This is a genomic window from Pseudomonas sp. ANT_H12B (assembly GCF_008369325.1).
Lineage (GTDB): Bacteria > Pseudomonadota > Gammaproteobacteria > Pseudomonadales > Pseudomonadaceae > Aquipseudomonas.
Map to the genome: position 1 here is coordinate 57672 of NZ_VOBI01000009.1, position 55522 is coordinate 113193.

The window sequence follows — 55522 nt, forward strand, 5'->3', positions numbered from 1 at the left end:
TATCCACCGTCGGGGCGGTTTCCTGGTAGGAGGGTTCCGAAACATCGGCGTTGGGTAGCTGTTCGGCTTTGTCGGCCAAGGGGTCGGCATTATCGAAGTCGTCGCCTTCTTCCTGGCGTTCGAGCATCGGATTGGACTCCAGCGCCTCCTGGATTTCCTGTTGCAGGTCCAGGGTCGACAATTGGAGCAGGCGGATGGCCTGTTGCAGCTGCGGTGTCATCGTCAGCTGCTGGCCCATTCTCAAGACTAGCGATGGTTTCATGGCAGGGGCTTAACACCTTATTCGCCGGCGCACATGCGCCATCCACTACAGGGCGCCGAAGCGCCAAACATAAGCAAATTATATGCCTGAAACTGAAGTGTTTGCCTAGAGCGCCGTAACAATAAAAACATATTGATTTTTTATTGAGTCGGGCGCTGTGTCAGCGAGCCAGGCACATCAGCCCTTACAGGCGGAATTCATGGCCCAGATACACTTCCTTGACCAGTTCGTTGGCGAGGATGGTGGCAGAGTCACCTTCGGCGATCAGTTGGCCATCGTTGACGATGTAGGCGGTTTCGCAGATATCCAGGGTTTCACGGACGTTGTGGTCAGTGATCAATACGCCAATGCCCTTGGCTTTGAGGTGATGGATGATCTGCTTGATGTCGCCCACCGAAATCGGGTCCACGCCGGCGAAGGGTTCGTCGAGGAGGATGAATTTCGGATTGGTGGCCAGTGCCCGGGCAATCTCCACGCGGCGGCGTTCACCACCGGACAGGCTCATGCCAAGGTTGTCGCGAATGTGGTGGATGTGGAATTCCTGCAGCAGGCTTTCCAGCTCCTTGCGACGACCGGTCTTGTCGAGCTCCTTGCGGGTCTCGAGGATCGCCATGATGTTGTCGGCTACCGAGAGTTTGCGGAAGATCGATGCTTCCTGCGGAAGATAGCCGATACCGGCCTTCGCACGACCGTGCATCGGCTGGTGGCTGACGTCCAGGTCGTCGATCAGTACGCGACCCTGATCGGCCTGTACCAGGCCGACAATCATGTAAAAGCAGGTGGTCTTGCCGGCGCCGTTGGGACCTAGCAGTCCGACGATCTGACCGCTGTCGATGGACAGGCTGACGTCGCGCACGACCTGGCGGCTCTTGTAGCTCTTGGCCAGATGCTGAGCTTTCAGAGTTGCCATTACTGGGCCTTTTGCTCGTCGGTTTTCTTTTTCGGCTGGATCACCATGTCGATGCGCGGACGCGACTCGGTGACCTTGTTGCCTGTGGCACGACCGGCGCTCGCGAGCTTTTTCTCGGTGTCGTAGACGATTTTCTCGCCTTGGGTGACGTTGTTATCTTTGTCGATGACCTTGGCGCGATCGATCAGCACGACGCGGTTTTGCGAGGCGTGGTACTGGATAGTCACCCCGTAACCCTGAACCGGCTTGGTGTCGCCCGCAGTTTGCAGTTGCTCGAAGTAAGCAAGGTTGCCCACTGAAGTCACTACGTCAATGTCGCCGGCCGGGGTGCGGGTGATGGTCACGGTATTGCCGGTGACCTTCATCGAACCCTGGGTGATGATCACATCACCTTTGTAGGTGGCGATACCTTGTTTGTCGTCCAGTTGGGCGTCGTCGGCCTGGATGCGGATAGGCTGCTGTTGATCTTCCGGCAGAGCCCAGGCGCTCACGCTTCCCAGTGCTGCGCCCAGACCGAGCAAAATAGGGAGGGTTTTAACGAGCCTCATACTGTCCTCTTACGTTCGATAGCAGGTGTATCCTGCTTTCTTTCAAATACGCTTTCATTCCCTTGCCGGTCGACACACCACCAGCGCCGTCGATTCTAACGGGTTGCTCGGTCTGCGCATATTGCTGCTGCGGGAACACTGTCATGCGGGTGGTGGTAATCAGGGTTCTGCGGTTTTTCTCGTCGAAGCGGGTGATGCGCACCGAATCGATCAGCTCGACCTGAGTGCCGTCCGGATTGACTTCACCCTTCTCGCTCTGGACATGCCAGGGGAACTCGGTGCCGCGAAACATGTTCAGGTCGGGATTGGTCAGTAACGTCACTTCGGTCGCTTTCAGGTGTTCGACCTTGTCAGATGTCATTTCGTACTGCAATTTGCCATCCGGCAGGTACTGCACGCTGTGGGCATTGACGGCGTAATAGTCGATCGCGGTTTCATCGACCTTTACTACCGGTTTGTCGAGAAAGCGTTCCGGGCTGATGTTCCAGTAGCCGACCGCCGCGAATATTGCTGCGATGCAACCGAACACCAGGAATTTGCGAATCTTTTTGCTCAGCATAGTTGGCTCACAGGTACGCGGCGTTGGCCGCATCAAGGCGGCCCTGGGCGCGCAGGATCAATTCGCAGAATTCGCGAGCGGCACCCTCGCCACCGCGGGCCAGGGTGATGCCGTGAGCGTGTTCACGCACGAAACTGGCAGCATTGGCCACCGCCATGCCCAAACCGACGCGGCGAATCACCGGCAGGTCCGGCAGGTCGTCGCCGAGGTAAGCGACTTGTTCATAGCTTAGGTTGAGTTGGGCAAGAAGCTCGTCGAGCACCACCAGTTTGTCTTCGCGACCCTGGTACAGGTGTGGAATGCCGAGGTTCTTCGCTCGTCGCTCGACCACCGGGGTCTTGCGGCCGCTGATGATAGCGGTCTGCACGCCAGCTGCCATCAACATCTTGATGCCTTGGCCGTCGAGGGTGCTGAACGTCTTGAATTCGCTGCCGTCTTCGAGGAAATACAGGCGTCCGTCGGTCAGGACGCCATCGACGTCGAAAACCGCCAGCTTGATGTTCTTGCCGCGTTGCAGCAGGTCGGTGGTCATTACATTACTCCTGCGCGCAGCAGATCGGACAGGTTGAAGGCGCCAATCGGACGATCCTCCTTGTCCACCACCACCAGCGCGTTGATTCGATGGTCTTCCATGATTTTCAGGGCCTCGGCTGCCAGCATGTCGGGACGGGCGGTCTTGCCGTGAGCGGTCATGACCTCGTCGATGGTGGCATGATGGATATCGATGGCGCGGTCGAGGGTGCGGCGCAAATCGCCGTCGGTGAAAATCCCGGCGAGTTTGCCATCGGCTTCAATGATGGCGGTCATGCCCAGGCCCTTGCGGGTCATTTCCATCAAAGCGTCCTTGAGTAGCGTGCCACGTTGCACCTGGGGCAGCTCTGCGCCGGAGTGCATGACGGTTTCCACTTTCAGCAGCAGGCGTCGGCCAAGCGCGCCACCGGGGTGGGAAAAGGCGAAATCTTCAGCGGTAAAACCGCGGGCTTCCAGCAGCGCAACGGCCAGGGCGTCGCCCATGACCAGCGCGGCAGTGGTCGACGAGGTCGGTGCCAGGTTCAGTGGGCAGGCTTCGTGCTCGACGTGAACGTTGAGATTGACCTCGGCAGCCTTGGCCAGCGGGGAGTCGGGATTGCCGGTCACGCTGATCAATTGAATGCCCAGTCGCTTGATCAGCGGCAGCAGGGTGACGATTTCATTGGTGGAACCGGAGTTCGACAGCGCCAGGATGATGTCGTCGCGAGTGATCATGCCCATGTCACCGTGGCTGGCTTCGGCCGGGTGTACGAAAAAGGCCGTAGTGCCGGTGCTGGCCAGGGTGGCGGCGATTTTGTTGCCGATGTGCCCCGACTTGCCCATGCCGACCACAACCACGCGGCCTTTGCTGGCCAGAATCATCTCGCAGGCACGTACGAAATCTGCGTCGATATGGGGCAGCAAGCCTTGTACGGCTTCCAGTTCGAGGCGGATGGTGCGTTGTGCAGATTGAATCAGGTCGCTGGATTGGCTCATGTCAGAAATCGTATAGCCTGATGAAAAGGCGGCGATTATAGCGGTAATGATTGAAACCCTCACGCAAGTTCGTCGCGCTTTGTCATTCCGTGTTACCGAATACACCTGAATAGAAGCTTTTACCCCGTCATGTTGCTCAACATGGCCCGGCTTGGGCCTTGGGCGCATGGCCTTTGCAGTGATATAGTTCGCCGCCAGTTCCGCCTGCCCGGGAGGTATGTGCTTTCGCCAGAAAGCCAGGCGTCCGAGTGAGAGGCTGCATCGCAAGGAGTTTAGATGAGTGCCGATAACGCCTACGCGGTCGAGCTGAAGGGACTGACCTTCAAGCGCGGAACGCGCAGCATTTTCAATAACGTCGATATACGTATCCCGCGCGGCAAGGTCACCGGCATCATGGGACCTTCCGGGTGTGGCAAGACCACGCTGTTGCGGCTGATGGGCGCACAGTTGCGGCCTACCAAGGGCGAAGTCTGGGTCAACGGTCAGAACCTGCCGAAATTGTCGCGCAGCGATCTGTTCGATGCGCGCAAGCACATGGGCGTGCTGTTTCAGAGTGGCGCACTGTTTACCGATCTCGATGTGTTCGAGAACGTCGCTTTTCCGCTACGCGTTCATACCGAACTGCCGGAAGAAATGATCCGCGACATTGTCCTGCTCAAGTTGCAGGCCGTGGGCTTGCGTGGCGCCATCGACCTGATGCCTGACGAATTGTCCGGCGGCATGAAGCGCCGTGTTGCGCTGGCCCGGGCGATTGCCCTTGATCCACAGATCCTCATGTATGACGAACCCTTCGTCGGCCAGGACCCTATCGCCATGGGCGTGCTGGTGCGTCTGATCCGTCTGCTCAATGACGCGCTGGGCATCACGAGTATCGTGGTTTCCCACGACCTGGCCGAGACCGCGAGCATTGCCGATTACATCTACGTCGTCGGCGAAGGCCAGGTGTTGGGACAGGGCACCCCCGAGGAGCTGATGAACTCGCAGGAGCCACGCATCCGTCAATTCATGACAGGCGAGCCTGACGGTCCGGTCGCCTATCACTTTCCAGCGACGGATTACCGCGCAGATCTTCTGGGGAAGCATTGATGCGCAAGATTTCACTGATAGAACGGGTTCGCCGGTTCGGCCACTCTGGCATTGACGTGCTGGGGGTGTTCGGCCGTTCGGCGATATTCCTGTTTCATGCCTTGCTTGGCCGTGGCGGCATTGGCGGCGGTTTTGGCTTGCTGATCAAGCAACTGCATTCGGTGGGCGTAATGTCCCTGGTGATCATCGTGGTCTCCGGGGTATTCATCGGCATGGTGCTGGCGCTGCAAGGCTTCAATATTCTATCCAGCTATGGTTCGGAGCAGGCGGTTGGCCAGATGGTTGCGCTGACGCTTTTGCGCGAACTGGGGCCCGTGGTCACGGCATTGCTGTTCGCCGGGCGCGCCGGTTCGGCATTGACTGCCGAAATCGGCAACATGAAGTCCACCGAGCAGTTGTCCAGTCTGGAAATGATTGGTGTCGACCCGCTCAAATACATCATTGCCCCGCGCCTGTGGGCCGGCTTCATTTCCCTGCCGGTGCTGGCGATGATCTTCAGCGTGGTTGGCATCTGGGGTGGTTCGTGGGTGGCCGTCGACTGGCTGGGTGTCTATGAAGGTTCCTACTGGTCAAACATGCAAAACAGCGTGACCTTTGCAGACGATGTGCTCAACGGCATCATCAAAAGCATCGTTTTCGCCTTTGTCGTGACCTGGATCGCCGTATTCCAAGGCTATGACTGCGAGCCCACTTCCGAGGGGATCAGTCGTGCCACTACCAAGACCGTGGTGTATGCCTCATTGGCAGTACTCGGCCTGGACTTTATTCTGACCGCCTTGATGTTTGGAGATTTCTGATGCAAAACCGCACCCTGGAAATCGGTGTCGGCCTTTTCTTGCTGGCTGGCATCCTGGCTTTGTTGTTGCTGGCGTTGCGGGTAAGTGGCCTGTCCCCGAGTGCAACCACCGACACTTATAAACTTTATGCGTATTTCGACAATATCGCCGGTTTGACGGTCAGAGCTAAAGTGACCATGGCCGGTGTGACCATCGGCAAGGTCACGGCGATCGATCTGGACCGCGACAGTTTCACCGGTCGAGTGACCATGCAGCTGGAAAAGCGCGTAGATAACCTGCCGACTGACTCCACTGCATCTATCCTGACCGCTGGCCTGTTGGGCGAGAAGTACATCGGTCTCAGCGTGGGCGGGGAAGAAGCCTTGCTCAAGGATGGCTCAACCATCCACGACACGCAGTCGTCGCTGGTACTCGAAGACCTGATCGGTAAATTTCTGCTCAATACCGTTAGTAAAGACGCCAAATGAGGAGCTTTTGAATGATCTCTACCTTGCGACGTGGCCTGTTGGTATTACTCGCGGCCCTGCCGTTGATGGCTAACGCCGTGGCGGCGCCCTCAGCGCACGATATCGTGCAGGACACCACCAATCGGTTACTTGCCGATCTGTCGGCCAATAAAGAGAAGTACAAGCAAGACCCGCAAGACTTCTATACGGCGCTGAACACCATCGTCGGACCTGTTGTGGATGCCGAGGGCATTTCCAAGAGCATCATGACGGTCAAATACTCGCGCAAAGCCACGCCTGCGCAAATGAAGACGTTTCAGGAAAACTTCAAAAAGGGTCTGTTCCAGTTCTATGGCAATGCCTTGCTCGAGTACAACAACCAGGGCATCACCGTTGATCCTGCCAAGGACGAGTCCGGAGACCGCACAAGCGTAGCCATGACAGTCAAAGGCAGCAATGGCGCGGTCTATCCTGTGTCTTACACACTTGAAAAGATCAATGGCGAGTGGAAGCTGCGCAACGTAATCATCAACGGCATCAACATCGGCAAGCTGTTCCGCGATCAGTTCGCTGATGCGATGCAGCGCAATGGCAACGACCTGGACAAGACCATCAATGGTTGGGCCGGGGAAGTCGCCAAAGCCAAGGAAACCGCCAAATCCCAGGAAACCACCGAGAAGCCAGCCCAATGAGTGTGTCGGCCATTCGCATGAGCGAATCAGGCGAACTGATGCTCAGCGGCATGCTGGATTACCGCACCGGCCCCGGGCTGCGCAAGCAAGGGCAGGCGCTGATAAAATCCAGCAAGGCCGCCACACTGGTGGTCGATTGCTCGGCGGTGTTGAAGTCCAGCAGTGTCGGCTTGTCGCTGCTGCTGTGCTTCATGCGTGATGCAGAGGCGGCCGGCAAGGCGTGGAGCATCCGTGGGATGCCAGAAGACATGCGCGAAATCGCTCAGGTCAGCGAACTGACCGAGCTGTTGGCGCATCCCTAACCGCATCTATAAAGAAGCCCCCCGTCAGAGTCCTGCTTCGCGGGGTTCGCAGGCGCGGGGCTTTTTTGTATGATGTCCGACCCGCGCGCACAGGGCGCCGATTGAGGTTGAGCATGCAGGCCGTAGAAGTGAAGAGCTTCCTTGAAGGAAAGCTGCCCGGAACGTTGGTAGAAGTTGAAGGCGAAGGCTGCAACTTTCAGCTGAACGTGATTAGCGATGAACTGGCGGCGTTGAGCCCGGTGAAGCGTCAGCAGCAGATCTATGCCCATTTGAACCCATGGATCACCGATGGCAGCATCCATGCGGTCACTATGAAATTTTTCAGCAGCGCGGCCTGGGCCGAGCGCACCTGAGCCCAAGGGCGTCGAGATTCTTATGGATAAATTGATTATTACCGGTGGCGTTCGTCTTGATGGCGAAATCCGCATCTCCGGGGCAAAGAACTCTGCCCTGCCGATCCTGGCTGCAACCCTGCTGTGCGATGGCCCGGTTACGGTTGCCAACCTGCCACACCTGCACGACATCACCACCATGATCGAGCTGTTCGGTCGCATGGGCATCGAGCCGGTGATCGACGAGAAGCTTAGCGTCGAAATCGACCCGCGCACCATCAAGACCCTGATCGCTCCGTACGAACTGGTTAAAACCATGCGTGCGTCGATCCTGGTGCTGGGCCCGATGGTTGCCCGTTTCGGTGAAGCCGAAGTCGCACTGCCTGGCGGTTGCGCCATTGGTTCGCGTCCGGTTGACCTGCACATCCGTGGCCTCGAAGCCATGGGCGCGGTCATCGACGTCGAAGGCGGCTACATCAAGGCCAAGGCGCCTGAAGGTGGCTTGCGCGGTGCGCACTTCTTCTTCGACACCGTCAGCGTGACCGGTACCGAAAACATCATGATGGCCGCTGCACTGGCCAAGGGCCGCAGCGTTCTGGCTAACGCCGCGCGCGAGCCTGAAGTCATCGACCTGGCGAACTTCCTGATCGCCATGGGTGCCAAGATCACTGGCGCCGGCACCGACACCATCACCATCGATGGCGTCGAGCGTCTGCACCCGGCCACCTACAAAGTGATGCCTGACCGTATCGAAACCGGCACCTACCTGGTGGCGGCGGCGGTAACGGGCGGTCGCGTGAAGGTCAAGGACACCGATCCGACCATCCTCGAAGCCGTTCTGGAAAAACTCCGTGAAGCAGGCGCCGAAATCACCTGCGGCGAAGACTGGATCGAGCTGAACATGCACGGCAAGCGGCCTAAAGCCGTCAACGTGCGGACTGCTCCGTACCCGGCGTTCCCGACCGACATGCAGGCACAGTTCATCTCCCTCAACGCCATTGCCGAAGGCACAGGCGCGGTGATCGAGACGATCTTCGAAAACCGTTTCATGCACGTTTACGAACTGCACCGCATGGGCGCCAAGATCCAGGTCGAAGGCAACACCGCCATCGTCACCGGTACCGAGAAGCTGAAAGGCGCGCCAGTCATGGCCACCGACCTGCGTGCTTCGGCCAGTCTGGTGATCTCGGCGTTGATCGCCGAAGGCGACACCCTGATCGATCGCATCTACCACATCGACCGTGGTTACGAGTGCATCGAAGAGAAACTACAGATGCTCGGCGCCAAGATCCGCCGCGTACCGGGCTAGTTTCTGCTGCATGGGTGCATGGATGCGCCCGTTGATTTGTTGAAGTCGAGCCGGGTTCCGGCTCGATGTGTGTCCGGCGCCATTTGCGTCCGGGCATGAGTACCTTGATAAGGACTGACGTTTCCCATGTTGACCATCGCACTGTCCAAGGGCCGCATCCTTGACGACACCCTGCCGCTTCTGGCTGAAGCGGGCATCGTGCCGACCGAGAATCCGGACAAGAGCCGCAAGCTGATCATCCCCACGACCCAGGCCGATGTGCGTCTGCTGATCGTGCGCGCCACCGATGTGCCGACTTACGTCGAGCATGGTGCCGCGGACCTGGGCGTCGCCGGTAAAGATGTGCTGATGGAATATGGCGGCCAGGGTCTGTACGAGCCTCTGGACCTGCGAATTGCCCTTTGCAAGCTGATGACCGCCGGCCGTGTCGGCGATGTCGAGCCTAAGGGCCGCCTGCGTGTGGCGACCAAGTTCGTCAACGTTGCCAAGCGCTACTACGCCGAACAGGGTCGTCAGGTCGACATCATCAAGCTCTATGGCTCGATGGAACTGGCGCCGCTGATCGGTCTGGCAGACAAGATCATCGACGTGGTCGACACCGGCAATACCCTGCGCGCCAATGGCCTGGAACCCCAGGATTTCATTGCCGACATCAGCTCCCGGCTGATCGTGAACAAAGCTTCGATGAAAATGCAGCACGCCCGTATCCAGGCGTTGATCGACACCCTGCGCAAGGCAGTGGAGTCTCGACACCGCGGCTGATTCACCTGCGCGACCTTGAGTCGCGCCGTCTATCCGCCTCATAGCCAGAATTCTCAGGTGCCCAAGCGGATCGAATGTTAGCTTCGGGCGCCTGAGTTTTTTGCCAATCCTATGAGGCTCTCGCTATGACCGCACCGACTGCAATTCGCCGACTCAACGCTGCTGACCCGGATTTCGCACATCATCTGGATCATCTGCTGAGCTGGGAAAGTGTGTCTGACGACTCGGTCAATCAGCGGGTGCTGGACATTATCAAGGCTGTGCGCGAGCGTGGCGATGCGGCGCTGGTGGAATTCACCCAGAAGTTCGACGGCCTGCAAGTCGCGTCCATGGCGGACTTGATCCTGCCGCGCGAACGCCTGGAGCTGGCCCTGACCCGAATCACCGTGCCTCAGCGCGAAGCCCTGGAAAAAGCCGCGGCCCGCGTACGCAGCTATCACGAAAAACAGAAACAGGACTCCTGGAGCTACACCGAAGCCGACGGCACGGTGCTGGGCCAGAAGGTCACGCCGCTGGATCGCGCCGGTCTGTACGTGCCCGGTGGCAAGGCGTCGTACCCATCCTCGGTGTTGATGAACGCGATTCCGGCCAAGGTGGCCGGCGTGACCGAAGTGGTCATGGTGGTGCCGACGCCTCGTGGCGAAATCAACGAGCTGGTGCTGGCCGCGGCGTGCATCGCCGGGGTCGATCGCGTGTTCACCATTGGTGGCGCCCAAGCGGTTGCCGCGCTGGCTTACGGCACCGAAAGCGTGCCGAAGGTCGACAAGGTTGTCGGGCCGGGCAACATCTATGTCGCCACCGCCAAGCGTCACGTATTCGGCCAGGTCGGTATCGACATGATTGCCGGCCCATCCGAAATCCTTGTGGTCTGCGATGGCCAGACTGATCCGGACTGGATCGCCATGGACCTGTTCTCCCAGGCCGAACACGACGAAGACGCCCAGGCGATTCTGGTCAGCCCGGACGCCGAGTTCCTCGACAAGGTCGCCGCCAGCATCGCCAAACTGCTGCCGACCATGGAACGCGCCGAGATCATCGAAACCTCAATCAACGGCCGCGGTGCGCTGATCAAGGTCCGCGACATGGACCAAGCCATCGAAGTGGCCAACCGCATCGCACCGGAGCACCTCGAATTGTCCGTCGCCGATCCGCAAGCCTGGCTGCCGAAGATTCGCCACGCGGGCGCGATCTTCATGGGCCGTCACACCTCCGAAGCCTTGGGCGATTACTGCGCTGGTCCGAACCACGTGCTGCCGACTTCCGGCACCGCGCGTTTCTCCTCGCCGCTGGGTGTGTACGACTTCCAGAAGCGTTCGTCGATCATCTTCTGCTCCGAGCAGGGTGCGTCGGAACTGGGCAAAACCGCTTCCGTGCTGGCCCGTGGCGAGTCGCTGACCGCTCACGCGCGCAGTGCCGAATACCGCATCGTTGACGAAGACTCTCTACAAGGGCAGGGGAACTGAAGATGAGTAAATTCTGGAGCCCGTTCGTCAAGAATCTGGTGCCTTACGTGCCGGGCGAGCAGCCGAAACTGGCGAAGCTGGTGAAGCTCAACACCAACGAAAACCCGTACGGACCATCGCCAAAAGCCTTGGCGGCGATGCAGACCGAACTGAATGACAATTTGCGTCTGTACCCGGACCCGAACAGTGATCTGCTGAAGAACGCGGTGGCCAAGTACTACGGCATACAGAACAATCAAGTGTTTCTCGGCAACGGTTCCGACGAAGTCCTGGCGCACATTTTCCACGGCTTGCTGCAACACGATAATCCAGTGCTGTTCCCGGACATCAGTTACAGCTTCTATCCGGTTTACTGCGGGTTGTACGGCATCGCCTTCGACGCGGTGCCGCTGGACGAGCAGTTCCAGATCAATCCGGCCGACTACGCCAAGCCGAACGGCGGGGTCATCTTTCCGAATCCGAACGCACCGACGGGCTGCCTGTTGGCGCTGGATGCCGTGGAGCAAATCCTCAAGGCCAGCCCGGATTCAGTGGTCGTGGTGGATGAGGCTTACATCGATTTTGGTGGTGAGACGGCGATCAGCCTGGTGGATCGTTATCCAAACCTGCTGGTGACCCAGACCCTGTCCAAGTCCCGTTCACTGGCCGGCCTGAGAGTGGGGCTGGCGGTGGGGCATCCGGACCTGATCGAGGCGCTGGAGCGGATCAAGAACAGCTTTAACTCCTATCCGCTGGATCGTCTGGCGAATGTCGGTGCAGCCGCAGCGTTCGAAGATCGAGAGTACTTCGACAAGACCTGCCGATTGGTCATCGAGAATCGTGAAAAGGTCGTTGCGCAACTGCAAGCGAAAGGCTTTGAAGTGTTGCCGTCGGCGGCGAACTTCATCTTCGCCCGTCACCCGAAACATGATGCGGCAGGGCTGGCGGCGAAGTTGCGTGAGCAAGGCGTGATCGTTCGGCACTTCAAGCAGGAACGGATTGCCCAGTTCCTGCGGATTTCCATTGGTACGCCAGAGCAGAATCAGGCGTTGATCGACGGCCTCGGCGAGTTGTAAGACTTCCCCGATCCTGTGGGAGCGAGCCTGCTCGCGATGAGGCCATAACATTCAGCATTGATGTTGAATGCAAAACCGCTATCGCGAGCAGGCTCGCTCCCACAAAGGTTTGGGTGTTACTCGTGATGCGCTTCGCCAAGGAAGGTCAGCGACGTGAATAGCCCACGCGTCGCCACATCCGGGTTGTCCTTCAGCGAAATCTCCATCTGCGCCGCAATCACGTTCAATCCTTCATTACGCACCAATACTTGCGCCCGGCCCTCTGCGTCGGTCTCGGTGCTCAAGGTATTCGGCGCGCTGCGATAGTCGCCCACCAACTTCACGCCCGCCGCCGGCTTACCATCCAGCAGCACTCGAACCGGTAACGATTTACCCGGCCCGACAGTCAGCGGATCAACCTCCGGCAGAATCAGCAGCTTCATCTGATCAAGCTTCGGCAGTTTCGCCCCCGGCTGGTAGATCGCCAGGCTGTACTTGAAGGTCTGGGTCGACTCAATGGCGCCCGGTACTTTGCTGCGTCCTTCGTTGATCCATTTTTTATCCGGTGTCTGCGACCACATGCCATTGTCCAGCGCCACGGCCATCACCGCCGGCGGTTTCAACGGCTGCAGGCGGGCGTGGTCGGCCAGCCGTTGCACGCTCACCGGGATCATTTTGCCGGCGACGTCATAAGCCCACGCGCCACTGATTTTCTGCGCCTTGAAGGCGTTATCTTCGGCGCCATGGCCGTAGATGACTTCGATGTTGCCACGACGTTCTTCGGTCCACAGGCCATGGGCCGAGACTTCAGTGGCGAGCAGCAGTCCAAGCAGCGCCAGGGGTTTGAGGTATTGCATGGTGACTTCCTTTTACAGATTGAGTGTCAGGCTGACGGTGAAATTGCGCGGCTCGCCGGGGTTGACCCAGTAGTTGCTGTAGGAGCGCTCGAAGTATTTTTCGTCGAATAGGTTGTTCAGGTTCAGGCCTACGGTGACGTTTTCGCTGGCCTTGTAATGGGCCAGCAGGTCGACGGTGTGGTAGGCCGGCAGTTCGAAATCGCTGCCGGCTTCGCCCGACCGATCGCCGACATAGGTGAACGCTGCGCCAAGGTCCGAGCCGCGCAAATGACCATTCTGAAATTCATAAACGCCCAGCAGACTGCCGCTGCGTTTGGCCACACCAAGAATTCGGCTGCCGGTGGGAATCACCTTGTCGCCTTGGGTGACTTCGGCGTCGATGTAAGCGAACGCGCCGATCACTCGCACCGCGTCGGTGACTTGCCCGGTGACTTGCAGGTCGAGTCCCTGGCTGCGGGCCTTGCCCATGGCGCGGCTGGAATCCGTCGCCGGATCGAGCGCGAGGACGTTTTCCTTCTCGATATGGAAGGCGGCGAGGGTGCTGCTCAAGCGGTCGTCGAACAGTTCGCTCTTGATTCCGATTTCATAACCGACGCCTTCTTCCGGGTCGAAGGATTTGCCGGCGGCGTCCAGTCCATTGTTTGGTTTGAACGAGGTGGAGACGTTGGCGAATAACCCCACTTCGGGCGTCAATTGGTAGAGCAGCCCGGCCCGTTGGGTCAATGCGTCGTGGCGCTGGCGGCTGGTCGCATTGCGGCTGTGGTCGTCGATGCTTTGTTCGAAATGTTCGAAGCGCGCACCGAGCATGCCGCGCAGTTTATCGGTGAAGACGATCTGGTCTTGAAGGTTCAACGCCTGGCTTTCGACGTGCTCGAAAAAGTCAGTCCCGGAGCGTGCCCCATTGGGTTTCGGCTGGCCATAAATCGGCCGGTAGATATCGATGGCGTAAGGGCTGCCGGCAACGGTCGTGACCCGTTCGTTCTTGCGGAAATTCTCGTATTCGCTGCCGATCAGCAATTCGTGTTGCCAACTGCCGATGTCGAACATACCGCGCAGTTCGAGTTGGGTGATGCTGTCGTGCCAATGGGTGTCGCGGTCGCGATAGCGGCGGTTGACGGTGTGGCCGTCGGCGTTCAAGGGACGAGCTTCGGAGGCGAAGCCCCAGAGCTTGCCTTCCTTGTAATGGCTGGCGAGGCGTAGTTTCCAACGGTCGTTGAGATGATGTTCGAGGGCGGCTTGCAGCAGATTGTTGTGGTTGTCGATGTCGCCGTCGTTGGGTTCACCAAGGAAGGTGGAACGGGAAACGCCGCTCCATTTATTGTTCGGCGCGACGATACCGCGATCGAAGGTCGAGCTGTGGCGCACGAACTCGCTCTCCACCAACAGGCTGGTGTCCGGGTTCAGTTGCCAGCTGAACGAAGGCGCAACGAACACCCGCTGACTGTCGACGTGATCGCGGAAGCTGTGGTTGTCCTCGACGGCCAGATTCACCCGGGACAGAACATTGCCGTCATCGTCCAGTGGTGTGTTGACGTCCACGGCGGTGCGATAACGATCCCAACTGCCGGCGCTGGTTTGCAGTGTGGTGAAGGCTTCGGGCTGCGGTTTCTTGGTGACGATGTTCACCGTGCCGCCTGGATCGCCACGACCATAGAGGCTGGCGGCTGGGCCTTTGAGCACTTCGATGCGTTCGATGTTGGCCACGTCCGGCGAGCTTGGATAGCCGCGGTTGGCGCTGAAACCATCCTTGTAGAACTCCGACGTGGTGAAGCCGCGCACGCTGTATTCGTAGAGCGTCAGGCCGCCGAAATTGTTCTGTTTCGACACGCCACCGGCAAAATCCAGCGCGCGTTCGACGCTGGTGCTGCCCAGGTCCTTGAGCACACTAACGGGAATCACACTGATCGATTGCGGGATATCGCGAAGGGCGGTGTCGGTTTTGGTTGCGCTGGAGGAGCGCGTGGCGCGGTAACCCTGGACCGGGCCAGTGGGGGATTCGTAGTCGGAGGTGACGCTGATGGCGTCCAGCTCAACGGTTTGCGTTTCTTCGGCGAAGACCGGATCCCCCAGCAAACCGAAGACCAGGCCTGCGAGGGAAACCATTGTTCGAGACGACATGTTATGTTGTTCCAATAGTGATATTGAAACAATATAACATGACTAATGAGAATGTCTGCTGTTAACAGCGTTGCAGTTGTGAAGCTGCTCTAGCCGCAGCTCCTTTCGGCTTACTCTTGTTCTTTTTCCTTGATGGGAGCAGGTGGCGGACGCAGACCGATCTCGGCGGTGAGCTTGATCTCCTTGCCGTTGCGCATCACCTGAATCGTGACCTTGTCGGTCGGTTTGATCCGCGCGACCTGGTTCATCGAACGACGGCCATCGCCGGCCGGTTCGCCGTCGATGCTGAGGATCACGTCACCCAGTTGCAGGCCGGCCTTCTGCGCCGGGCCGTCACGGAAAATCCCCGCGACCACAATGCCCGGGCGCCCCGACAGGCCAAACGAGTCCGCCAGTTCCTGGCTCAGCGGCTGCACTTCGATACCGAGCCAGCCGCGAATCACCTGACCGTGTTCGATGATCGACTTCATCACTTCCATGGCCAGTTTCACCGGGATGGCGAAACCGATGCCTTGCGAGCCGCCGGATCTGGAGAAAATCGCCGTGTTGATGCCGGTCAGGTTGCCGTTGGCATCCACCAGCGCACCGCCGGAGTTGCCGGGGTTGATCGCGGCGTCGGTCTGGATGAAGTCTTCGTAGTTGTTCAGGCCCAACTGATTGCGCCCGGTGGCGCTGATGATGCCCATGGTCACGGTCTGGCCGACGCCGAACGGGTTGCCGATGGCCAGAGCCACGTCGCCGATGCGGATGTTGTCGGAGCGACCGACAGTGATCGATGGAAGATTCTTCAAGTCGATCTTCAGGACCGCGAGGTCGGTTTCCGGGTCGCTGCCGATTACTCGGGCCAGGGTTTCACGACCGTCCTTGAGCGCGACCACAATCTGGTCGGCGCCGCTGGTCACATGGTTGTTGGTCAGCAAATAACCTTCCGGGCTCATGATCACGCCGGAACCGAGGCTCGACTCCATGCGCTTCTGCTTGGGCGAGTTGTCGCCGAAGAAGCGGCGAAACTGCGGATCTTCAAACAGCGGATGGTTCGGTTTGTTGATGACTTTGGTGGTGTACAGGTTCACCACCGACGGCGCGGCGGTGGTCACCGCGTAGGCATAGGACACCGGACCCTGTTGCATGGTGGTGGTTTGCGGGGCTTGCTGCAGGTTGACGTCGAGGCTCGGGAGCCCGACCCACTGCGGGTAACGCTGGATTATCAACAGAGCGATAAGCACACCGGCCAACAGCGGCCAGCCGGAAAAACGCAGCGCCTTAAGCATTAAGCAAATCCTGGAAAGGTTGCAGGTGGTATGAGACCGCCCATAATGTCGCGCATTATACGAGGCGAGCGCGCCTCTGAACGGGATATTTAGGAGTCTTTTATGGCCGTCGCCCTGAGCACCCTGGTCGAAGAAGCCGACCGTTACCTGAACAGTGCCAAGATTGCCGATTACTGCCCCAATGGCTTGCAGGTTGAAGGCCGGCCGCAGGTGACGCGCATCGTCAGTGGCGTCACCGCCAGCCAGGCCTTGCTCGACGCGGCTGTGGAGGCCAATGCCGATCTGATACTGGTGCATCACGGCTACTTCTGGAAGGGCGAGAACCCGTGCATCACCGGCATGAAGCAGCGTCGCTTGAAAACCCTGCTCAGGCACGATATCAGTCTGTTGTCCTACCATCTACCGCTGGATCTGCACCCGGAAGTCGGCAATAACGTTCAGCTGGCACGTCAGCTCGATATCACTGTGGAAGGCCCATTGGATCCGGACAATCTCAAAGTTGTCGGCCTGGTCGGTTCATTGAGCGAGCCGGTGACGGCCCGCGATTTTGCCCGTCGTGTACAAGAAGTCATGGGCCGCGAGCCATTGCTGATCGAAGGCAGTGAGATGATTCGTCGTGTTGGCTGGTGCACCGGTGGCGGTCAAGGCTACATCGATCAGGCGGTTCTGGCCGGCGTCGACCTGTACCTCAGCGGTGAAGCGTCCGAGCAGACCTTCCACAGCGCCCGGGAAAACGACATCAGCTTCATCGCCGCCGGCCATCACGCCACCGAGCGTTATGGCGTGCAGGCACTCGGGGATTATCTGGCGCGGCGCTTTGCCCTCGAGCACATCTTCATCGATTGCCCTAACCCCATCTGAATCACCCCATACCCACTGTGGGAGCGAGCCTGCTCGCGATGGCTGCGTCACATTGGACATTGATGTGACTGACACACCGCTATCGCGAGCAGGCTCGCTCCCACAGGACCCAGTACACCCGAACAGGCAGGTATATTCATATACCCTTTCGATCTAGCTGGCGTCCTGATTAGAAGAGGACGCTGTGCTAGGATTCCCCGCTCGAACACGGCCCGCTGGCCGTCCATAAGATCGTTTTCGTGAGTAGCCATGGTCGACAAACTGACGCATCTGAAACAGCTGGAGGCCGAAAGCATCCACATCATCCGCGAGGTCGCCGCCGAGTTCGATAACCCGGTGATGCTGTACTCCGTCGGTAAAGACTCCGCCGTGATGCTGCACCTTGCGCGCAAGGCATTCTTCCCGGGCAAACTGCCGTTCCCGGTGATGCACGTCGACACCCGGTGGAAGTTCAAGGAAATGTACGCGTTCCGCGATCGCATGGTCGAAGAACTGGGCCTGGACCTGCTGGTCCACGTTAACCCCGATGGTGTTGCGCAGGGTATCAACCCGCTGACCCACGGCAGCGCCAAGCACACCGACATCATGAAAACCGAAGGCCTCAAGCAGGCCCTCGACAAGTACGGTTTCGACGCCGCTTTCGGCGGTGCCCGTCGCGATGAAGAGAAATCCCGTGCCAAAGAGCGCGTGTATTCCTTCCGCGACACCAAGCACCGCTGGGACCCGAAAAACCAGCGACCGGAGTTGTGGAACGTCTACAACGGCAACGTCAACAAGGGCGAATCCATTCGTGTGTTCCCGTTGTCGAACTGGACCGAACTGGACATCTGGCAGTACATCTACCTCGAAGGCATCCCGATCGTGCCGCTGTATTTCGCCGCCGAGCGCGACGTCATCGAGATGAATGGCACCTGGATCATGATCGACGACGAACGCCTGCTCAATCACCTGAGCGATGAAGACAAGGCGCGCATCGTCAAGAAGAAGGTCCGCTTCCGTACACTTGGCGACTACCCGTTGACCGGTGCGGTCGAGTCCGAGGCCACCAGCCTGACCGACATCATTCAGGAAATGCTCCTGACGCGAACTTCCGAACGCCAGGGCCGGGTCATCGATCACGATGGCGCAGGCTCGATGGAAGAAAAGAAACGTCAGGGTTATTTCTAAGGGGTTGTCATGTCGCACGCATCTGATTTGATCAGCGAGGACATCCTCGCCTACCTGGGCCAGCACGAACGCAAGGAAATGCTGCGCTTCCTGACCTGTGGCAACGTCGACGACGGCAAGAGCACCCTGATCGGGCGCCTGCTGCACGACTCCAAGATGATCTACGAAGATCACCTGGAAGCCATCACCCGCGACTCGAAAAAAGTCGGCACCACTGGCGATGACATCGACCTGGCATTGCTGGTCGACGGCCTGCAGGCGGAGCGTGAGCAGGGCATCACCATTGATGTCGCTTACCGTTATTTCTCCACCGCCAAACGCAAATTCATCATCGCCGACACCCCTGGCCATGAGCAGTACACCCGCAACATGGCCACCGGTGCGTCCACCTGTGACCTGGCGATCATCCTGGTCGACGCCCGTTACGGCGTGCAGACCCAGACCCGCCGCCACAGCTTCATTGCCTCATTGCTCGGCATCAAACACATCGTTGTCGCCATCAACAAGATGGACCTCAACGGTTTCGACGAAACAGTCTTCGAGTCGATCAAGGCCGATTACCTGAAGTTCGCCGAAGGCATCGCGTTCAAACCGACCACCATGGCCTTCGTGCCGATGTCGGCGCTCAAGGGCGACAACGTGGTGAACAAGTCCGAGCGCTCGCCGTGGTACACCGGCCAGTCACTGATGGAAATTCTTGAAACCGTCGAAATCGCCAGCGACCGCAACTACACCGACCTGCGTTTCCCGGTGCAGTACGTCAACCGTCCGAACCTGAACTTCCGTGGTTTCGCCGGTACGCTGGCCAGCGGCGTCGTGCACAAGGGCGACGAAGTCGTTGTGCTGCCGTCGGGCAAGAGCAGCCGCGTGAAATCCATCGTCACCTTCGAAGGTGAGTTGGAGCACGCAGGTCCGGGTCAGGCCGTTACGCTGACCATGGAAGACGAAATCGATATCTCTCGTGGCGATCTGTTGGTACATGCCGACAACCAGCCGCAAGTGACCGACGCCTTCGACGCCATGCTGGTGTGGATGGCCGAAGAGCCGATGCTCCCGGGCAAGAAATACGACATCAAGCGCGCCACCTCTTATGTGCCGGGTTCGATCACCAGCATCGTCAACCGCGTTGACGTGAACACCCTGGAAGAAGGTCCTGCCAGCTCGTTGCAGCTGAACGAGATCGGTCGGGTCAAGATCAGCCTCGACGCCGCCATCGCGCTGGACGGTTACGCGAGCAACCGCACCACCGGTTCGTTCATCGTCATCGATCGTTTGACCAATGGCACCGTCGCGGCCGGCATGATCATCGCTCAGCCGTTGAGCCATGGCACCAGCACGCATCACGGCAAACTGGCGCACGTCGCCACCGAAGAACGCGCCCAGCGCTTCGGCCAGCAACCGGCCACCGTGTTGTTCAGCGGCTTGTCGGGCGCCGGCAAAAGCACCCTGGCCTACGCGGTTGAACGCAAGCTGTTCGATTTTGGGCGTGCGGTGTTTGTACTCGATGGCCAGAACCTGCGTCACGACCTGAACAAAGGTCTGCCACAGGACCGCGCCGGGCGTACCGAGAACTGGCGCCGTGCTGCACACGTTGCGCGTCAGTTCAACGAAGCCGGTCTGCTGACCTTGGCAGCCTTCGTGGCGCCGAGTGCCGAAGGTCGTGAGCAGGCCAGGGAGCTGATCGGCAAGGAGCGTCTGCTGACGGTCTACGTCCAGGCCTCTCCGACGGTCTGTGCCGAGCGTGACCCGCAAGGCCTTTATGCGGCAGCCGGGGATAACATCCCGGGCGATTCCTTCCCGTACGACGTGCCGCTGGACGCCGACCTCGTGGTCGACACCCAGTCGCTGTCGCTGGAAGAAAGCGTCAAGCAAGTGCTGGATCTGCTGCGTCAGCGTGGCGCGATCTAAGCGCTAGCCGCTAATAAAAAACCCGCCGATGAGTGATCATCGGCGGGTTTTTTTGTGGGTCAACTCGGTCAACTGTGGGAGCTAGCCTGCTAGCGATTGCGGTGATTCAGGCAATAAATCTGCTGAATCTGAACCCGCTATCGCCAGCAGGCTGGCTCCCACAGTAGGTCAGTGTTTATCGGGATATTCGTGGTGCATCTGCGCAAGCAGCGCATCCTTGTCCTGCCACAACTGGTTGATCCAGCCCTGAAACTGCAGTCGATATTCCCCATCCTGGTCGTAATTCTTACCTACAAACTGCGGCGGAATCTTCAACTCCTGAAAATGCACCACCACATCCTTCACGTTCCCACAGAGCAAATCCCAGTAACCGGGACGGCCGGCCGGATAGTGAATGGTCACGTTGACGATGGCTTCCAGCTGCTCACCCATGGCATCCAGCACAAACGCAATGCCGCCAGCCTTGGGCTTGAGCAGATATTTGAACGGTGATTTCTGCTGGGCATGCTTGCCCTCGGTGAAGCGCGTGCCTTCGACGAAGTTGAAAATCCCCACCGGGTTATGGCGGAATTTGTCGCAGGTCTTGCGCGTGGTTTCCAGGTCTTTGCCTTTCTTCTCCGGGTGCTTTTCCAGGTAGGCCTTGGAGTAGCGCTTCATGAACGGAAAGCCGAGCGCCCACCAGGCCAGACCGATCACCGGGACCCAGATCAGCTCCTGCTTGAGGAAAAACTTCAGTGGGCGGATGCGACGGTTCAGCACGTATTGCAACACCATGATGTCGACCCAGCTCTGGTGGTTGCTGGTGATCAGGTACGAGTGCTGATAGTCCAGACCTTCCAAACCGCTGAGTGTCCAGCGCGTGTGTCCGAGCAAGTCCATCCAGGCCTTGTTGTTGCTGATCCAGGCTTCGTGGATGTGGCTCATCAGCCAATCGGTGAAACGCTGGGCGGCAGGGAAGGGCAGCAGCAGTTTGAAGATCGCTACGATGAACAGCGGAGTGCAGCAGCCAATCGTGTTGAGCGCCAACAGCAACGAGGCAATTACACCTCGCAGCGGTGCAGGTAGGGAATCCAGCATTTAAAGATCCAAAGGTCGGTTGGCAGCTTGAATCGCGGTCAACGCGATGGTGTAGACGATGTCGTCGACTTGCGCGCCGCGCGGCAGGTCGTTCACCGGTTTGCGCAGGCCTTGCAGCATCGGCCCGAGGCTAACGCAGTCGGCGCTGCGCTGCACGGCTTTGTGAGTGGTGTTGCCGGTGTTCAGGTCGGGGAACACGAACACGGTGGCGCGACCGGCCACCTGACTGTTCGGCGCCAGTTGCCGGGCAACGGTTTCGTTGGCGGCGGCGTCGTATTGCAATGGACCGTCGATCAGCAGCGAGTTCTGTTGCTCATGGGCGAGCAATGTCGCTTCGCGCACCTTCTCGACTTCTTCGCCGCTGGCCGATTCACCGCTGGAGTAGCTGATCATCGCCACGCGCGGGGTGATGCCGAAGGCGGCTGCCGAGTCGGCGCTTTGCAGCGCGATTTCTGCCAGTTCGCTGGCGCTGGGGTGCGGGTTCATCACGCAGTCGCCGTAGACCAGCACTTCCTCGGGGAAGAGCATGAAGAACACAGAAGACACCAGCGTGCAGCCCGGCGCGGTCTTGATCAGTTGCAGGGCCGGGCGGATGGTGTTGGCGGTGGAGTGAATGACCCCGGACACCAATCCGTCGACTTCATCCAGCGCCAGCATCATGGTGCCGATCACCACGGTGTCTTCCAGTTGCTGTTCTGCCATCGGCGCGTTGAGGCTTTTGGTTTTGCGCAGGGCGACCATCGGCTCGACGTAGCGCTCGCGAATCAGGTCAGGGTCAAGAATCTCCAGTCCCGGCGGAAGTTCGATGCCTTGGGCGCGAGCCACGGCTTCGACGTCTGCCGGTTTCGCCAGCAACACGCAGCGGGCAATGCCGCGCGCCTGACAGATCGCCGCGGCTTGCACGGTCAACGGCTCGCTGCCTTCAGGCAGGACGATGCGTTTGTTGGCAGCCTGGGCGCGCTGGATCAATTGATAACGGAACACGGCGGGTGACAGGCGCATTTCCCGTGGCGTGCCGCAGCGTTGGTGCAGCCATTTGGCGTCGAGGTGGCTGGCAACGAAATCGGTGATGATCTCCGCGCGCTCGCGGTCGTCGATCGGGATTTCCTTGTTCAACCCGTTCAACTGGTTGGCGGTGTCGTAGGAACCGGTGCTCACCGACAACACCGGCAGGCCCGCCTGCAACGCACCACGACAGAGGTCCATGATGCGCGGGTCGGGCAGGGTGTCGCTGGTTAGCAACAGGCCGGCCAGCGGAACACCATTCATGGCGGCGAGGCTGACGGCGAGGATGATGTCGTCGCGATCACCGGGCGTCACCACCAACACGCCGGGCTTGAGCAGCTCTACGGTGTTGCGCATGGTGCGGGCGCAGATGATGATTTTGGTCATGCGCCGGGTCTCGTAATCGCCGGCATTGAGAATTTGCGCGCCCATCAGGTCGGCGACGTCGCGGGTGCGCGGGGCGTTCAGTTCTGGCTGGAAGGGGATGCAGCCGAGCAAGCGGAAATCGCCACTGCGCAGCAAGGGCGAATGCTCTTTCAAGCGCGAGGCGAAGGCCTCCATGGTCTCGTCGGTTTTGACCTTGTTGAGGATCACGCCGAGAACTTTCGGGTCTTTGGGGCCGCCGAACAATTGCGCCTGCAGTTCCACCCGGCCGGACAGTTCAGTCAGCACTTCGTTTTCCGGTGCCGAAACCAGGATCACCTCGGCGTCGAGGCTTTTCGCCAAATGCAAATTGACCCGCGCGGCATAACTGGCGCTGCGGGTCGGCACCATGCCTTCGACGATCAGCACATCTTTGCCGACAGCCGCCTGTTGATAAAGGGTGATGATTTCTTCGAGCAGCTCATCCAGCTGACCGTCGCCGAGCATGCGCTCGACGTGGGCCAGGCCGAGCGGCTGAGGCGGTTTCAAACCGTGAGTGCGCGCCACCAGTTCGGTCGAGCGTTCAGGGCCCGTATCGCCCGGGTGCGGCTGGGCAATCGGTTTGAAAAAACCGACTTTGAGGCCGGCTCGCTCAAGTGTGCGCACCAGCCCGAGGCTGATGGAGGTCAGACCCACACCAAAATCGGTGGGCGCGATAAAAAAAGTTTGCATGCGAATTCTCTGGAGGTGCATGGCAATGGTGACGACCTATGTCTGGCCGTTTACCGAATTTCAGTCGCCAAGGTTATCGCTAACCGAGCCTTGTGCGCACCAACCGCAATCAAAGGGCTGGCCTATTTTTTCATTACGCCGCGAAGGGTTCATGACCCAGGCCCGGGATTGCCATGGGGGCTGGTGGCGCAGGTGCTGTGTATGGCCGCAGGAAAGCTCGGCCACCCAGTGCCCGTCTTCGTCCTGATGAAAGCCTGTGACCGTCGAGCCTTTCGCCGTCACCCGTCTGTCCGGGTTGTGTTCGCTTTCGGGCGATTGCTTCGCTAAACTTGGCCATTCTTCATTCTTTTGCAAAAGGTCTCGCCCCATGCTGATCGCCGCCAATAAGGCTGTCTCCATCGACTATACCCTGACCAACGACGCTGGTGAGGTCATCGACAGCTCCGCCGGCGGCGCGCCGCTGGTCTACCTGCAAGGCGCAGGTAACATCATCCCTGGCCTGGAAAAGGCACTGGAAGGCAAAGCAGTCGGCGACGAGCTGACCGTAGCCGTTGAACCTGAAGATGCCTACGGCGAATATGCTGCCGAACTGGTCAGCACCTTGAGCCGCAGCATGTTCGAAGGCGTCGACGAACTGGAAGTGGGCATGCAGTTCCACGCATCTGCTCCGGACGGCCAGATGCAGATCGTCACCATTCGCGATCTGGACGGCGACGATGTCACCGTCGACGGCAACCACCCGTTGGCCGGTCAGCGCCTGAATTTCCAGGTCAAGATCATCGACATCCGTGATGCCAGCCAGGAAGAAATCGCTCATGGTCACGTCCATGGCGAAGGTGGCCATCACCACTGATTTTCTGCGCTAAGCTTTCGAGAACTGGAGAGGCGCCCGAGGGGCGCCTTTTTAGTCCGCGGCTGTCCCTGGTGACACCGCCAAGTGGCTGTTTCGAGAAGAACACGGGAATTTGGAGTTCGTCATGAGTGCTTTTCACGACCTTAAACTGACAGCCCTGGATGGTCAGGAGCTACCGCTGGCGCCTTTCAAAGGGCACGTCGTGCTGGTGGTCAACGTCGCCTCCAAATGTGGCCTGACCCCACAGTATGCGGCGCTGGAAAACCTCTACCAGCAATACAAGGACAAAGGCTTCAGCGTGCTGGGCCTGCCGTGCAACCAGTTTGCCGGGCAGGAACCGGACACCGAGCAAGAGATCCAGGAGTTTTGCAGCCTTAACTACGGCGTGAGTTTCCCGCTGTCCAGCAAGCTGGAAGTCAACGGCCATGATCGTCATCAGTTGTACAAACTGTTGGCGGGCGAGGGCGCAGAGTTTCCCGGTGACATCAGCTGGAACTTCGAAAAATTCCTGTTGGGCAAGGATGGTCGCGTACTGGCGCGGTTCTCGCCGCGTACGCCTCCGGATGATCCGTCTGTCATTCAGGCGATTGAAAAAGCGCTGAGCTGAACCCAAAAAAATCGCAGCCACCGCGCTGCGTTTTTTTATGCCTGCCTTTTGACCCTTAATCACCCAGATCAATAGTGCTGTGCATCCTCTGCGACTGCGCATATTATCGCCGTCATAAAATTTCGTCCCGTCGATGAGTGTTTCCGTGGAGTGCCGCATGCCAGTCAAAGCCTTGTTCAAACCGTTCCACCTCGGCACCCTCGAACTGCCGACCCGCGTCGTCATGGCGCCGATGACTCGCTCGTTTTCACCGGGCGGCGTTCCCAATTCCAAAGTGATCGAGTATTACCGTCGTCGCGCCGCCGCGGGCGTTGGCTTGATCATCACCGAAGGCACTACCGTCGGTCACAAGGCCTCCAATGGCTACCCGAACGTGCCGCATTTCTACGGTGAAGCGGCATTGGCCGGCTGGAAGAAAGTCGTCGACGCGGTGCACGCCGATGGCGGCAAGATCGTTCCGCAGCTGTGGCATGTCGGCAGTGTGCGTCGCATCGGCACCGAGCCGGATGCGAGCGTGCCGGGGTACGGTCCGTCGGAGAAACTGAAGGACGGTCAGGTCGTGGTTCACGGCATGACCCAACAGGACATCCAGGATGTGATCGCTGCGTTCGCCCAGGCTGCGAAAGATGCGCAAAGCATCGGCATGGACGGCGTGGAAATCCACGGCGCCCACGGCTACCTCGTGGACCAGTTTTTCTGGGAGGGCAGCAACCAGCGTACCGATAAGTACGGTGGCAGCCTGGCCAACCGTTCCCGTTTCGCCATCGAATTGATTCAAGCCGTGCGTGCCGCGGTCGGCGAAGGCTTCCCGATCATCTTCCGCTTCTCGCAGTGGAAGCAGCAGGATTACACCGCGCGTCTGGTGCAAACACCCGAAGCGTTGGGCGAATTCCTCAAACCGTTGTCCGACGCCGGCGTGGATATTTTCCACTGCTCGACGCGCCGTTTCTGGGAGCCGGAGTTCGACGGTTCCGAACTGAACCTGGCGGGCTGGACCCGCAAGCTCACTGGCAAGCCGACCATCACTGTGGGCAGCGTGGGGCTGGACGGCGAGTTCCTGCAGTTCATGGTCAACACCGACAAGATCGCGCAACCGGCCAGCCTGGAAAAACTGCTGGAGCGTTTGAACAATGATGAGTTTGATCTGGTGGCGGTGGGGCGTGCGCTGCTGGTCGATCCGGACTGGGCGCAGAAAGTGCGCGATGGCCGTGAAGAAGACATCCTGCCGTTCAGCCGCGAGGCGTTGATGACGCTGGTTTAAGCGGCGTCTGGGCCGGCCTCTTCGCGGGCAAGCCCGCTCCCACAGGATTTGTGAACGCCACATAACCTGTGGGAGCGGGCTTGCCCGCGATGACGGACCCGAGACCACCGAAGATTCAGGGCAAGGTCGGTGCATTCGGCACCACTTGCTCCCCAGCACAAGCCCCGCGCAACTGCCCCTCAAACTGCTCGATAATCGCAGCCCAGCCTTGCCGACTCGCATGCTGGCGCGCATTGAGTCGCACGCAGCGCAAGGTTTCGCGCTCCTCCAGCAGCCAACACGCCGCATCGCAGAACGCCTCTTCATCCCCAGGCATGGCCAGCACGCCGTTGTAGCCATGGCGAATATGCTGGGCCGCGGCAGCCTGATCGTATGCCACCACTCCCAGCCCCGAAGCCAACGCCTCAAGCACCACGTTGCCGAACGTCTCGGTCAGGCTCGGAAACACAAACACATCCCCCGACGCATAGTGGCTGGCCAAGGCTTCGCCGCGCTGTGAGCCGCAGAAAATCGCTTCGGGCAATTCCTTTTCCAGGACCACTCGTTGCGGGCCGTCGCCGATCACGATCAACTTCAGGTTTTTCTGTGGATAAGTCGTACGCAGCGTTTCGAAACTACGCTTGAGCAAGCCAAGATTCTTCTCGGGCGCCAGGCGTCCTACGTGGATGACGGCAATGTCACCCTCGGCCAGACCCCACTGTTCGCGTAGCGACGTCAGCCGCTTGGTCGGGTGAAACAACTGGCTGTCGACCCCACGCGACAGCAACGCCAAGCGCTCGAAATGCCGGCGCTCCAGCTCCAGTCGCTGGCTAACACTGGGAACCAGGGTCAGGCTCGTGCGATTGTGAAACCAGCGCAGGTAGTGGGTCAGCAAGCGCGTCAGCAGTCCGAGGCCGTACTGGCTGGAGTACTGCTGGAAATTGGTGTGAAAGCCACTGACCACCGAAATCCCCAAACGCCTGGCTGCGCGCAATGCGGACAAACCCAGCGGTCCCTCCGTGGCGATGTACAGCACATCCGGACGATGCCGCTTCCAGCGCCGCAACAGCTTGTGCATCGACGACTGACCCCATTGCAAACCGGGATAACCCGGCAGCGGCCAGCCCCGGCACAGCAACAACGCATCGTCGCTGCCCAGCTGTTGGTCGCAACTCTGACGTGGCCGCACCAGTTCGACCTGATGCCCGCGCGCGCGCAAACCATCGCACAAGCGGCCAAGGGTATTGGCCACGCCGTTGATTTCGGGAGGGAAGGTTTCGGTGATCAGAGTGATATGCAGAGCTGTCGTCATGACCCCAGTGTCGGCTGAGGCCATGTCGTCAGTGTGACGGTGGGATGATGGATTTGTGACCGGGTCAGCGCTGGGTGACCAGATTCTCCGCGCCACGCTCACGGACCCAGAACAGGGTCGCCCCGGCCACTGCGGCCGGCATCATCAGAATGTTGACCACCGGAATCAGCAGCACCAGGTAAACACTCCCGCCGAAGCTCATACTCTGCCAGCGCTTTTCGCGCAGCCAGGCGAGCATCTCGTTCCAGCCCAGTTTGTGGTTGTCCGCCGGGTAGTCGATGTACTGGATCGCCATCATCCACACCCCGAACAGCAGCCACAGTGGCGCGGCGATGATGTTCACCACCGGGATGAACGAAAGAATGAACAAGCCGATGGCGCGCGGCAGGAAATAGCCGAGTTTGCGCATCTCGCGGGACAGGGTGCGGGGGATCATGGCGATCAGCTCGCCCCAGCTGAAGGCCGGGAAGTCGTCGGTGCCGCGTACCACCACTTCGACTTTCTCCGCGAGAAAGCCGTTGAACGGCGCGGCGATGACGTTGGCGAGCATGGTGAAGGTGAAGAACACCATGAAAACCACAAGCACGACAAAAATCGGCCACAGGATGTAACTGAGGAAACTCAGCCAGTCGGGCAGGGACGGCATCAGCGTATCGACCCAAAGACTGAATTGATGGCTGGCCAGATAAATCAATCCGACGAACAGCACGAGGTTGATCGCCAGCGGCAACAACACAAACAGGCGAAGGCTTGGGCTCAAGACCAGCTTGAGGCCTTCGCGCAGGTATTGCGGGCCTGACAGAACGGGGGCGGGCATAACGTGCTCCGAGCAAAGGGGAAACGCGCCGACCTTACCGGCTTTGCTTGACGTGCGAAAGCGCGGCATCGGCATCGACATTAACTGTAACAAAGGCACCAAATGATCATTGCGACGGGATAGAGACCGCCTATGAGCTGGATTGTTAAACCGTATTTCCTTAATCTTCGCCCCCTCGATACGCTGCACCCAATCTTTTTACAGGACTGTCGAGTTCAAGCCTTCCCCAAGTGCTTTCAACGGTCCTTTTTTATTCCCGCCGGCAACCCGGCGTTCCGCGCCAGAAATTTCGGGCCGGTTAACAGGAGCAGGTCATGTCTGAAGTCCGTCATTCGCGAGTGATTATTCTCGGTTCCGGCCCTGCCGGTTACAGCGCCGCGGTGTATGCCGCCCGTGCCAACCTCAAGCCACTGCTGATCACCGGCATGCAGGCCGGCGGTCAACTGACCACCACCACCGAAGTCGACAACTGGCCGGGCGATGTCCACGGCCTGACCGGCCCGGCGCTGATGGACCGTATGAAAGAGCACGCCGAGCGTTTTGAAACCGAAATCGTCTTCGATCACATCAATGCCGTCGACTTCGCTGCCAAGCCGTACACCCTGACCGGTGACAGCGCGACTTACACCTGCGACGCCCTGATCATCGCCACCGGCGCCAGCGCTCGTTACCTGGGCCTGCCGTCGGAAGAAGCGTTCATGGGCAAAGGCGTTTCGGCCTGCGCGACCTGCGACGGGTTCTTCTACCGCAACAAGCCAGTGGCTGTGGTCGGTGGCGGTAACACGGCTGTGGAAGAAGCGCTGTACCTGGCCAACATCGCCAGCAAGGTGACCCTGATCCACCGTCGCGAAACCTTCCGCGCCGAGAAGATCCTGATCGACAAGCTGAACGCCCGGGTTGCCGAAGGCAAAATCGAGTTGAAGCTGAATTCGACCCTGGACGAAGTGCTGGGCGACAACATGGGCGTGACCGGTGCCCGCCTGAAGAACAACGACGGCAGCTTCGACGAGCTGACAGTCGACGGCGTGTTCATCGCCATCGGCCACACTCCGAACACTTCGTTGTTCGAAGGTCAGCTGACGTTGAAAGACGGCTACCTGGTCGTGCAGGGCGGCCGTGACGGCAACGCCACAGCTACCAGCCTCGAAGGCATCTTCGCGGCCGGTGACGTGGCTGACCACGTTTACCGTCAGGCCATCACCTCGGCCGGTGCCGGCTGCATGGCGGCACTGGACGCCGAGCGCTACCTCGACGATCTGCAGAACGCTTCGTTCTGATTTCGTTGAAATGAAAAAACCGGCTTCGGCCGGTTTTTTTGTGCCCACGATTTAGCTGCCTATCAAAGAACCTGTGGGAGCGAGCTTGCTCCCACAGGATTGCTGTTTTGCTGAAAAATTCGATCAGCCGCGAAATCGTTCCTGGACAAAATCCATGACCTTCAACGATTGATAGATGGCATTGGCCGCAATCCGCCCGAACGGTCCGCCATTCCAGTCCAGCAAGTACGGTTTGAACAGCTGATAACGCGTACTTTCCCCGCAGACCGCTTCGGCGATCACCCTGCCGCCAATGGAACCGGTATTCAAACCATGGCCGCCAAACGAAGTACAGGCCCAGACGCCCGGTTCCAGCAGTCCAAGGTTGGGCATTTTGTTGGTGGAGTAACCCATCAAGCCGGACCAGGCGAGTTCGATTTTTACCGGAGCCAGTTGCGGATAGACCGACACCATATCCGCCTTGAGCATGGTCGCCAGGGCCTTTTCGTTCTGTTCGTTGCGGGTGGTGATGCGTCCGCCCCAGAGCAGGCGGTCGCCTTCGACCACGCGGTAATAGTCCGAAGCGCGGCGGTCATCGGAAAACGCGGCGCCCGAGTCGAGGACGTTTTTGATCGAGTCGCCCAGGTGTTCGGTCAACACCACGTAAGTGGCGATGGGCAGGTAGGCGCGGCTGAGTTTTTGCAACTCCGGGCCACCGTAACCGCCAGCGCAGAACACCAGATCCTGGCAGCGCACGGAGCCGTGAGCGGTCTTGACGATTTTGTCGGCGCCTTCGCGACGCCAATCCAGCATTTTTGATTGTTCGAAAATCCGGCCTCCCGCCGCTTCGATGGCGAGGGCCAGGCCCAGGCAATAATTCAGCGGGTGGAAGTGCATGGCGTTCGGGTCTTCGACACCCTGGAAATAACGCTGGGTGCGCGCGCGTTCGCGAACCTGGGCGGTGTCGAGAAAATTGAGTTCATAGCCGAAATCACGGCGCATGGTCTCGATATGATTTTTCACCTCGGCGCCGTCGTCGTAACGCTTGACCCGGATCGTGCCTGCGGACGGTGCGCAACCGGGCAGGGCCAGTTCGGTAATGTTGCGACGGACGATCTCCACGCCCTCGACGGACATTTGGAATAACGCCTTGGCCTGTTCCAGACCCAGTTTTTTGCGGATCGCTCCCGAACCTTCAGCCCAGCCCGGTGAGACCACGCCGCCATTTCGACCGGAGGCGCCCCAGGCAACTTGATGAGCTTCGAGGATGATCACGCGTTTACCGCGTCGGGTCAGTTCCAAGGCAGCGGTCAGGCCTGCGATACCCGCACCGATGATGCAGACGTCGCAGGTTTTGTCGGTGTTCAATTCGGACCTGGCCGCGCGGGGCAGCGAGGTTTGGGAGTACCAAGTGGTGGGGAAGGACATGCTCGATCCTTGAAAAATTGCCGATCAATTAAGCGAACGTCTGACCTGTGTGGGAGCGAGCCTGCTCGCGAAAGCGGTGCGATAGCCAACATTGATATCGACTGATCCGGCGCGTTCGCGAGCAGGCTCGCTCCCACAGGTTCCGGTGGTTATTTGATGGTCGAGTAGTCCACGCCGTACCACTTGTCCGACAGCTTGGTCAGCGTGCCGTCCTTGTGCATTTCGCCAACGATTTCACCGAGCTTGGCGCTCAGTTCCGCGTCACCCTTGTCGGTGGCGATGGCCAGCGGTTCGTAGAACGCCACGGCATCATCGACAGCGCGCAGTGGGTAGCCTTTCTTGACGGCCGAATCCAGTGTGCTGCGTTGAGTGAGGATCGCATCCAGCCGCGTACCGTCGCCCAGACGTAAATCATCCAGCGGCCCGACGGAACCGGAGTAGGTCTTCATTTTTGTGGTCTTGACGTCATAAACGACGGGTGGCACGTCAGTGGTTTCAATGGCCAGCGCCTGGCTGAAATAGTCTTCGGACGTGGTGCCACCTTCCACGCCGATGGTTTTGCCATTCAGCGCTTTATGGTCGGTGACTTTGGATTTGTCGTGCACTGCAAAGACGTAGGGAACGTAGTAATAGGTCCCGGGAAAATCGAGGATTCGTGCGCGACTCTTGGTCGCAGTCATCGAGCCCACGGACACGTCCCAGCGTCCGTTCCACTTACCGGCGGTGATCACGTCCCAGTCGGGCGTGATGAACTTGACCGCGACGCCCAGACGCTTGGCGATCTCCTTGGACACGTCGATATCAAACCCGTCGATTTCATTTTTGTCGTTGATAAATCCCTGGGGTGGCCAGGTAGCCGACGTCGCGACGGTCAGTGTTTTACTGCTCTGGATCTTGTCCAGTACGGCTCCGGCGTTGGCGGTGCCGACGAACAACAGCGACAGGGCGGCTGCGAGGGTAAGTGCGTGTTTTTTACTGAGCATGTTCATCTCCACTTCTCGTTATTGTTATGCGGGGTAAAGCAGTTCTCAGTGACCGATGATTTGCGACAGGAATTTCTGCGCGCGCTCGGTCTGTGGGTTGTTGAAAAACTCGGCAGGGGTGGCTTGTTCGATAACCTGGCCCTGGTCCATGAACAGCACGCGGTCGGCGACCTTGCTGGCAAAACCCATTTCGTGGGTCACGCAAATCATGGTCATGCCGTCGGTTGCCAACTCACCCATCACGTCCAGCACTTCGTGGACCATTTCCGGATCGAGGGCCGAGGTTGGCTCGTCAAACAGCATCACTTTGGGGTTCATGCACAGCGCCCGTGCAATCGCCACGCGTTGCTGCTGGCCGCCGGACAATTGCGACGGATATTTGTGGGCGTGCTCGGCAATCCGCACTCGCTCCAGATACACCTGCGCGCGTTTTTTCGCTTCGGCGGACGACACGCCTTGCACCAGTTGCGGCGCCAGGGTCAGGTTGTCCATCACGCTCAAATGCGGGAACAGGTTGAAGCTCTGGAACACCATGCCGATTTCCCGGCGCACCGCGCTGACACTTTCTGCCTCGCTGGTGAGGGTGATGCCGTTGACCTGAATGTGGCCCTTCTGGAAATTCTCCAGATGGTTGATGCAACGAATCATTGTCGACTTGCCCGAGCCTGACGGCCCGCACACCACCAGAATTTCCCCGGTGGCGACGTTCAGGTCGACATCGCGCAAGGCGTGAAAATCGCCGTACCACTTGTTCAGGCCGGCGATGGAAATCATTGAGGGAATCGTCTGCGCAACAGGCGCAACGTCGGGTCGCTCAGCGGTATTGGTTCGAGTCATCACGCATCAACCCCTTGCAATGGATCGATTGACCCGTTTTTCGATCCGCGCCTGCACCCGTTCGAGGATGAACGACAGGGCCCAGTAAATCATCGCGGCGGTGATCAGCATTTCCAGGTGGCGGAAGTCTGCGCGGCCCTGGGTCTTGGCCAGGTACATCAGTTCCCAGACACCGATCACCGACACCAGCGAACTGTCCTTGAGCATGGCGATGAACTGGTTGCCGGTGGGCGGGATGATCACCCTCAAGGCTTGCGGCATGATCACCCGGCTCAGGGTCTTGAACGGGCTGATGCCCAAAGCGCGTGAGGCCTCCCACTGGCCGACGGGAATGCTCTGGATGCCTGCACGGAAAATCTCGGTCATGTAGGCGCCGTAGCACAGCGACAACGCGAGGATGCCGGCCGGCACTGCGTCGACCACATAACCCAGTTGCGGCAGTCCCAGGTAAATCAGGTAGATCTGGATCAGCAGCGGCACACCGCGAAAGAACGAGGTGTAGAACGAGGCGATGGCATTGGCCAGGCCGTTGTTCGAGAGCTTGGCCACGGCACCGATCAACGCCAGCACGAAGGCAATCACAATCGCCACGGCGGAGATGTACAGCGTGGTCGCGGCACCCTGGATGATCAGGAAGCCGATCTTGTCGAGGATGAAACTGTAGGAGAGGTCGAAGGTGTCGAAGAACGCCAGAAACAGGATCAGCAGTTCGATCCAGACCACCGTGGTCTGTACCCGGAACTTCAAGCGTCCGAGGACGTGGAAGTTCAGCGTGCCCAGTGCGGCGATTAACAGACCAATGGCAATGTTGCGAGCGGTCAGGCTATCCGGGGCATCGCCCAGCAGCGGTTGCAGGAAATGACTGAGGGCGCTGTTACCCAGATTCATCAGGTAAGCGCCGAGGAACAACACCACGGCGACGCCGAGCAGAAATTGAGGATCATTGGACTTTTTTTTATAAATTATATTGTCGTGATACATGACTGCCTCAGGCTTGTAGGTGGTAGTGATCTCGCTGGGTGGCAGGGGTATCTGGCCAGTATTGCGACGCTAAAGCGGGGACTACAAGCGAACATAATTCGCTATGTCAGTCCCGGATTGCAGATTGCTGTTCAGGAAAGCTTTGCCAGGCACGCCTCAAGGATATCCAGACCTTCCTCCAGTACTGCCGCTTCGATGGTCAGCGGCGCCAGGAGCCGGATGATGTGGCGCGACTTGCCGCTGGGCATCAGCAGCAAACCTGCGTCTCGCGCCAGCGCCAGCAGTTGCGTCAATTGCGCCGAGGCCGGTGTGCCGTCGGCATTGATCAACTCGATGCCGCGCATTGCACCGACGCCGGTCAAGCGGCCCAGATACGGCGACAGCTTGCTCGTTTGCCAGGAATTGTAGCGGCTGACAATCGCTTCTTCCTGTTGTGCGCCCCAGGCTTGCAGATTCGCGTCAGTCATTTCATCCAGGGTCGCCAACGCCGCGGCGCAGGCAATGGGATTGCCCGAATAGGTGCCGCCCAATCCGCCCTTCGGCAAGGTATCGAGCAACGACTTGCGCCCGACCACCGCACCCAGCGGCACGCCACCGGCAATGCTTTTGGCCAGCAGGATCAAGTCCGGCTCAATGCCCAGTCGCGTGAACGCAAACCGCTGGCCGGTGCGGCCGAAGCCGGACTGGATTTCATCGGCGATCAGCAGAATGTTTTTTTCATCACAGAAGCGTCGCAACGCTTGGGCAAACTCCACGTCCATCGCCAGGAAGCCCGCTTCGCCCTGCACCGGTTCGACGATAAAACAGGCAATGTCATTGACGTCGATCTCGACGCTGAACAAACGCTCCATGGCTTTCAGGGCCTCGGTGCAGGTCACGCCGTTGTCCTTGCTGGGGAAGGGCAAGTGGTACACCGGACCCGGTAGCACGCCGGTTTTCTGTTTGTAGGGCGCGACTTTGCCGTTGAGGTTGAGGGTGGCGAGTGTGCGACCGTGGAAGGCGCCGTCGAAGGCGATGACGGCTGTGCGTCCGGTGGCGCCACGGACGATCTTCAGGGCGTTTTCCGCCGCTTCAGCGCCGCTGTTGGTGAGCATGCCGCTGACCGGGTAATCCACCGGAATGAAGGCGGTGAGGCGATCCATCAGTTCGATGTAGGGCGTATGAGGGGCGGCGTTGAACGCATAGTGAGTCAGCCGGGTGGCTTGTTCGCGAATGGCCTCGACGATGCGCGGATGGCAATGGCCGAGGTTCAGTACGCCGATGCCGCCGACAAAATCGATGTAGCGTTTGCCATCGGTGTCCCAGACTTCGGCGTTCTTGCCGTGGCTGAGCGTGACGGGATGAACGACGTTGATCGACTGGCTGATGGTTTCGCTGCTCATGGATGACCGACTCTGAAGAAGGGATGCTTCTTTTTATCTAAGCCGTGAGCAGCGGTACCCGGCAAACGAAATAAAGTCGCCGGGTCAATCTTAAAAGTCGGGATGTGTTGGGAAGGCGTGAATCAGCGGCGCGTCAGCGGTTGCTGAGAGAACTTCACACCGGCCAACCCATGCGCAATCAACGCCCGGATATTGCCGTGATCGCTGCCCTCAGGCGTCGCCACCACCGAGCGGTAATGCTCGCCAAACGCCAACAGCGCTTCTTCATCGCTCAGACTTTCAAGCAGCGCCAGACCCAGGGTCTTGCACGAACCTTCGTTCTGCCCGGCAGCGTTTTCCACGCCGCCATTGTTGAAAGCCTGTGGCTGATAGTCGTAACCGGCAGCGATGAACGCCAGGGTGTCGGCAAAAACGTGTTCGCCGCGCTTGAGGCTGGCGCGCAAGGTGTTCAGATCACTCATGGGGTTTTCCTTTGGCGAACGCCGCTTGTTGTTCGGCGTTGGCTTCTTGCTGGTATTGGGCTTTCCACTCGGCGTACGGCATGCCGTAAACCACTTCTCGGGCGTCGTCGAGGCTGACCTCGATCTGGCGTTCGTCGGCAGCGGCCTTGTACCACTTGGACAGGCAGTTGCGGCAGAAACCGGAGAGGTTCATCAGGTCGATGTTCTGCACATCCTTGCGGCTGTCCAGGTGGGCGACCAGCCGGCGAAAGGCGGCGGCTTCGAGTTCCAGGCGTTGTTGATCGGTCATGGCGGGCTCTGTGCAATCAAATCGTGGCGCGGATGATAAAAGTCTGGCGAGCAATGCGCCAGACGCGGTCAGCGGCTCGCGGCGAGGGTAATCGACACCGACTCGGCGAATCGCAGGGCGTGGGGCTTGTCGACCTCGACCTCGGCGTACAACACCGATTCGTTGGCCATCACCAGGTCGAGAATTTCCTGAGTCAGGCGTTCGAGCAAAGCAAAGCGATTGCCCTCCACGTGGGCGATGATCGCCTTGGTGATGGTGCGGTAATTGAGCGCGTGATCGATGTCGTTGTCACGCACCGCTTCTTGCGCCGCATACAGGATGGTCAGGTTGATCAGCACATCCTGTTTGTTGAGGATTTCATCCTCGTTGATCCCGATGAAGGTGCGCAGGCACAGGTCCTTGACCCGGATGCGCGCCATTCCTGGTTGAAGTTGTGGCATTGCTACTTGCTCCGTCCAATCAATTGCAGGAACTCCTGGCGGGTGTTGCTCGACTCGCGGAAGGCGCCGAGCATCACCGAGGTGTTCATGGTTGAATTCTGTTTCTCGACGCCGCGCATCATCATGCACATGTGCTTGGCTTCGATGACCACCGCGACGCCCGCCGCGCCGGTCACTTGCTGCACCGCGTCGGCGATTTGCCGGGTGAGGTTTTCCTGGATTTGCAGGCGACGGGCGAACATGTCCACCAGTCGCGCAATCTTCGACAGGCCCAGCACCTTGCCCGTTGGAATATAAGCCACATGCGCCTTACCGATGAAGGGCAGCATGTGATGCTCGCAGAGCGAGTACAGCTCGATGTTGTCGACGATGATCATTTCATCGTTGTCGGAAGCGAACAGCGCGCCGTTGACGATCTCTTCCACGCTTTGCTCGTAACCATGGCAGAGGTACTGCATGGCTTTGGCTGCGCGCAGCGGGGTGTCGAGCAGGCCTTCACGGTCGGGGTTTTCACCGAGGCCGATGAGGATCTCGCGATAGCTCTGGGACAGGGAATTCTGGGGCAGGGATAACGTCATGGGACATCCTCGCGGGGCCGCTTATTTGATGTGCCGTCCGCCGTTGACGGTCAGGGTCGTGCCGGTGACATAAGGGTTGTCGAGCAGGTAACGCAAGCTCTGGTAGATCACTTCGCTGCCGGGTTCGATGCCCAGCGCGGACTTGGCCAGTGCCTTGGCGCGGTACGCCGCGTCGTCGTCGGGATTGAACAGTAGCAGGGCGGGCGCGATGCCGTTGACCTTGATTGTCGGCGCATATTTAGCGGCAAAGGACAGGGTCAGGCTGTCGAGCCCGGCTTTGCTGGCGCAATAACCGATGTGCTTGCTGCTGCCCCTGCGGGTCACGTCATCGCTGATGTGCACGATATCGGCAGGGGTTGAGCGTTCGAGCAAATCGGCACAATGCAGGTTGATCAGGTACGGCGCAAGCATGTGCACATTGAACATGCGAGTGAACGCAGCGGCGTCGGTGTCCGGGGTTTCAGCCAGCCATTCGGAGGCGTTATGGACAATCGCCCGCAGGCTGTCGGTGTGGGTTTTCAGTTCGCTGATAAACGCGAAGATCCCGGCTTCAGTGGCAAAGTCCGCAAACACCGCCGTCGCACCCAGGTCGCGCAGGATTTGCACGCCGGGGCGTTCGCTGCGGTAGCTGAAGATCACCGGCTGGCCGTCTTCGAGCAATCGCTGCGCACAGTGCAGGCCGACACGCTGGCCGGCACCGGTGATGAGGATTGGAGCTGCGGAAGAGGTCATGAACGGCTCGCGTCGCGGTAAGAGCAAAACTATACCAGCGCGCGGCGGCGTTCACCTATCGTGGCGCTCCCACAGGGAGATTATTGATTCTGGGTGATGGGCTTGGCAGGCAACCGACGCGTAGACGCGCTGTTCAGCCAGTTGGCCAGCAGGCGAGTCGACAACGGAATGAAGAAGTAGACCATCAGCGGGGTCAGGCACAGGGTGCTGATGAGCACACGACTCAACAATCCCATTTCGGCCAGCAATGGCCCCAGGACAACGTTGAACAGCAGCGAAACCGGAAAGAACGCCAGCCAGATCGCCACGGCCTGTTTCCAGCGCGGTGGACGTTGGCCGACAGCGCCGAACCAGCCTTCGATACCGCTGACCCGATGTTCCGTAGGATGGGCGAACAGGTCGCTACCGCGCCCAAGCCAGGCGGTGCGCGAGGCGGAATGCTCCCAGGCATGCAGCGTCTGTTCGTCGGCGAAGCGGAAAATAATCTGGAATTCGTCATCGTCGGGCGGCGGGGCAAGCACGCCAGAACCGAGATAACCCTGGAAATCAGTGGCCAGTTGTTCGCCTTCGCGCAACCAGGTGATGAGGTCCTGATAACGCCCATCGGCGACGCGGCGCGCAACCATCAGCGTGACGGGTGAGGTAGACATTTTGTATCTCCATATGACAACCGCGTCGCTCCGGATAGGAGTTTCGCCAGGCACAGCGCCGGGGTGGTGGGCTGCGTCTTGGGACAGGCAAGAATTATTCCTGATTCTGCCTGATACGTCAGTGACATTCGTCGCCATCAGCGTCTTGAATCGTGTGGGGGCAGGGGGAGTAGAATGGGATCCAATTTTACATGGACGTAGACCCGCTTATGCCAGTGCCGCCTGAACTTGTCCCGGATGCGCTATCCGGCCTCTCACTTGACCGTGAAGAGTTCTTTCCGATTCGCGAAGTGGCGCGCCTGACCGGGGTCAACCCGGTCACGCTACGCGCATGGGAACGACGTTATGGTCTGATACAGCCCACACGCACCGACAGTGGGCATCGCTTGTACTCGATGACCGATATCGAGCGGGTTCGCAGCATTCTTGACTGGATCGATCGAGGGGTTGCTGTCAGCAAGGTCGGGAAGATACTGGCCAAAACGGCACCGCTTCAGGCGCTGTGGCACATCATCCCGAACGAACTCGTGCAAGTGGACTATGCGCAATGGCAGCAGCAAGTTCAGGCGGCGGTGAGTGCCTTTGACGAGGTTCAATTGGAGCAGGTCTATGGGCAGATCTTTTCCAGTTATCCCCTGACTGTCGTGTTTCAGGACATTCTGATTCCGCTCTGGAAGCTGTTACTGCAACGCAATGAAACATTCGGCCAGACCAGCGAGTGGCTTTTCCTGGATGGTTTTCTGCGTTCCCGAGTGTTGCAACGCCTGCTGCTGGTGCGGGTCATGCAACCGCGACGAGTGATTGTCAGTGCCTTGGCCGATCAGTGTCGCGAACTCGAACTGCTGGTAACAGCGCTGTTTCTGAGCAGTGTCGACTCGGCGATTCAAGTGCTGGCTCTGGGTCAACCATTCGATGAGTTGGCCCTGGTCTGCGAGAGGATCAAGCCCCAGGCGCTGGTGCTGTTTTCCAGTCACGCGCCAGCCGCCGGGTTGCCCCGGCGCTTGAATCGCCTGGCCTTGAGCCTGGATTGTCAATTGATACTGGCGGGTGACGCGTCCGACCTGGCGCAGGAGAGCCTGGCCGGATCGTCGATTGGTTGTCTGGGGAGCGAGGGATTGGTGATGCGTCAGCGTCTGAAACAGTTCCTGGCAGGCAACCTGGATACTTGAGTCACAGATGCAGTGCGGGATGAGCCAGGCGATGTTGTTGAAGGATGTACTGGCGCAGGCGCTCGATTTCGTCCTTGTCGCACTGGCTCAACTGGTAGGCAAAGAAACCCTGCTCGGTTTCTTTCTCGAATGAGCCGCGCAACGCGATCCGCTCATAGCCTGAAGGGCTGAACCACAAGGCGAAATTTTTGGGTGGTTTGGTTTTGTTGTGAACTTCGAGCAAAACCCCTTTGAACGACACTTCATGCACCCACATCGTACCGGGTTGCCCATTGGCATTTTCCAGCGCTACCGGCTCCTCGAGTACCAGCCGCCATGGCCGGACCAGCGGCCCGTCTTCATAAATGCTGGGGACGCCCAAGCGTAAATGCAGCGCGTGAAACTCGTCTTCCACCAAGTGCAGGGGGAAGGTCATTTGCTGATTTTCGAAGTTGGCTTGAATGGTGACTTGCTCATGAGCGGCAAGGCGCGTGAGCAAGTCACGGATTTGCGATCCACCGTTGACGAGCAGGCTCGACGTCGCATCCCTCACATTGAGTTGCGGGTTGTGTTGCATGGTCTGGATAAAATCCAGCTCATCCTGGGTCAGGAGTGCGTCGCGCTGCATGATTGGCTCGAAAAAAAAAGTTACAAACTCATCGGTGATTGTAGTTAATGACAATTAATTCGCAGTTTTGTTTTCGCCGTTCGTCGCCTTGAGTGCGGCAAGCTCGGCCTGGAGTTCAGCCACTTGTGCTTCGAGCTGCGCGGCCCGCTGCTGCGCCTTGACTTGAGCGGTCACATCTTTCTGTACGCCAACAAAATAAGTCTGCCCATCGCTCGGGTTTTTTACCGTCGAAAGCGACAGTTCGTTCCAGAACGGCGTGCCGTCCTTGCGGTAGTTTCGCAGGATTTCCCGGCAGGAGCCGCCACGGCTCAACGCCTCGCGAATCAACGCCAGCGCGTCCTGATCGCGGTCACCAGACTGAAGAAAGCGGCAATCCTGGTAGAGGATTTCTTCGCTGGTGTAACCGGTCAGGCGCTCGAACGCCGGGTTGACGTAAATCAGGATGTTGTCTTGCTCGCCTTCCTTTTCGGCAATCACGATGCCGTCGTTGGAGGCGTTAATCACCATTTGCAGCAATTGAGCGTTGATCATCGCAGCGTCCTTTGCGAGTAAATTGAGGCTGCATTCTAAAAGAACACTGGTTGCCATCAATGCTTATTGAGAGTCAATCGCAGCTTTTTTGCTGTGGCTGTTAATATCCCCCGTCTTTTTACTCAGCTTCAGGATCAAATTGATGAAAGTCGCCATCCTTTCCGGCTCGGTGTACGGCGCGGCTGAAGAAGTCGCCCACCATGCCGCGAACATTTTGAAAACTGCGGGTTTCGAAACCTTTCACAACCCGCGGGCAAGCCTCGCGGATATTCAGGCCTTTGGCCCCGAAGCCTTCCTGGCGGTGACTTCCACCACCGGCATGGGCGAGTTGCCGGACAACCTGCAGCCATTGTATTTCGCGATTCGCGATCAGTTGCCGGCTGCCTGGCGTGGCTTACCGGGCGCCGTGATTGGTCTGGGCGATGCGAGTTACGGTGACACGTTCTGCGGTGGCGGCGAGCAGATGCGCGAATTGTTCGGCGAACTGGGTCTTCGCGAAGTGCTGCCAATGCTGCGCCTGGACGCCAGTGAAAGCGTGACCCCGGACACCGACGCCGAGCCTTGGCTGGCTGACCTGGTCAGCGCTCTGCGGGGCTGACCGGTCGCTCGCGCAGCAAGGCGAGCCAGGCTTGAGCGGCTTTTGACAAGTACGCGCCCTGTCGCCAGATGAAGGCGATATCCCAACGCAGATAGTCCGGCGCGTTCAAGGTCAGGCGTACCACACCTGGCCGCTCCAGCCCGCGTGCCACGACCCGGGGCAACAGCACCACACCCTGACCAGCGGCGACCAGCGCCGCGAGAAAGTCCGCCTGACCGCTGCGACCGCCTTCTTTCGGTGTAAAGCCCAGCTGCTTGCAGGCTTGCAGCAAGCGGTCGTTGAGCACGAAGCTGCGCTGATAAAGCAGAAACGGCGTATCGACCAACTCTTCCAACCCAATCACCTTCTTCCTCGCCAGCGGATGATCGGCCGGCAGCAGGGCGTCCAGCGGTTCGTCGCAGAAAGGTTGAAAGGCGAATTGCGGGTCCTTCGTCAGCAGGCTGCCACCCAGTTCCAGTTCACCGCTCAAAATCGCCTGTTCGATGTTCAGGCTGCCGCCCTCCAGCAACTGAATGCTGATGTTCGGGTAGCGACGCCGGTATTCGGCAAACAGTCCGGCGAACAGTGCATCGCCGGCCAGTAGCGGCAACCCGAGGCGTAATTCCCCACGGGTCAGTTGGCTCAAATCATCCAGCTCGCTGAGCAGTTCATTGCGCAGTCGCAGCATGCCTTCGGCTCGCTGCAGCACCACATGGCCAGCGGCAGTCAGGCGCAGCTGCGAACCCAGCCGTTCGAGCAGCGGTGTGCCCAGGCTCTGTTCCAATTGAGCGACTTGCTTGCTCACCGCCGATTGGCTGATGTGCAAGGTCTTGGCGGCTTGGGTAAAACCACCTTGATGCATCACTTCGACGAAGCTGCGTAGCTGTTTGAATTCCACGGGCATGATTCCATTCTGGAATGGTTTGGAGTCTAACAATTCGCTTCTGGGATAGCAGCCTGCTCCGTAAAATGAGCACCTGTGAGGATCGAAGACATGAACGCATCAACCTTGAAAAGCCTGGCTCGCCTGTTGGCTGAACTGGCCGTATTGCTGGCTATCTACCTGCTCGGCTGCCAAATGGCCGTATGGTTTGGCTGGCCGATTCCCGGTGGCGTCATTGGCATGGTGCTTCTACTGCTGGCGTTTGCCCTGGGGTTGGTCAAACCGGCGGCGCTGCAAATGGGCGCCGGCCTGTTGATGGCCGAGATGCTGTTGTTCTTCATTCCGGCGCTGATGAGTCTGCTCGATTACGGTGGACTGCTGCTAAGTGATGGCTGGCGGATTCTGCTGGTGATCGGCGTCAGCACCTTGATGGTGATGCTGGTGACTGCCTTTACCGTGGAACTGGTCGTGCGGTTGAGGAGGTCTCGTGAAGCTTGAACTGATGCCGATGTTCTGGCTGGCCTTCACGCTGCTGGCCTATCTGTTCAGCCGCTGGATCTACCGGCGCACCGGACGCTATGTGCTGTCGCCACTGATTCTGGTCCCGGCCCTGTTGTTGGCGCTCGCTGTGCCGCTGCACACGGCTTATGCCGAATACTCGAGCAACACCCATTGGCTGATGCTGGTGCTGGGGCCAGTGACCGTCGCCTTCGCGGTGCCGATCTGGCAACAGCGGCAGATGTTGATGCGGCACTGGTCGGCGTTGTTACTGGGGATGCTGGCGGGCAGTGCGGCGTCCATCGGCAGCTCGTTCGGCCTGGCCAAGGCGTTGGCCCTGGACAGTTCGGTAACGATGTCGCTGGTGCCGCGTTCGATCACCACGCCTTTTGCCATGCCGTTGGCGCACGACCTGGGTGGCGTGCCGGAACTGACGGCGGTGTTCGTGATGTTCACTGGCGTTTTCGGGGCGCTGCTCGGTGGCATCCTGCTCAAGTGGTTGCCACTGCGCAGTGCCTTGGCTCGGGGGGCGTTGTTTGGTGTTGGCGCGCACGGCGCCGGGGTCAGCCGGGCGCATGAAGTGGGAGGTGAAGAGGGCTCGGTCGCGGGGTTAGTCATGGTTCTGACGGGACTGCTGAATCTGTTCGCGGCCCCATTGCTGGCGGCAATACTTTGACACGGAGCCATACCCGTCGACGTACTGACTCGCTAGGCCATCAAGCTGGCTGTCAATGCAACTACACGAACCTCGGTGGGTGACTAGACTGATTCACGTGAACAAAACAATAAGAACAGGAGTTCCTTGCCGTGAATGTAGCGCCCGTCCAATCCCCCGACAATGTCAAAGACCAGGTCAGTGCCGCCGAGTGGCAGACCCGCGTCGATCTGGCTGCCTGCTACCGTCTGGTTGCCCTGCATGGCTGGGACGATCTGATCTTTACCCACATCTCGGCCAAGGTGCCAGGCACCGAAGATTTCCTGATCAACCCGTTCGGGCTGATGTTCCACGAGATCACCGCATCGAGCCTGGTCAAAGTCGATCAGGCCGGTAACAAACTGATGGACAGTCCCTACGAGATCAACCCGGCGGGGTACACCATCCACAGCGCCGTGCATGAAGTGCGTCACGACGTGGTTTGCGTACTGCACACCCACACGGCGGCGGGCGTTGCGGTGTCGGCGCAGAAACAAGGCGTTTTGCCGATCAGCCAGCAATCATTGTTTGTCCTGTCGAGCCTGGCGTATCACGCCTACGAAGGCGTGGCGCTCAACCATGAAGAGAAGGCGCGCTTGCAAGTCGATCTCGGTGAAAATAATTTCCTGATGCTGCATAACCACGGTCTGCTGACCTGTGGCGGCACCATCGCCGACACGTTCCTGATGATGTTTACCTTCCAGCGCGCCTGCGATATCCAGGTACTGGCGCAGAACGGTGGCGCTGAACTGATCGCCATCGAGCCGCAGGTTCTGGCGGGCGCCAAGGCGATGATTGCCGGCGTCACCAAAAGTGCTCAAGGGATGGGTGGTGCACTGGCCTGGCCAGCGTTGCTGCGCAAACTCGATAAACAAGACCCGGGTTATAAACTCTGATGCCTCTCGCCGAGATCCCTCTGTGTGTCTGGCGCAAACGCGGCCAGACGTTCGTATTCCGTGGCCAGACCATCCGTTACTGGACGGCGGGGCAGGGTGAGCCGCTGTTGCTCATTCATGGCTTCCCGACGGCCAGTTGGGACTGGCATTACCTATGGCAGCCGCTGATTCAACGCTACCGCGTGATTGCCTGCGACATGCTCGGCTTCGGTGATTCGGCAAAACCTGTGAACCATGAATACAGCCTGCTGGAGCAAGCCGATCTGCAACAGGCGTTGCTGGCACACCTGAGCGTCGAGCAACCGGTGCACGTGTTGGCGCACGATTACGGTGACAGCGTGGCTCAGGAATTATTGGCCCGCCATTATGAAGCGCGCATTGATATCGCCAGTTGTGTGTTCCTCAATGGCGGCCTGTTTCCCGAAACCCATCGCCCGATACTGATGCAAAAACTCCTGCTCAGCCCGTTGGGCTGGATGATTGGCCGAGCCTTTTCCCGAGATGCGCTGGTGAAGAGTTTCCGGCAAATTTTCGGCCCGCAGAGCCGTCCCTCCGAGAGTGAAATGGATGATTTCTGGAGCCTGGTAGACAGCAATCACGGGCCGCGGATCATGCACAAGCTGATCGCCTACATCCCGGAACGACGCGCTCAGCGCGAGCGTTGGGTCAGTGCGATGCAGCGCGGCGAAGTACCGCTGCGGGTGATTGATGGCGAGGTCGATCCGATATCCGGCGCGCACATGGTCGTGCGCTATCGGGAATTGATCCCGAACCCGGATACGGTCTTGTTGCCCGGCATCGGCCATTACCCGCAGACCGAGGCGCCGGGGCAAGTGCTCAAACACTATCTGGAGTTTCGCGACCGGCTGATTTCAACGCCGCGCAAAGTGGCCTGTTCCTGAGCCGGGCCGAAAAGATCGCAGCCTGAGGGCGCGCCTGCAATTGATTGTGCTACATCTGCAGGTGCTGCCGAACGGCTGCGATTTTTGCATTCACCTCCAATTTCAATCTCATCATCCCCCTGCCTTATTGCGCACCATTCAGCCTCCCCCCTGTTCGTTGTGACCCGCATCGCCGTGCCTGACACTGGACTGATTGTTCCCTTGGCCTGCTGGAGTCCCCCAATGAATGAGTCTGTGCGCTTCGAAGATAAAGTCGTGATCATCACGGGCGCAGGTGGCGGCCTCGGGCGGGCCCACGCACTGCTCTTCGCCAAACAGGGCGCCAAAGTGCTGGTCAATGATCTCGGGGGCTCGGCTCAGGGTGAAGGCGCCAACGCTTCAGCGGCAGACCGTGTGGTGGCTGAAATCCGCGAGGCGGGCGGCACCGCCGAGGCCAACCATGACTCCGTCACCGACGGCGACAAAATCGTGCAGAACGCCCTCGACGTTTTCGGTCGTGTCGATGTGGTGGTCAACAACGCCGGGATCCTGCGCGACAAGACTTTCCACAAAATGGAAGACGGCGACTGGGACCTGGTTTACCGCGTCCACGTCGAAGGCGCCTACAAAGTCACCCGCGCTGCCTGGCCGTACATGCGCGAGCAAAACTACGGCCGGGTGATTTTCACCGCGTCGACCTCAGGGATTTACGGCAACTTCGGCCAGTCCAACTACGGCATGGCCAAACTCGGCCTCTACGGCCTGACCCGCACACTGGCCATCGAAGGTCGCAAAAACAACATCCTGGTCAACGCCATCGCCCCCACCGGCGGCACCCGCATGACCGAAGGCCTGATCCCGCCGCAAGTCTTCGAACAACTCAAACCGGAACTGGTCAGCCCGCTGGTGGTGTACCTGGCCAGCGAGAATTGCCAGGAAACTTCCGGGCTGTTTGAAGTAGGCGGCGGCTGGATGGGCAAGGTGCGTTGGGAGCGAAGCCTCGGCGCCGGGTTCGATCCGCGGGTTGGTTTCTCCCCGGAAGAGGTGGTGGCGCATTGGCAGCAGATCTGCGATTTCGAAGGCGCGGTGCATCCGAAGGACAACATTGAAGCGTTGAAGGAAATGATGGGGAATTTGCAGAAGTATTCGCTTTAATGGAAACCAGCAAGGTCACCGATCTTGACCTTGCTGGTGCTTAATATTCGGACCTGAGTTCTGGTTTGCAGCGGCTATCAAGGAAAATACTTGTGAACCAACGCCGCCAGATTCGCTGCTGTTTGCGCATCCATGATCCCGTCGTAAGTTTCCGGGCGAAAGTGCAGCTGAAATGCCCGAACAATGTGTGTGAAGCCTTGTTCGGTTGACGCGCCGGAAACGTCGTACCCGTAAGTCTTGAACAGTTTGAGCAATTCGGTTCGGGCTGGAATCCCGGTCTCGTTGTATTGCTGCAGATAGTTGTTTCGGGTGGCTTCGTCGAACCAGGCTCCGACGCCTTTCAAGTAAAGGGCATGCCAGGGGAATTTCGGACCTGGGTCACTCTTGCGACCGACCGCAATATCAGAGTGCCCCAGAACAAGGGTCGGGCTGATGTCCGGGTAGCGTTCAAGGATGTTCAGCGCCAGATTTTCAATGGCGGCAATTTGTTCTGGCTGATACGGCGGAAAGTTGAAAACCCCTTGGCTAAACGTTGCAAGGTTGACGATTTCAACGCCGATAGACGTGTCGTTCAGATTGCTTCGGTTGCCCCACTGACTGACGCCCGCATGCCACGCGCGCTTGGTTTCATCCACGAGATTGAAGACTTCCTGTCCGGTATAACCTGCTTTCAAGTAGCTCGGATCGGTGATGTCGGGAACCAGATAGTGGGCGCTGACATTCGGGCCGGTCAGTGCATTGACCGAACTGGAGAAGTTACCGGCCGTGTAGTGAAAAATCAGAAAGCGTACTCGGCTGTTGAAACTTTTAGTGGCGCGGTACTTGTTGTAGTCAATAGATTTCATGAAAAAAATGCTCGCAGTGAATTAGATTGAAGTCAGTGCGCGATTACAAATGAATGGCTGACTTGTTATTAACCTTAATCGCTCCGGCGCTTCGTGTGATTACAGAACTGTGTAGTCGGTTTCCGAGAAGTGTGTAGGTGTAGGCAATCTCTCACGAGTTTGCATAAGTACTGGCTGTGAATGGGTAGTGTAAGAAGCCAGCACGAATGCTTGCTTCTTTGTTTGGATTACTTCATTTCAGTTTTGAATCCCGGTTTTCCGTTGATTGATCGCCATTGTTTTATTGCGTTTATTACTCCGTTTGGATTGTCTTCAATACCCTCTCTTGGGTCATATAAAACGCCTGTGCCGTCGGGGTGTTCTGACGTGAGTACTATGTTTTCTACAATTGCGTCATGCTCTTGCTCGGATGAGTAAGTGCCCTCGAATAGGCACTCGATGAGGTCTAAGTATTCATCTTCTGTATATTCTTGCAACGTGTTGCGAAGATTCATTTCATTCTCCTTTTATATTGGAGTGGGTGCTGATATGCAGTTTTGGCGTCATCACCCGAAGGTTGTCCATGTCATAGACCTCGCCGCCTGCTCCGATGGGGTTGATATGGTGGATTTCATACTTTATTCGCCTACCCACTTGGTCCTGAGGAAGTGCGGCGGGAGCTAGCCGGTGTTTCATATCCATTCGCCTTAACTTTGTAAATTGGCCGCTCAACGAATCATCGTCGCCCATAGCTTTCCAAAATGCCCTGCGAAACGCTTTAAAACTTGAAAACTCCCGCCCTCGAAATTTATCCGCAATCTGCATCGGAATCGGGGCTCCTTCTCCCGTCGAGGCTGCCCCCAGCCAATTTCCTGAAACTGGTTGTCCGGCGCCGCTGGCAACACCGGGATCCTGCCGCCGATCCCTGAACATGGTGAATGTCGGAGGGATCCCGGAGTCGATCGGAAAGACGGTGATGAAGCCACCAAATCCGTAGCGATCCAGCTCTGGAAACGGATCGATTCGCCCCGTGTCGGGGGTGACGGTAGCGCCTTCATATATCGGCAGGTCAGTGTCGATCAGCGGAAATTCCGTTGAAGGATCCTGCGGTTCTGCCAACGGCGTCCAGGTGATGATGGGGCCGTTGGAGACGGTGCTGCCGGATACGTAAACGTTCTTTCGTGCGTCAAAGTGAGCAAGCCTCACCGGCACACTGGCGGGAACCGTCACTCCATCAGTCGCAACAACGACGATCTCTACCCTGCTGCCTATCGTCCGCGAGCCGAGTCTTACCGGCAGGTCGATTTCCCCTCCGCTGGCTGCCAGTTCATACAGATCGGCGGTTGAATCAGGAGCGAGTTCTGATAGCGGAACACTTACAGAAAAAAGATCACCGCTACCCAGCCTGGAGGGAGCCAATAGAGCGGCAAACCCGACCAGGACCGGCGCTGCTGCAGTCGCTAAAGCTGCGATAGCCGCGGATACCGCTACGCGTAGCGCGGTCCTGAGCGCCAAGGAGGTCGCTGGACTAGTACCGAAATTACCGAGAGTGCCGGTGAATGTTGGGCCAAATGCCGCCATTGAGCCCGCATTGGCAAACGTTGAGCTTTCCCACCTAGCCTCTGTTTCCGCCTGCCATTGCGCTTTGAGACGCGCCTGTTCGGCTTGCCACTGAGCCTCGGCTTGCTCTTCCAGATGAGCCTGTTGCCGCCTGTGCTCCCGCGCCTGTTCCTCCTCCTGTTGTCTTTCAAAGCGCAGTTGCTCGGCTTGTCGTTGAACCTCGGCCTCGGCTTCGACACGAGCCTGTTCAGCGGCGATGTACCGTGCGGCAGCCTCTGCGGCAATCCGAGCTAGCTCGGCGGCCAATTGCTCGGCTTCTGCCAACGCAGCCAGCCGTGCCTGCTCTCGAGCCTCAGCTTCCGCCTTTATACGTGCCTCTTCGGCGGCCATACGCTGTGCTTGCTGTTCCGCCGCCAATCGCGCCTGTTCAGCAGCTATCCGTCGCGCTTCCTGATCCGCTGCTTGCTGCCTTTGTTCTTGCGCATGCGCTACGGCAAGAAGGTTCTGCACATGTATGTGTTGATTATTTAAAAGCTGAATTTGCTCTGTCAGCAGCTTTGCAGAGTAAGCGGCTTTGTAAGACTTGACCCATGACGAATAAACTGGCCCAAAGGGCTTGACAATTCGTTCCAGTGATTTGGCTTTGACAAGATATTCACCAGTTGTCTTGTTAAGCGGGCTCTCCCCATAAAAAGCGTTGGCGAGCGCAGTTTGAGTGTACAGTTCAGCCGTCTTTTGCTGAGTCAATATATTTCTGATGTTTAACTCGTGTTGGTATGCCTGTGCGGTTGTAGACCCTGCTGCCGGGTATTGAACTCTCACGTTGGCGAGTTCGGCTTCAGTTAAAGCTTGTAGATTTCGAGACTTCGTCTCGTAGCCATTTTTTTCGGATTTCTCCGTAGCGAAGATATTGTCCCGGGTTTCGCGTCTTAGTCCTTCGTTGTGTGTAATTCCGGAGCCCATTCCTCCTGGGCGTGTTGGCGGTACGCGAAATCCGCCGCCCTTGGGATTATTTCCAGGTTTCGGTTGTTTTCCGACATAGATTGTTGGTATTTCAAGATAACCGTGTTCTCCGCGAACATTAGTTTCCGGTAAGTGAAGCGGGGGACCTTGTTTTTCTGACATTGTCTTTCTTCCATGAACGTAATTAATCGGTGGTGCGGAATAAGATTACGTCAGGAGGGTTTCGGTTGGGTCCGAGAGAGGTGTGGGTTTTTACACATGAAGTTGAGAGGGAATTCGACGAGACACGAGTGAACTCAAATTTATCATTTGCGTAAAAAGAAAATTCTTATGAAATTAAAGGAATTATCTTGTAGGACTTTGTTAAATTCTGAGCGCGATTCACCAACACTACAAAACCATCGCCCATAAAAAAGGCCGCTGCAAAAGCAGCGGCCAAAGTAAGACGATTGATCAGGAGCTATAAATCAACGTCAGTGAACACAGGGCGATGAGTCGAACATCTTCAACTCCTCTGAAATCTGTCACCAATGGCGTGGACGGGACACTCGCCATTACTTCGTGCTTTCCGGCCGTTTGCCGTGAAAGCCCGGCAAGAATAAGGCCTTGAGCCAAAAGGAAAAATAGCGATTCATGACATGAACTGTTGCAGCATGAGTAACAGTGGCAACAAGCCCCGCCCACACGCCATGCGCTGCGTTGATAACCCCCCATCCAGCCCATCCATAACCCGCGCAAATCCCCGTCCCATGCGGCCATTCATCCTTTGGAGGTACAGCGCGAATACCTCCTTGGTGCGCTTATCGCCCCTGACGTGCGGCAGTAGGGTGGGGTCTTCTGTCACTCACCGGGGAAGACGCATGACAAAAACAACAATGCGCGCCATCTTCAAGCCGCAGGCGCTGGCCGCTGCGGTTGCCTTGGGTTGCTGCGCCCAGGCGCAGGCTGTTTCATTCAACATCGGGGAAATCGAGGGGACTTTCGACTCCTCGTTGTCCGTCGGCGCGAGCTGGGGCATGCGCGATGCCGACAAGTCTTTGGTGAGCACGGTCAACGGCGGGACCGGCCAGTCTTCGACCGGTGACGACGGGCGGCTGAACTTCAAGAAGGGCGAAACCTTCTCCAAGATCGTCAAGGGTATTCACGACCTCGAACTGAAGTATGGCGACACCGGCGTGTTCGTGCGTGGCAAGTACTGGTACGACTTCGAACTCAAGGACGAGGATCGCGAGTTCAAACCGATCAGTGATAACGGCCGCAAGGAAGGCGCCAAGTCTGCCGGTGCGCAGATCCTTGATGCCTTCGTCTACCACAACTATTCCATCGCCGATCTGCCGGGCACGGTGCGCGCCGGTAAGCAGGTGGTCAGTTGGGGGGAAAGTACCTTCATCGGCAACTCGATCAACAGCATCAACCCGATCGACGTTTCCGCGTTCCGCCGGCCTGGCGCCGAGATCAAGGAAGGCCTGATTCCGGTGAACATGCTGTTCGCCTCCCAGAGCCTGACCGACCAGCTCTCGGTGGAAGGCTTCTATCAACTGGAGTGGGATCAGACCGTTCTCGACAACTGCGGCACCTTTTTCGGCGTCGATGTGGCGGCGGACGGCTGCAACAAGAATTACACCGTTGCCAGCCCTGCGATCGCACCGTTGCAGCCAATCGCTGCGGCGTTTGGCCAAGGCTTCGAGGTCAGCCAGGAAGGCGTGATCGTTCCACGCGGTGGTGACCGCGATGCCCGTGATTCCGGGCAGTGGGGCACGGCGCTGCGCTGGCTCGGTGACGACACCGAGTACGGTCTGTACTTCATGAACTACCACAGCCGCACCCCGACGGTCGGTACCGTCACCGCCGGCCGGAGCACGCTGGCGAGCATTCCGGGGATCGTCGGCACCGCCAACAGAATCGCACCCGGCAGCGGATCGGGCCTGGCCCAGAGTGTGATGCTCGGTCGCGGCCAGTACTATCTCGATTACCCGGAAGACATTCGCCTCTACGGCGCGAGCTTCTCCACCACCTTGCCCACCGGCACCGCGTGGACCGGCGAGATCAGCTATCGCCCCAACGCTCCGGTGCAAGTCAGCACCAACGACCTGACGCTGGCCTTGCTCAACCCGATCGCAGGCGGCACGGCATCGCCTATCGCTACCTCGCCAGGTGCTGACAACAAAGGCTATCGCCGCAAGGAAGTGACGCAGCTCCAGAGCACCCTGACGCACTTCTTCGATCAGGTGCTGGGTGCTCAACGGCTGACCCTGGTCGGTGAGGCGGCGGTGGTGCGAGTCGGTGGTCTGGAGTCGCGAAGCAAGCTGCGTTACGGCCGCGACTCGGTCTACGGCCAGTACGGGTTCGGTGGCGATACTGACGGCTTTGTCACCTCGACCTCCTGGGGCTACCGCGCCCGGGCGATCCTCGATTACGCCAACGTGATCGGCGGGATCAACCTCAAACCCAACCTGTCCTGGTCCCATGACGTTGCCGGTTACGGCCCCAACGGGCTGTTCAACGAAGGCGCCAAGGCCGTCAGCGTCGGTGTCGATGCCGACTACCGCAACACCTATACCGCGAGCCTCAGTTACACCGACTTCTTCGGTGGTGACTACAACACCCTGGAAGACCGCGACTTCCTGGCACTGAGCTTCGGCGTGAACTTCTGATCTGGTTGAGAAGGATGATTTCAATGCGCAAGATGATTCTGCAATGCGGCGCCCTGGCCCTGTCAGTGGGCGAGTGAGCAGGACAAGCAAGGGCGTTCGGCGACCCTGCTCGACTACTTGCAGCATGAGCTGTTCAACGGCCTGCCACCGGAGCTGGCTGAAGCCTGGCAGGTCTTGGCCCATTTGCCGCGATTCAACGCCAGCCTGTGCGAGCATCTGTTCGGCGCCGGAGAGGGCGCAAAGGGCTTGCAAGCCTTGCAGGAGATGGGGTGTTTCATCGAGCCCTGGGACGACTCTGCCAACTGGTTGCGAGTTTTCGTGCCATTGGCCCAGGCGATGCGCGACGAGCAAGGGTCGGCGGGCCGCTCCTGGCATCGGCGCGCTTGCCAATGGTTCGCCGCCGAGGAAGATTGGCAGGCAGCGTTCGAACAGGCGCTGTTGGCTGAAGAGTTCGAGGTCGCGGTCAGTCTGTTGCAGCACTTCAGCTTTGAACATTTGTTCATGGGCCAGAACGTGACCTTGTTACTGAGCCTGCACGAGCGCCAAGGCGAGGAGTTGACCCTCGGGACGCCGCAATTGGTGGGGTTGATCACCGCTGCGCTGCTATTTGCAGGGCGCTTCGATCAGGCTGCTGTGTGCATCCAGCAACTGGTACGGTTCGCGCCGCAACCGACGGCGATATTGCAGTGCCAGTTACTTGCACGCTGGCAGGCGTTGCAAGGCTGGCTTCTGCATTTGCAGGGGCGCATGCAAGCGGCGCGTGCACACTTTATCGAAGCGCTGAGCGAACTGGGCACCGATGCTTGGCCGGCGCGGTTGCTGTGCCTGTCCGGGCTGACCCAGCAAGCCCTGCTCAACGCTGACCTCGACGCCGCCCAGACGATCAGTCGTGAGGCGCTGTGCCTGGCGCGGGCTCAAGGTTCGCTGCTGTTCGAAGGGTTGCTGGAACTCGATCACGCACAATTGCTGGAACAACGCGGTGCGCCCCGACGCGCCGAAAGTTTGCTCGCCAATATTCATGAGTTATTGAGTCGACAGGCCAATCGGCCTGGGCCGCTGCTGGGGCGAATTGCCCTGCGACGCGGACGCTTGGCGCTATGTCAGGGGCAAGACGAGGAGGCCGGCAGGTTCTTCCATTCCGGCCTTGAGGACTGTCTGCACAGTCAGGACAAGCGCGCGTTGTATGGTTTTCTCGGGCAGGCGCAATTGGCCGCCAATCAGGGTGATTACGCCCACGCGTTCGTCCGCTTGCGCGACGCCGAGCGGCTGATGCAACAGCGGCAGATTCCCGACACGGTCTATCGCGGGGTGTTGCTGCAGGTCAGCAGCCAGTTTTGGTTGCAGCAGGGACGCCCGGAGCTGGCCCGTGAAGCGCTGAGTCGCGTGCTGCGTCACTACCGCGGACCTCAAGCGCGTCAGGCTCCCCCGGCGACGCTGGAGCTGATTGCGCGAGTCGAGTACCAGTTGGTGCTGGCGGAGACCTATCTGCAGGAGGCGAACAACCCACTGGATCAGCTCAAGGCCTTGCTCGATCACGCACAACGCCATGCCATGTTGGCGCTGGAAACCGAGCTGCACTTTGCGATCAGCGAAGTGGCGGACCTCACAGGCGAAGCTTCGCTGGCCAAGTCGGCACTGGAGGCAGGCCTGGAACTGGTGAGCCGCTGCAACTTGCAGCAGGCTTTGCGCGAATTGCGGCTGCGCCAGCCGAGCCTGCTGTGTCGCCTGGGTGAAGATGGACAATTGAACCCGACGGCGATGGAGGCCAGCCCGCTGAGCGGGCGAGAGCTTGAGGTGCTGGGCCTGATCGCCCAAGGCAACTCTAATCAGCAGATTGCCGAGCAGTTGTTTATTTCATTGCATACGGTGAAAACTCACGCTCGAAGAATACATAGCAAGTTGGGTGTTGAGCGCCGAACACAAGCCGTGGCTATGGCGAAGAAGTTGGGGCTTATATCGCAAGTCTGATGAGAGGGCTGTCATTAATATAAACATACTGCCGCGTGCATTAGTTACAGTTGTCGTTAATATGTCGATCAGCGTCTGACGTCAGTCGCTATCAATTATTAGTTATGGAGCTTTAAATCATGGAAGATCTGAATATTGAACGCGTGCGTGCTATTTTGCATGCGAGAATCGGCGGTCGCGGCATCGATGTCGATAACGTCTACATCAACGCCATTCATACCCCTGAGGATCAATTGGTTATCTATTCTCAAACGCTGGTATGGGCATTTTTCCTGAAGTTGCAAGACGGTGAAGTTCCGTATTTCGAAGGCGAGCAACTAGGGGTTTTTTCCGAAGCTTACACGTTCGATTCGCAGTATCGCTTCAAAGGGCTGGCATTAGACGAAGTGAATGGGCTAGGCGCCGACATGGCGAAGATTTTTCTGGCTGAAGCGGTAATTTAATGAAAAGCGGTTGTGCGAACTTATGTTTATGCACAACCGCTTTTTTATGATGTCGGGGCAGCGGGTTCAAAACCCATTCGCCAACTAACCGCGCGAGTGGCGGATAACAGGCGTTCGGCTGCCGGGCCGTTTTCATCGGCATGAAACAACGACGTCGGGCCGACAATCGTCATGACTGCTGCCACGTGCCCGACGGCGTTGAATACCGGCGCCGATAACGCATCCACGCCAGGCATCAACAAACCATGCACATGATGCAGACCGCGGTCGCGGATCTGTTCGCACAAACTCGCATAAGCCTGATCGTCCGCCAGGGCATGGGCACTGCTGGTCTGCAGTTCCTGCTCGCGCAAGTCAACGGTTTCGCGTTTGGGCAGAAATGCGCCGAACACCAGGCCGGTGGATGAGCTGAGCAACGGCAGCACCGAGCCTAATTGCGTCACCACCGTCACCGCGCGTACAGCCGGCTCGATGTGCACCACGGTCGCGCCCTGATTGCCCCATACCGCCAAAAAGCAGGTTTCGTTCAGTTCATCGCGCAACTCGGCCAAGGGCAGGGCGGCGACTTTCAGTACGTCCATACTGTTGAGTGCGGCGAGGCCCACGCGCAGAGCTTCACGACCGAGGCCGTAATGGTTGGTGGTGGTGTTCTGCTCGGCAAAACCGCTGGCGATCAGCGCCTGCAAATAGCGGTGAACCTTGCTCGCCGGCATTTGTACATGCTCGGCCAGACGCGAAAGTGAAGTCGATGGCGACAACTCGGCCAGTGCCTTGAGGATGTCGGTGCCGACCTCGGCCGAGCGGACTTTTTGTTTGCCATTGCTTTCGGCGGTGCTGCGCGGCTTTTCCATGGAGGTGATGTGATCCCGGGACGAATGGGCGTCTTTATAGCTTGACGGTCAATACCAATCAAATTACGTTGTGCGTAATTGAATTACGATAAAAATAACCCGGGCGTGCCAGGATCTCTTCATCGGAGCGACAGGCCACTGCCCTCTCCCTGTTC

58 protein-coding genes and 1 pseudogene (1 of these 59 running past the window's edge) are annotated in these 55522 nt (G+C 58.7%); 27 read left to right on the forward strand and 32 right to left on the reverse strand.

Going from position 1 to position 55522, the window contains the following annotated elements; translation table 11 throughout:
• From FQ185_RS15435 to FQ185_RS15460, 6 genes are all read right to left on the reverse strand, one after another.
• Positions 1-262, reverse strand: partial view of an RNA polymerase factor sigma-54 gene (locus FQ185_RS15435; protein WP_149418154.1) — the 5' end (the start) only. The gene continues 1232 nt to the left of window position 1, outside the view; 262 of the gene's 1494 nt are visible here — the first part of the coding sequence; it begins with the start codon at positions 260-262; its stop codon lies off the left edge, out of view.
• A 184-nt stretch (positions 263-446) separates the two neighbouring features.
• Positions 447-1172 (reverse strand): LPS export ABC transporter ATP-binding protein, encoded by a 726-nt coding sequence (gene lptB, locus FQ185_RS15440; RefSeq protein WP_149418155.1) that lies wholly within the window; start codon positions 1170-1172, stop codon positions 447-449.
• Entirely contained in the window at positions 1172-1720 is a 549-nt protein-coding gene (gene lptA / locus FQ185_RS15445) for a lipopolysaccharide transport periplasmic protein LptA (RefSeq protein WP_149418156.1), read from the reverse strand. The genes lptB and lptA overlap by 1 nt, the downstream gene beginning before the upstream one ends.
• Positions 1707-2279: an LPS export ABC transporter periplasmic protein LptC gene (gene lptC / locus FQ185_RS15450; protein ID WP_149418157.1), complete on the reverse strand. Its 573-nt coding sequence runs from the start codon at positions 2277-2279 to the stop codon at positions 1707-1709. The genes lptA and lptC overlap by 14 nt, the downstream gene beginning before the upstream one ends.
• A gap of 7 nt (positions 2280-2286) precedes the next feature.
• Positions 2287-2811 (reverse strand): HAD family hydrolase, encoded by a 525-nt coding sequence (locus FQ185_RS15455; protein ID WP_149418158.1) that lies wholly within the window; start codon positions 2809-2811, stop codon positions 2287-2289.
• Positions 2811-3785, reverse strand: coding sequence for a KpsF/GutQ family sugar-phosphate isomerase (locus FQ185_RS15460; RefSeq protein ID WP_149418159.1), 975 nt, complete (start codon positions 3783-3785; stop codon positions 2811-2813). Before FQ185_RS15460 ends, FQ185_RS15455 begins: the two co-directional genes overlap by 1 nt.
• Before the next feature lie 276 nt (positions 3786-4061).
• Here FQ185_RS15460 and FQ185_RS15465 point away from each other — a divergent pair, with 276 nt between their 5' ends.
• The 10 genes from FQ185_RS15465 to hisC all read left to right on the forward strand — a co-directional run bounded on the left by FQ185_RS15465 (position 4062) and on the right by hisC (position 12029).
• Complete coding sequence (locus FQ185_RS15465; RefSeq protein WP_149418160.1) at positions 4062-4871, forward strand: ATP-binding cassette domain-containing protein; 810 nt, start codon at positions 4062-4064, stop codon at positions 4869-4871.
• Positions 4871-5668: a lipid asymmetry maintenance ABC transporter permease subunit MlaE gene (gene mlaE / locus FQ185_RS15470; RefSeq protein ID WP_008150745.1), complete on the forward strand. Its 798-nt coding sequence runs from the start codon at positions 4871-4873 to the stop codon at positions 5666-5668. The genes FQ185_RS15465 and mlaE overlap by 1 nt, the downstream gene beginning before the upstream one ends.
• Positions 5668-6135, forward strand: a complete 468-nt coding sequence (mlaD, locus tag FQ185_RS15475; protein ID WP_123365278.1) for an outer membrane lipid asymmetry maintenance protein MlaD — start codon at positions 5668-5670, stop codon at positions 6133-6135. Before mlaE ends, mlaD begins: the two co-directional genes overlap by 1 nt.
• An 11-nt stretch (positions 6136-6146) precedes the next feature.
• Positions 6147-6806, forward strand: coding sequence for a phospholipid-binding protein MlaC (locus FQ185_RS15480; RefSeq protein ID WP_149418161.1), 660 nt, complete (start codon positions 6147-6149; stop codon positions 6804-6806).
• A complete protein-coding gene (locus tag FQ185_RS15485; protein WP_149418162.1) occupies positions 6803-7108 on the forward strand; it encodes a lipid asymmetry maintenance protein MlaB in 306 nt (101 codons plus the stop codon). The genes FQ185_RS15480 and FQ185_RS15485 overlap by 4 nt, the downstream gene beginning before the upstream one ends.
• Positions 7109-7221: 113 nt before the next feature.
• Positions 7222-7461: a BolA family protein gene (locus FQ185_RS15490; protein WP_007912386.1), complete on the forward strand. Its 240-nt coding sequence runs from the start codon at positions 7222-7224 to the stop codon at positions 7459-7461.
• Positions 7462-7483: 22 nt separating this feature from the next.
• The gene (gene murA, locus FQ185_RS15495) at positions 7484-8749 is read left to right on the forward strand and encodes a UDP-N-acetylglucosamine 1-carboxyvinyltransferase (RefSeq protein ID WP_059403262.1); all 1266 of its coding nucleotides are present in this window, start codon (positions 7484-7486) and stop codon (positions 8747-8749) included.
• A 126-nt stretch (positions 8750-8875) separates the two neighbouring features.
• A complete protein-coding gene (hisG, locus tag FQ185_RS15500; RefSeq protein ID WP_007901570.1) occupies positions 8876-9511 on the forward strand; it encodes an ATP phosphoribosyltransferase in 636 nt (211 codons plus the stop codon).
• Positions 9512-9636: 125 nt separating this feature from the next.
• A complete protein-coding gene (gene hisD, locus FQ185_RS15505) occupies positions 9637-10974 on the forward strand; it encodes a histidinol dehydrogenase (RefSeq protein ID WP_149418163.1) in 1338 nt (445 codons plus the stop codon).
• Positions 10975-10976: 2 nt separating this feature from the next.
• Positions 10977-12029 carry a histidinol-phosphate transaminase gene (gene hisC, locus FQ185_RS15510; protein WP_149418164.1) on the forward strand — a complete coding sequence of 351 codons (1053 nt, stop codon included), beginning with the start codon at positions 10977-10979 and terminating at the stop codon, positions 12027-12029.
• Between the two features lie 116 nt (positions 12030-12145).
• Here hisC and FQ185_RS15520 read toward each other — a convergent pair whose 3' ends face one another.
• The 3 genes from FQ185_RS15520 to algW form a co-directional block, all read right to left on the reverse strand.
• The gene (locus tag FQ185_RS15520) at positions 12146-12865 is read right to left on the reverse strand and encodes a DUF4198 domain-containing protein (RefSeq protein ID WP_149418166.1); all 720 of its coding nucleotides are present in this window, start codon (positions 12863-12865) and stop codon (positions 12146-12148) included.
• 12 nt (positions 12866-12877) lie between these two features.
• The gene (locus tag FQ185_RS15525) at positions 12878-14983 is read right to left on the reverse strand and encodes a TonB-dependent siderophore receptor (RefSeq protein WP_149418167.1); all 2106 of its coding nucleotides are present in this window, start codon (positions 14981-14983) and stop codon (positions 12878-12880) included.
• Positions 14984-15093: 110 nt separating this feature from the next.
• Entirely contained in the window at positions 15094-16254 is a 1161-nt protein-coding gene (gene algW / locus FQ185_RS15530; protein WP_149418168.1) for a Do family serine endopeptidase AlgW, read from the reverse strand.
• Between the two features lie 102 nt (positions 16255-16356).
• On the opposite strand from algW, the gene FQ185_RS15535 reads away from it, so the two are divergent.
• The 3 genes from FQ185_RS15535 (at position 16357) to cysN (ending at position 20190) form a co-directional block, all read left to right on the forward strand.
• On the forward strand, positions 16357-17115 hold the full coding sequence (locus FQ185_RS15535; protein WP_149418169.1) for a Nif3-like dinuclear metal center hexameric protein: 759 nt from the start codon (positions 16357-16359) through the stop codon (positions 17113-17115).
• Positions 17116-17364: 249 nt separating this feature from the next.
• The gene (gene cysD, locus FQ185_RS15545; RefSeq protein ID WP_010463281.1) at positions 17365-18282 is read left to right on the forward strand and encodes a sulfate adenylyltransferase subunit CysD; all 918 of its coding nucleotides are present in this window, start codon (positions 17365-17367) and stop codon (positions 18280-18282) included.
• A gap of 9 nt (positions 18283-18291) precedes the next feature.
• The gene (gene cysN / locus FQ185_RS15550; protein WP_149418170.1) at positions 18292-20190 is read left to right on the forward strand and encodes a sulfate adenylyltransferase subunit CysN; all 1899 of its coding nucleotides are present in this window, start codon (positions 18292-18294) and stop codon (positions 20188-20190) included.
• 168 nt (positions 20191-20358) lie between these two features.
• Here cysN and FQ185_RS15555 read toward each other — a convergent pair whose 3' ends face one another.
• The 3 genes from FQ185_RS15555 to FQ185_RS15565 are packed head-to-tail and all read right to left on the reverse strand — an operon-like array spanning position 20359 to position 23766.
• Positions 20359-21267 (reverse strand): acyltransferase, encoded by a 909-nt coding sequence (locus FQ185_RS15555; protein ID WP_149418171.1) that lies wholly within the window; start codon positions 21265-21267, stop codon positions 20359-20361.
• On the reverse strand, positions 21268-23367 hold the full coding sequence (gene pta, locus FQ185_RS15560) for a phosphate acetyltransferase (RefSeq protein ID WP_149418172.1): 2100 nt from the start codon (positions 23365-23367) through the stop codon (positions 21268-21270). It lies immediately after the preceding gene.
• 60 nt (positions 23368-23427) lie between these two features.
• Positions 23428-23766, reverse strand: a complete 339-nt coding sequence (locus FQ185_RS15565) for a DUF3565 domain-containing protein (RefSeq protein WP_149418173.1) — start codon at positions 23764-23766, stop codon at positions 23428-23430.
• Between FQ185_RS15565 and FQ185_RS15570 the strand changes: the two genes are divergently transcribed.
• The 3 genes from FQ185_RS15570 (at position 23735) to FQ185_RS15580 (ending at position 26088) form a co-directional block, all read left to right on the forward strand.
• Positions 23735-24220: a peptidylprolyl isomerase gene (locus FQ185_RS15570; RefSeq protein WP_007901600.1), complete on the forward strand. Its 486-nt coding sequence runs from the start codon at positions 23735-23737 to the stop codon at positions 24218-24220. The two genes, FQ185_RS15565 and FQ185_RS15570, sit on opposite strands and share 32 nt — an antisense overlap.
• Positions 24221-24344: 124 nt before the next feature.
• Entirely contained in the window at positions 24345-24827 is a 483-nt protein-coding gene (locus FQ185_RS15575) for a glutathione peroxidase (RefSeq protein WP_149418174.1), read from the forward strand.
• A 157-nt stretch (positions 24828-24984) separates the two neighbouring features.
• On the forward strand, positions 24985-26088 hold the full coding sequence (locus tag FQ185_RS15580; RefSeq protein WP_149418175.1) for an NADH:flavin oxidoreductase: 1104 nt from the start codon (positions 24985-24987) through the stop codon (positions 26086-26088).
• A gap of 115 nt (positions 26089-26203) precedes the next feature.
• Here the strand turns inward: FQ185_RS15580 and FQ185_RS15585 are convergent, their stop codons facing one another.
• Positions 26204-27403, reverse strand: coding sequence for a glycosyltransferase family 1 protein (locus tag FQ185_RS15585; protein ID WP_149418176.1), 1200 nt, complete (start codon positions 27401-27403; stop codon positions 26204-26206).
• A 40-nt stretch (positions 27404-27443) separates the two neighbouring features.
• On the reverse strand, positions 27444-28196 hold the full coding sequence (gene cysZ, locus FQ185_RS15590) for a sulfate transporter CysZ (protein ID WP_149418177.1): 753 nt from the start codon (positions 28194-28196) through the stop codon (positions 27444-27446).
• Between the two features lie 314 nt (positions 28197-28510).
• Here cysZ and trxB point away from each other — a divergent pair, with 314 nt between their 5' ends.
• On the forward strand, positions 28511-29473 hold the full coding sequence (gene trxB / locus FQ185_RS15600; RefSeq protein WP_129438437.1) for a thioredoxin-disulfide reductase: 963 nt from the start codon (positions 28511-28513) through the stop codon (positions 29471-29473).
• Between the two features lie 123 nt (positions 29474-29596).
• Here the strand turns inward: trxB and FQ185_RS15605 are convergent, their stop codons facing one another.
• From FQ185_RS15605 to FQ185_RS15655, 11 genes are all read right to left on the reverse strand, one after another.
• Entirely contained in the window at positions 29597-30880 is a 1284-nt protein-coding gene (locus tag FQ185_RS15605; RefSeq protein ID WP_149418179.1) for an FAD-binding oxidoreductase, read from the reverse strand.
• Positions 30881-31029: 149 nt separating this feature from the next.
• On the reverse strand, positions 31030-31863 hold the full coding sequence (locus FQ185_RS15610; RefSeq protein WP_149418180.1) for a transporter substrate-binding domain-containing protein: 834 nt from the start codon (positions 31861-31863) through the stop codon (positions 31030-31032).
• Between the two features lie 45 nt (positions 31864-31908).
• The gene (locus FQ185_RS15615; RefSeq protein ID WP_149418318.1) at positions 31909-32637 is read right to left on the reverse strand and encodes an amino acid ABC transporter ATP-binding protein; all 729 of its coding nucleotides are present in this window, start codon (positions 32635-32637) and stop codon (positions 31909-31911) included.
• A gap of 69 nt (positions 32638-32706) precedes the next feature.
• On the reverse strand, positions 32707-33681 hold the full coding sequence (locus FQ185_RS15620) for an amino acid ABC transporter permease (RefSeq protein ID WP_149418181.1): 975 nt from the start codon (positions 33679-33681) through the stop codon (positions 32707-32709).
• A gap of 131 nt (positions 33682-33812) precedes the next feature.
• A complete protein-coding gene (locus FQ185_RS15625) occupies positions 33813-35063 on the reverse strand; it encodes an aspartate aminotransferase family protein (RefSeq protein ID WP_149418182.1) in 1251 nt (416 codons plus the stop codon).
• A 122-nt stretch (positions 35064-35185) separates the two neighbouring features.
• On the reverse strand, positions 35186-35524 hold the full coding sequence (locus FQ185_RS15630; protein WP_149418183.1) for a HopJ type III effector protein: 339 nt from the start codon (positions 35522-35524) through the stop codon (positions 35186-35188).
• Positions 35517-35813, reverse strand: a complete 297-nt coding sequence (locus FQ185_RS15635) for a DUF1244 domain-containing protein (protein ID WP_123515248.1) — start codon at positions 35811-35813, stop codon at positions 35517-35519. The genes FQ185_RS15630 and FQ185_RS15635 overlap by 8 nt, the downstream gene beginning before the upstream one ends.
• 68 nt (positions 35814-35881) lie before the next feature.
• A complete protein-coding gene (folX, locus tag FQ185_RS15640) occupies positions 35882-36253 on the reverse strand; it encodes a dihydroneopterin triphosphate 2'-epimerase (RefSeq protein ID WP_008026970.1) in 372 nt (123 codons plus the stop codon).
• 2 nt (positions 36254-36255) lie between these two features.
• Positions 36256-36831 carry a GTP cyclohydrolase I FolE gene (gene folE / locus FQ185_RS15645; RefSeq protein WP_149418184.1) on the reverse strand — a complete coding sequence of 192 codons (576 nt, stop codon included), beginning with the start codon at positions 36829-36831 and terminating at the stop codon, positions 36256-36258.
• Positions 36832-36852: 21 nt separating this feature from the next.
• A complete protein-coding gene (gene folM / locus FQ185_RS15650) occupies positions 36853-37563 on the reverse strand; it encodes a dihydromonapterin reductase (protein WP_149418185.1) in 711 nt (236 codons plus the stop codon).
• A gap of 80 nt (positions 37564-37643) precedes the next feature.
• Positions 37644-38213: an antibiotic biosynthesis monooxygenase gene (locus tag FQ185_RS15655; RefSeq protein WP_149418186.1), complete on the reverse strand. Its 570-nt coding sequence runs from the start codon at positions 38211-38213 to the stop codon at positions 37644-37646.
• Between the two features lie 191 nt (positions 38214-38404).
• On the opposite strand from FQ185_RS15655, the gene FQ185_RS15660 reads away from it, so the two are divergent.
• Positions 38405-39382: a MerR family transcriptional regulator gene (locus tag FQ185_RS15660; RefSeq protein ID WP_149418187.1), complete on the forward strand. Its 978-nt coding sequence runs from the start codon at positions 38405-38407 to the stop codon at positions 39380-39382.
• Position 39383: 1 nt separating this feature from the next.
• On the opposite strand, the gene FQ185_RS15665 is transcribed toward FQ185_RS15660, so the two are convergent.
• Positions 39384-39989: a hypothetical protein gene (locus FQ185_RS15665; RefSeq protein ID WP_149418188.1), complete on the reverse strand. Its 606-nt coding sequence runs from the start codon at positions 39987-39989 to the stop codon at positions 39384-39386.
• A gap of 54 nt (positions 39990-40043) precedes the next feature.
• Positions 40044-40520 (reverse strand): PAS domain-containing protein, encoded by a 477-nt coding sequence (locus FQ185_RS15670; RefSeq protein WP_149418189.1) that lies wholly within the window; start codon positions 40518-40520, stop codon positions 40044-40046.
• Between the two features lie 142 nt (positions 40521-40662).
• On the opposite strand from FQ185_RS15670, the gene FQ185_RS15675 reads away from it, so the two are divergent.
• Positions 40663-41118 (forward strand): flavodoxin, encoded by a 456-nt coding sequence (locus FQ185_RS15675; RefSeq protein ID WP_149418190.1) that lies wholly within the window; start codon positions 40663-40665, stop codon positions 41116-41118.
• Here FQ185_RS15675 and FQ185_RS15680 read toward each other — a convergent pair.
• Positions 41099-41995, reverse strand: a complete 897-nt coding sequence (locus tag FQ185_RS15680) for a LysR family transcriptional regulator (protein WP_149418319.1) — start codon at positions 41993-41995, stop codon at positions 41099-41101. The two genes, FQ185_RS15675 and FQ185_RS15680, sit on opposite strands and share 20 nt — an antisense overlap.
• A gap of 96 nt (positions 41996-42091) precedes the next feature.
• On the opposite strand from FQ185_RS15680, the gene FQ185_RS15685 reads away from it, so the two are divergent.
• The 5 genes from FQ185_RS15685 (at position 42092) to FQ185_RS15705 (ending at position 46104) form a co-directional block, all read left to right on the forward strand.
• Entirely contained in the window at positions 42092-42478 is a 387-nt protein-coding gene (locus FQ185_RS15685; RefSeq protein WP_149418191.1) for a CidA/LrgA family protein, read from the forward strand.
• Positions 42468-43154 (forward strand): LrgB family protein, encoded by a 687-nt coding sequence (locus tag FQ185_RS15690; protein WP_149418192.1) that lies wholly within the window; start codon positions 42468-42470, stop codon positions 43152-43154. The genes FQ185_RS15685 and FQ185_RS15690 overlap by 11 nt, the downstream gene beginning before the upstream one ends.
• A 131-nt stretch (positions 43155-43285) precedes the next feature.
• On the forward strand, positions 43286-44068 hold the full coding sequence (locus tag FQ185_RS15695; protein WP_149418193.1) for a class II aldolase/adducin family protein: 783 nt from the start codon (positions 43286-43288) through the stop codon (positions 44066-44068).
• Positions 44068-44970 (forward strand): alpha/beta fold hydrolase, encoded by a 903-nt coding sequence (locus FQ185_RS15700; protein WP_149418194.1) that lies wholly within the window; start codon positions 44068-44070, stop codon positions 44968-44970. Before FQ185_RS15695 ends, FQ185_RS15700 begins: the two co-directional genes overlap by 1 nt.
• Before the next feature lie 222 nt (positions 44971-45192).
• Positions 45193-46104: an SDR family oxidoreductase gene (locus FQ185_RS15705; protein ID WP_149418195.1), complete on the forward strand. Its 912-nt coding sequence runs from the start codon at positions 45193-45195 to the stop codon at positions 46102-46104.
• Positions 46105-46181: 77 nt separating this feature from the next.
• Here the strand turns inward: FQ185_RS15705 and FQ185_RS15710 are convergent, their stop codons facing one another.
• From FQ185_RS15710 to FQ185_RS15720, 3 genes are all read right to left on the reverse strand, one after another.
• Positions 46182-46949, reverse strand: a complete 768-nt coding sequence (locus tag FQ185_RS15710) for an N-acetylmuramoyl-L-alanine amidase (RefSeq protein WP_149418196.1) — start codon at positions 46947-46949, stop codon at positions 46182-46184.
• A gap of 227 nt (positions 46950-47176) precedes the next feature.
• Positions 47177-47443 (reverse strand): bacteriocin immunity protein, encoded by a 267-nt coding sequence (locus FQ185_RS15715; protein ID WP_149418197.1) that lies wholly within the window; start codon positions 47441-47443, stop codon positions 47177-47179.
• Between the two features lies 1 nt (position 47444).
• Complete coding sequence (locus tag FQ185_RS15720; protein ID WP_149418198.1) at positions 47445-49613, reverse strand: S-type pyocin domain-containing protein; 2169 nt, start codon at positions 49611-49613, stop codon at positions 47445-47447.
• A 698-nt stretch (positions 49614-50311) separates the two neighbouring features.
• Here FQ185_RS15720 and FQ185_RS15730 point away from each other — a divergent pair.
• From FQ185_RS15730 to FQ185_RS15740, 3 genes and pseudogenes are all read left to right on the forward strand, one after another.
• On the forward strand, positions 50312-52105 hold the full coding sequence (locus FQ185_RS15730) for a DUF1302 domain-containing protein (protein WP_149418200.1): 1794 nt from the start codon (positions 50312-50314) through the stop codon (positions 52103-52105).
• Positions 52106-52192: 87 nt separating this feature from the next.
• Positions 52193-54073 (forward strand): annotated as a pseudogene (locus tag FQ185_RS15735) (LuxR C-terminal-related transcriptional regulator); the annotation flags it as partial.
• Between the two features lie 119 nt (positions 54074-54192).
• A complete protein-coding gene (locus FQ185_RS15740; protein ID WP_149418201.1) occupies positions 54193-54516 on the forward strand; it encodes a hypothetical protein in 324 nt (107 codons plus the stop codon).
• A gap of 44 nt (positions 54517-54560) precedes the next feature.
• On the opposite strand, the gene FQ185_RS15745 is transcribed toward FQ185_RS15740, so the two are convergent.
• Positions 54561-55367, reverse strand: coding sequence for an IclR family transcriptional regulator (locus FQ185_RS15745; RefSeq protein WP_149418202.1), 807 nt, complete (start codon positions 55365-55367; stop codon positions 54561-54563).
• Between the last annotated feature and the right edge of the window lie 155 nt (positions 55368-55522).

What these genes read in the sequence shown, in the direction of transcription:
- lptB (WP_149418155.1), bottom strand. Translation starts at nt 1,172, where the DNA reads ATGGCAACTCTGAAAGCTCAGCATCTGGCCAAGAGCTACAAGAGCCGC.
- lptA (WP_149418156.1), bottom strand. Translation starts at nt 1,720, where the DNA reads ATGAGGCTCGTTAAAACCCTCCCTATTTTGCTCGGTCTGGGCGCAGCA.
- lptC (WP_149418157.1), bottom strand. Translation starts at nt 2,279, where the DNA reads ATGCTGAGCAAAAAGATTCGCAAATTCCTGGTGTTCGGTTGCATCGCA.
- FQ185_RS15455 (WP_149418158.1), bottom strand. Translation starts at nt 2,811, where the DNA reads ATGACCACCGACCTGCTGCAACGCGGCAAGAACATCAAGCTGGCGGTT.
- FQ185_RS15460 (WP_149418159.1), bottom strand. Translation starts at nt 3,785, where the DNA reads ATGAGCCAATCCAGCGACCTGATTCAATCTGCACAACGCACCATCCGC.
- FQ185_RS15465 (WP_149418160.1), top strand. Translation starts at nt 4,062, where the DNA reads ATGAGTGCCGATAACGCCTACGCGGTCGAGCTGAAGGGACTGACCTTC.
- mlaE (WP_008150745.1), top strand. Translation starts at nt 4,871, where the DNA reads ATGCGCAAGATTTCACTGATAGAACGGGTTCGCCGGTTCGGCCACTCT.
- mlaD (WP_123365278.1), top strand. Translation starts at nt 5,668, where the DNA reads ATGCAAAACCGCACCCTGGAAATCGGTGTCGGCCTTTTCTTGCTGGCT.
- FQ185_RS15480 (WP_149418161.1), top strand. Translation starts at nt 6,147, where the DNA reads ATGATCTCTACCTTGCGACGTGGCCTGTTGGTATTACTCGCGGCCCTG.
- FQ185_RS15485 (WP_149418162.1), top strand. Translation starts at nt 6,803, where the DNA reads ATGAGTGTGTCGGCCATTCGCATGAGCGAATCAGGCGAACTGATGCTC.
- FQ185_RS15490 (WP_007912386.1), top strand. Translation starts at nt 7,222, where the DNA reads ATGCAGGCCGTAGAAGTGAAGAGCTTCCTTGAAGGAAAGCTGCCCGGA.
- murA (WP_059403262.1), top strand. Translation starts at nt 7,484, where the DNA reads ATGGATAAATTGATTATTACCGGTGGCGTTCGTCTTGATGGCGAAATC.
- hisG (WP_007901570.1), top strand. Translation starts at nt 8,876, where the DNA reads ATGTTGACCATCGCACTGTCCAAGGGCCGCATCCTTGACGACACCCTG.
- hisD (WP_149418163.1), top strand. Translation starts at nt 9,637, where the DNA reads ATGACCGCACCGACTGCAATTCGCCGACTCAACGCTGCTGACCCGGAT.
- hisC (WP_149418164.1), top strand. Translation starts at nt 10,977, where the DNA reads ATGAGTAAATTCTGGAGCCCGTTCGTCAAGAATCTGGTGCCTTACGTG.
- FQ185_RS15520 (WP_149418166.1), bottom strand. Translation starts at nt 12,865, where the DNA reads ATGCAATACCTCAAACCCCTGGCGCTGCTTGGACTGCTGCTCGCCACT.
- FQ185_RS15525 (WP_149418167.1), bottom strand. Translation starts at nt 14,983, where the DNA reads ATGTCGTCTCGAACAATGGTTTCCCTCGCAGGCCTGGTCTTCGGTTTG.
- algW (WP_149418168.1), bottom strand. Translation starts at nt 16,254, where the DNA reads ATGCTTAAGGCGCTGCGTTTTTCCGGCTGGCCGCTGTTGGCCGGTGTG.
- FQ185_RS15535 (WP_149418169.1), top strand. Translation starts at nt 16,357, where the DNA reads ATGGCCGTCGCCCTGAGCACCCTGGTCGAAGAAGCCGACCGTTACCTG.
- cysD (WP_010463281.1), top strand. Translation starts at nt 17,365, where the DNA reads ATGGTCGACAAACTGACGCATCTGAAACAGCTGGAGGCCGAAAGCATC.
- cysN (WP_149418170.1), top strand. Translation starts at nt 18,292, where the DNA reads ATGTCGCACGCATCTGATTTGATCAGCGAGGACATCCTCGCCTACCTG.
- FQ185_RS15555 (WP_149418171.1), bottom strand. Translation starts at nt 21,267, where the DNA reads ATGCTGGATTCCCTACCTGCACCGCTGCGAGGTGTAATTGCCTCGTTG.
- pta (WP_149418172.1), bottom strand. Translation starts at nt 23,367, where the DNA reads ATGCAAACTTTTTTTATCGCGCCCACCGATTTTGGTGTGGGTCTGACC.
- FQ185_RS15570 (WP_007901600.1), top strand. Translation starts at nt 23,735, where the DNA reads ATGCTGATCGCCGCCAATAAGGCTGTCTCCATCGACTATACCCTGACC.
- FQ185_RS15565 (WP_149418173.1), bottom strand. Translation starts at nt 23,766, where the DNA reads ATGGAGACAGCCTTATTGGCGGCGATCAGCATGGGGCGAGACCTTTTG.
- FQ185_RS15575 (WP_149418174.1), top strand. Translation starts at nt 24,345, where the DNA reads ATGAGTGCTTTTCACGACCTTAAACTGACAGCCCTGGATGGTCAGGAG.
- FQ185_RS15580 (WP_149418175.1), top strand. Translation starts at nt 24,985, where the DNA reads ATGCCAGTCAAAGCCTTGTTCAAACCGTTCCACCTCGGCACCCTCGAA.
- FQ185_RS15585 (WP_149418176.1), bottom strand. Translation starts at nt 27,403, where the DNA reads ATGGCCTCAGCCGACACTGGGGTCATGACGACAGCTCTGCATATCACT.
- cysZ (WP_149418177.1), bottom strand. Translation starts at nt 28,196, where the DNA reads ATGCCCGCCCCCGTTCTGTCAGGCCCGCAATACCTGCGCGAAGGCCTC.
- trxB (WP_129438437.1), top strand. Translation starts at nt 28,511, where the DNA reads ATGTCTGAAGTCCGTCATTCGCGAGTGATTATTCTCGGTTCCGGCCCT.
- FQ185_RS15605 (WP_149418179.1), bottom strand. Translation starts at nt 30,880, where the DNA reads ATGTCCTTCCCCACCACTTGGTACTCCCAAACCTCGCTGCCCCGCGCG.
- FQ185_RS15610 (WP_149418180.1), bottom strand. Translation starts at nt 31,863, where the DNA reads ATGCTCAGTAAAAAACACGCACTTACCCTCGCAGCCGCCCTGTCGCTG.
- FQ185_RS15615 (WP_149418318.1), bottom strand. Translation starts at nt 32,637, where the DNA reads ATGATTTCCATCGCCGGCCTGAACAAGTGGTACGGCGATTTTCACGCC.
- FQ185_RS15620 (WP_149418181.1), bottom strand. Translation starts at nt 33,681, where the DNA reads ATGTATCACGACAATATAATTTATAAAAAAAAGTCCAATGATCCTCAA.
- FQ185_RS15625 (WP_149418182.1), bottom strand. Translation starts at nt 35,063, where the DNA reads ATGAGCAGCGAAACCATCAGCCAGTCGATCAACGTCGTTCATCCCGTC.
- FQ185_RS15630 (WP_149418183.1), bottom strand. Translation starts at nt 35,524, where the DNA reads ATGAGTGATCTGAACACCTTGCGCGCCAGCCTCAAGCGCGGCGAACAC.
- FQ185_RS15635 (WP_123515248.1), bottom strand. Translation starts at nt 35,813, where the DNA reads ATGACCGATCAACAACGCCTGGAACTCGAAGCCGCCGCCTTTCGCCGG.
- folX (WP_008026970.1), bottom strand. Translation starts at nt 36,253, where the DNA reads ATGCCACAACTTCAACCAGGAATGGCGCGCATCCGGGTCAAGGACCTG.
- folE (WP_149418184.1), bottom strand. Translation starts at nt 36,831, where the DNA reads ATGACGTTATCCCTGCCCCAGAATTCCCTGTCCCAGAGCTATCGCGAG.
- folM (WP_149418185.1), bottom strand. Translation starts at nt 37,563, where the DNA reads ATGACCTCTTCCGCAGCTCCAATCCTCATCACCGGTGCCGGCCAGCGT.
- FQ185_RS15655 (WP_149418186.1), bottom strand. Translation starts at nt 38,213, where the DNA reads ATGTCTACCTCACCCGTCACGCTGATGGTTGCGCGCCGCGTCGCCGAT.
- FQ185_RS15660 (WP_149418187.1), top strand. Translation starts at nt 38,405, where the DNA reads ATGGACGTAGACCCGCTTATGCCAGTGCCGCCTGAACTTGTCCCGGAT.
- FQ185_RS15665 (WP_149418188.1), bottom strand. Translation starts at nt 39,989, where the DNA reads ATGCAGCGCGACGCACTCCTGACCCAGGATGAGCTGGATTTTATCCAG.
- FQ185_RS15670 (WP_149418189.1), bottom strand. Translation starts at nt 40,520, where the DNA reads ATGATCAACGCTCAATTGCTGCAAATGGTGATTAACGCCTCCAACGAC.
- FQ185_RS15675 (WP_149418190.1), top strand. Translation starts at nt 40,663, where the DNA reads ATGAAAGTCGCCATCCTTTCCGGCTCGGTGTACGGCGCGGCTGAAGAA.
- FQ185_RS15685 (WP_149418191.1), top strand. Translation starts at nt 42,092, where the DNA reads ATGAACGCATCAACCTTGAAAAGCCTGGCTCGCCTGTTGGCTGAACTG.
- FQ185_RS15700 (WP_149418194.1), top strand. Translation starts at nt 44,068, where the DNA reads ATGCCTCTCGCCGAGATCCCTCTGTGTGTCTGGCGCAAACGCGGCCAG.
- FQ185_RS15705 (WP_149418195.1), top strand. Translation starts at nt 45,193, where the DNA reads ATGAATGAGTCTGTGCGCTTCGAAGATAAAGTCGTGATCATCACGGGC.
- FQ185_RS15710 (WP_149418196.1), bottom strand. Translation starts at nt 46,949, where the DNA reads ATGAAATCTATTGACTACAACAAGTACCGCGCCACTAAAAGTTTCAAC.
- FQ185_RS15715 (WP_149418197.1), bottom strand. Translation starts at nt 47,443, where the DNA reads ATGAATCTTCGCAACACGTTGCAAGAATATACAGAAGATGAATACTTA.
- FQ185_RS15720 (WP_149418198.1), bottom strand. Translation starts at nt 49,613, where the DNA reads ATGTCAGAAAAACAAGGTCCCCCGCTTCACTTACCGGAAACTAATGTT.
- FQ185_RS15730 (WP_149418200.1), top strand. Translation starts at nt 50,312, where the DNA reads ATGACAAAAACAACAATGCGCGCCATCTTCAAGCCGCAGGCGCTGGCC.
- FQ185_RS15740 (WP_149418201.1), top strand. Translation starts at nt 54,193, where the DNA reads ATGGAAGATCTGAATATTGAACGCGTGCGTGCTATTTTGCATGCGAGA.
- FQ185_RS15745 (WP_149418202.1), bottom strand. Translation starts at nt 55,367, where the DNA reads ATGGAAAAGCCGCGCAGCACCGCCGAAAGCAATGGCAAACAAAAAGTC.